The sequence below is a fragment of the Staphylococcus sp. GDY8P67P genome, assembly GCF_017892545.1.
Taxonomy (GTDB): Bacteria; Bacillota; Bacilli; order Staphylococcales; family Staphylococcaceae; genus Staphylococcus; species Staphylococcus ureilyticus.
This window is the reverse complement of sequence record NZ_JAESLH010000004.1, coordinates 346,029-391,048: the sequence shown is the minus strand read 5'-3', so window position 1 is coordinate 391,048 and position 45,020 is coordinate 346,029. Positions and strand designations below refer to the sequence as shown.

The 45,020-nt window shown below is 33.2% G+C and carries 44 protein-coding genes (1 of these 44 only partly in view); 29 read left to right on the top strand and 15 right to left on the bottom strand.

What is annotated here, in order from left to right:
* Together KA833_RS01855 and KA833_RS01850 are read left to right on the top strand one after the other, a co-directional pair.
* Positions 1-333, top strand: a 333-nt coding sequence (locus tag KA833_RS01855) for an LPXTG cell wall anchor domain-containing protein (RefSeq protein WP_210128285.1), incomplete at its 5' end; no start/stop codon positions are given.
* Positions 334-525: 192 nt separating this feature from the next.
* Complete coding sequence (locus KA833_RS01850; RefSeq protein WP_046206576.1) at positions 526-864, top strand: hypothetical protein; 339 nt, start codon at positions 526-528, stop codon at positions 862-864.
* Positions 865-1,007: 143 nt separating this feature from the next.
* Here KA833_RS01850 and KA833_RS01845 read toward each other — a convergent pair whose 3' ends face one another.
* Positions 1,008-1,949, bottom strand: coding sequence for a DsbA family protein (locus KA833_RS01845; protein ID WP_210128286.1), 942 nt, complete (start codon positions 1,947-1,949; stop codon positions 1,008-1,010).
* A 139-nt stretch (positions 1,950-2,088) separates the two neighbouring features.
* Here KA833_RS01845 and KA833_RS01840 point away from each other — a divergent pair, with 139 nt between their 5' ends.
* Both KA833_RS01840 and KA833_RS01835 read left to right on the top strand, forming a co-directional pair.
* The gene (locus KA833_RS01840; protein ID WP_046206578.1) at positions 2,089-2,649 is read left to right on the top strand and encodes a TetR family transcriptional regulator; all 561 of its coding nucleotides are present in this window, start codon (positions 2,089-2,091) and stop codon (positions 2,647-2,649) included.
* A 26-nt stretch (positions 2,650-2,675) separates the two neighbouring features.
* Positions 2,676-3,017 carry a DoxX family protein gene (locus KA833_RS01835; RefSeq protein ID WP_070658088.1) on the top strand — a complete coding sequence of 114 codons (342 nt, stop codon included), beginning with the start codon at positions 2,676-2,678 and terminating at the stop codon, positions 3,015-3,017.
* 74 nt (positions 3,018-3,091) lie between these two features.
* On the opposite strand, the gene KA833_RS01830 is transcribed toward KA833_RS01835, so the two are convergent.
* Together KA833_RS01830 and KA833_RS01825 are read right to left on the bottom strand one after the other, a co-directional pair.
* Positions 3,092-3,544 carry a hypothetical protein gene (locus KA833_RS01830; RefSeq protein WP_046206580.1) on the bottom strand — a complete coding sequence of 151 codons (453 nt, stop codon included), beginning with the start codon at positions 3,542-3,544 and terminating at the stop codon, positions 3,092-3,094.
* A 2-nt stretch (positions 3,545-3,546) separates the two neighbouring features.
* Positions 3,547-4,353 carry a DUF3100 domain-containing protein gene (locus KA833_RS01825; RefSeq protein ID WP_064209135.1) on the bottom strand — a complete coding sequence of 269 codons (807 nt, stop codon included), beginning with the start codon at positions 4,351-4,353 and terminating at the stop codon, positions 3,547-3,549.
* A gap of 176 nt (positions 4,354-4,529) precedes the next feature.
* Between KA833_RS01825 and KA833_RS01820 the strand changes: the two genes are divergently transcribed.
* Positions 4,530-5,699, top strand: a complete 1,170-nt coding sequence (locus KA833_RS01820; RefSeq protein ID WP_210128287.1) for a YbfB/YjiJ family MFS transporter — start codon at positions 4,530-4,532, stop codon at positions 5,697-5,699.
* Positions 5,700-5,988: 289 nt separating this feature from the next.
* Positions 5,989-6,966 carry a tRNA dihydrouridine synthase gene (locus KA833_RS01815; RefSeq protein ID WP_046206583.1) on the top strand — a complete coding sequence of 326 codons (978 nt, stop codon included), beginning with the start codon at positions 5,989-5,991 and terminating at the stop codon, positions 6,964-6,966.
* Between the two features lie 56 nt (positions 6,967-7,022).
* On the opposite strand, the gene KA833_RS01810 is transcribed toward KA833_RS01815, so the two are convergent.
* The gene (locus KA833_RS01810; RefSeq protein WP_481906373.1) at positions 7,023-8,219 is read right to left on the bottom strand and encodes an MFS transporter; all 1,197 of its coding nucleotides are present in this window, start codon (positions 8,217-8,219) and stop codon (positions 7,023-7,025) included.
* 435 nt (positions 8,220-8,654) lie between these two features.
* On the opposite strand from KA833_RS01810, the gene KA833_RS01805 reads away from it, so the two are divergent.
* The 10 genes from KA833_RS01805 (at position 8,655) to KA833_RS01760 (ending at position 19,354) form a co-directional block, all read left to right on the top strand.
* On the top strand, positions 8,655-9,620 hold the full coding sequence (locus tag KA833_RS01805) for a DUF4352 domain-containing protein (RefSeq protein WP_210128289.1): 966 nt from the start codon (positions 8,655-8,657) through the stop codon (positions 9,618-9,620).
* 23 nt (positions 9,621-9,643) lie between these two features.
* The gene (locus KA833_RS01800) at positions 9,644-9,994 is read left to right on the top strand and encodes a DUF4064 domain-containing protein (protein WP_046206585.1); all 351 of its coding nucleotides are present in this window, start codon (positions 9,644-9,646) and stop codon (positions 9,992-9,994) included.
* 370 nt (positions 9,995-10,364) lie between these two features.
* A complete protein-coding gene (locus KA833_RS01795; protein ID WP_046206586.1) occupies positions 10,365-11,453 on the top strand; it encodes a M23 family metallopeptidase in 1,089 nt (362 codons plus the stop codon).
* Between the two features lie 170 nt (positions 11,454-11,623).
* Positions 11,624-12,382: a glycerophosphoryl diester phosphodiesterase gene (locus KA833_RS01790; RefSeq protein ID WP_046206587.1), complete on the top strand. Its 759-nt coding sequence runs from the start codon at positions 11,624-11,626 to the stop codon at positions 12,380-12,382.
* A gap of 274 nt (positions 12,383-12,656) precedes the next feature.
* The gene (gene arr, locus KA833_RS01785; RefSeq protein WP_210128290.1) at positions 12,657-13,085 is read left to right on the top strand and encodes an NAD(+)--rifampin ADP-ribosyltransferase; all 429 of its coding nucleotides are present in this window, start codon (positions 12,657-12,659) and stop codon (positions 13,083-13,085) included.
* A gap of 180 nt (positions 13,086-13,265) precedes the next feature.
* Positions 13,266-14,213, top strand: a complete 948-nt coding sequence (locus KA833_RS01780; RefSeq protein WP_210128291.1) for an SLAC1 family transporter — start codon at positions 13,266-13,268, stop codon at positions 14,211-14,213.
* 18 nt (positions 14,214-14,231) lie between these two features.
* Positions 14,232-15,416, top strand: a complete 1,185-nt coding sequence (locus tag KA833_RS01775; RefSeq protein WP_210128292.1) for a MalY/PatB family protein — start codon at positions 14,232-14,234, stop codon at positions 15,414-15,416.
* Positions 15,417-15,450: 34 nt separating this feature from the next.
* The gene (locus tag KA833_RS01770; protein ID WP_210128293.1) at positions 15,451-15,909 is read left to right on the top strand and encodes a MarR family winged helix-turn-helix transcriptional regulator; all 459 of its coding nucleotides are present in this window, start codon (positions 15,451-15,453) and stop codon (positions 15,907-15,909) included.
* Between the two features lie 196 nt (positions 15,910-16,105).
* The gene (locus KA833_RS01765) at positions 16,106-17,749 is read left to right on the top strand and encodes an alpha-keto acid decarboxylase family protein (protein WP_210128294.1); all 1,644 of its coding nucleotides are present in this window, start codon (positions 16,106-16,108) and stop codon (positions 17,747-17,749) included.
* A 117-nt stretch (positions 17,750-17,866) separates the two neighbouring features.
* Complete coding sequence (locus KA833_RS01760) at positions 17,867-19,354, top strand: aldehyde dehydrogenase family protein (protein WP_046206593.1); 1,488 nt, start codon at positions 17,867-17,869, stop codon at positions 19,352-19,354.
* A 130-nt stretch (positions 19,355-19,484) separates the two neighbouring features.
* Here the strand turns inward: KA833_RS01760 and KA833_RS01755 are convergent, their stop codons facing one another.
* The gene (locus KA833_RS01755; RefSeq protein ID WP_210128295.1) at positions 19,485-20,714 is read right to left on the bottom strand and encodes an NADH-dependent flavin oxidoreductase; all 1,230 of its coding nucleotides are present in this window, start codon (positions 20,712-20,714) and stop codon (positions 19,485-19,487) included.
* 309 nt (positions 20,715-21,023) lie between these two features.
* Between KA833_RS01755 and KA833_RS01750 the strand changes: the two genes are divergently transcribed.
* The 7 genes from KA833_RS01750 to KA833_RS01720 all read left to right on the top strand — a co-directional run bounded on the left by KA833_RS01750 (position 21,024) and on the right by KA833_RS01720 (position 27,842).
* The gene (locus KA833_RS01750; RefSeq protein ID WP_046206595.1) at positions 21,024-22,028 is read left to right on the top strand and encodes an LLM class flavin-dependent oxidoreductase; all 1,005 of its coding nucleotides are present in this window, start codon (positions 21,024-21,026) and stop codon (positions 22,026-22,028) included.
* 26 nt (positions 22,029-22,054) lie between these two features.
* Entirely contained in the window at positions 22,055-22,387 is a 333-nt protein-coding gene (locus KA833_RS01745) for a glycine cleavage system H family protein (RefSeq protein WP_210128296.1), read from the top strand.
* Positions 22,388-22,390: 3 nt separating this feature from the next.
* The gene (locus tag KA833_RS01740; RefSeq protein WP_210128297.1) at positions 22,391-23,179 is read left to right on the top strand and encodes a protein-ADP-ribose hydrolase; all 789 of its coding nucleotides are present in this window, start codon (positions 22,391-22,393) and stop codon (positions 23,177-23,179) included.
* The gene (locus tag KA833_RS01735) at positions 23,172-24,056 is read left to right on the top strand and encodes an SIR2 family NAD-dependent protein deacylase (protein ID WP_046206598.1); all 885 of its coding nucleotides are present in this window, start codon (positions 23,172-23,174) and stop codon (positions 24,054-24,056) included. The genes KA833_RS01740 and KA833_RS01735 overlap by 8 nt, the downstream gene beginning before the upstream one ends.
* A 9-nt stretch (positions 24,057-24,065) precedes the next feature.
* Positions 24,066-25,088 (top strand): lipoate--protein ligase, encoded by a 1,023-nt coding sequence (gene lplA, locus KA833_RS01730; RefSeq protein WP_070658069.1) that lies wholly within the window; start codon positions 24,066-24,068, stop codon positions 25,086-25,088.
* Positions 25,089-25,405: 317 nt separating this feature from the next.
* Entirely contained in the window at positions 25,406-26,395 is a 990-nt protein-coding gene (locus KA833_RS01725) for a Gfo/Idh/MocA family protein (protein WP_210128298.1), read from the top strand.
* A gap of 226 nt (positions 26,396-26,621) precedes the next feature.
* Positions 26,622-27,842, top strand: a complete 1,221-nt coding sequence (locus KA833_RS01720) for a putative glycoside hydrolase (RefSeq protein ID WP_210128299.1) — start codon at positions 26,622-26,624, stop codon at positions 27,840-27,842.
* A 103-nt stretch (positions 27,843-27,945) separates the two neighbouring features.
* On the opposite strand, the gene larC is transcribed toward KA833_RS01720, so the two are convergent.
* From larC to KA833_RS01690, 6 genes are read right to left on the bottom strand one after another with little or no spacing between them, the layout of a single operon-like run.
* On the bottom strand, positions 27,946-29,121 hold the full coding sequence (gene larC / locus KA833_RS01715) for a nickel pincer cofactor biosynthesis protein LarC (protein WP_210128300.1): 1,176 nt from the start codon (positions 29,119-29,121) through the stop codon (positions 27,946-27,948).
* Between the two features lie 17 nt (positions 29,122-29,138).
* Entirely contained in the window at positions 29,139-29,897 is a 759-nt protein-coding gene (gene larB / locus KA833_RS01710; protein WP_046206603.1) for a nickel pincer cofactor biosynthesis protein LarB, read from the bottom strand.
* A 32-nt stretch (positions 29,898-29,929) separates the two neighbouring features.
* A complete protein-coding gene (larE, locus tag KA833_RS01705; RefSeq protein WP_046206963.1) occupies positions 29,930-30,739 on the bottom strand; it encodes an ATP-dependent sacrificial sulfur transferase LarE in 810 nt (269 codons plus the stop codon).
* Positions 30,740-30,781: 42 nt separating this feature from the next.
* Positions 30,782-32,044 (bottom strand): nickel-dependent lactate racemase, encoded by a 1,263-nt coding sequence (gene larA, locus KA833_RS01700; protein WP_210128301.1) that lies wholly within the window; start codon positions 32,042-32,044, stop codon positions 30,782-30,784.
* Complete coding sequence (locus tag KA833_RS01695) at positions 32,041-33,204, bottom strand: 2-keto-3-deoxygluconate permease (protein WP_210128302.1); 1,164 nt, start codon at positions 33,202-33,204, stop codon at positions 32,041-32,043. Before KA833_RS01695 ends, larA begins: the two co-directional genes overlap by 4 nt.
* Positions 33,205-33,225: 21 nt before the next feature.
* Positions 33,226-34,356 (bottom strand): glycerate kinase, encoded by a 1,131-nt coding sequence (locus KA833_RS01690; RefSeq protein WP_210128303.1) that lies wholly within the window; start codon positions 34,354-34,356, stop codon positions 33,226-33,228.
* 139 nt (positions 34,357-34,495) lie between these two features.
* Here KA833_RS01690 and KA833_RS01685 point away from each other — a divergent pair, with 139 nt between their 5' ends.
* From KA833_RS01685 to KA833_RS01670, 4 genes are all read left to right on the top strand, one after another.
* Positions 34,496-35,575, top strand: coding sequence for a CdaR family transcriptional regulator (locus KA833_RS01685; protein WP_070658055.1), 1,080 nt, complete (start codon positions 34,496-34,498; stop codon positions 35,573-35,575).
* Between the two features lie 397 nt (positions 35,576-35,972).
* Positions 35,973-38,609 carry a pyruvate, phosphate dikinase gene (gene ppdK, locus KA833_RS01680; protein WP_210128304.1) on the top strand — a complete coding sequence of 879 codons (2,637 nt, stop codon included), beginning with the start codon at positions 35,973-35,975 and terminating at the stop codon, positions 38,607-38,609.
* On the top strand, positions 38,599-39,414 hold the full coding sequence (locus KA833_RS01675) for a pyruvate, water dikinase regulatory protein (protein WP_064209154.1): 816 nt from the start codon (positions 38,599-38,601) through the stop codon (positions 39,412-39,414). The genes ppdK and KA833_RS01675 overlap by 11 nt, the downstream gene beginning before the upstream one ends.
* A 121-nt stretch (positions 39,415-39,535) precedes the next feature.
* On the top strand, positions 39,536-39,949 hold the full coding sequence (locus tag KA833_RS01670) for a VOC family protein (RefSeq protein WP_046206609.1): 414 nt from the start codon (positions 39,536-39,538) through the stop codon (positions 39,947-39,949).
* A gap of 287 nt (positions 39,950-40,236) precedes the next feature.
* On the opposite strand, the gene KA833_RS01665 is transcribed toward KA833_RS01670, so the two are convergent.
* The 4 genes from KA833_RS01665 to KA833_RS01650 form a co-directional block, all read right to left on the bottom strand.
* Complete coding sequence (locus KA833_RS01665) at positions 40,237-40,746, bottom strand: DUF3278 domain-containing protein (RefSeq protein ID WP_070658051.1); 510 nt, start codon at positions 40,744-40,746, stop codon at positions 40,237-40,239.
* A gap of 13 nt (positions 40,747-40,759) precedes the next feature.
* Positions 40,760-41,263 (bottom strand): hypothetical protein, encoded by a 504-nt coding sequence (locus KA833_RS01660; protein ID WP_070658050.1) that lies wholly within the window; start codon positions 41,261-41,263, stop codon positions 40,760-40,762.
* The gene (locus tag KA833_RS01655; protein ID WP_210128305.1) at positions 41,247-41,456 is read right to left on the bottom strand and encodes a helix-turn-helix transcriptional regulator; all 210 of its coding nucleotides are present in this window, start codon (positions 41,454-41,456) and stop codon (positions 41,247-41,249) included. Before KA833_RS01655 ends, KA833_RS01660 begins: the two co-directional genes overlap by 17 nt.
* 352 nt (positions 41,457-41,808) lie before the next feature.
* The gene (locus KA833_RS01650; protein ID WP_070658048.1) at positions 41,809-42,360 is read right to left on the bottom strand and encodes a helix-turn-helix domain-containing protein; all 552 of its coding nucleotides are present in this window, start codon (positions 42,358-42,360) and stop codon (positions 41,809-41,811) included.
* 85 nt (positions 42,361-42,445) lie between these two features.
* Here KA833_RS01650 and KA833_RS01645 point away from each other — a divergent pair, with 85 nt between their 5' ends.
* On the top strand, positions 42,446-43,630 hold the full coding sequence (locus KA833_RS01645) for a CynX/NimT family MFS transporter (RefSeq protein ID WP_070658046.1): 1,185 nt from the start codon (positions 42,446-42,448) through the stop codon (positions 43,628-43,630).
* 158 nt (positions 43,631-43,788) lie between these two features.
* Positions 43,789-45,020, top strand: partial view of a cardiolipin synthase gene (gene cls / locus KA833_RS01640; protein ID WP_070037132.1) — the 5' portion only. 253 nt of this gene lie beyond the right edge of the window; only the first 1,232 of its 1,485 coding nucleotides appear in the window; it begins with the start codon at positions 43,789-43,791; its stop codon lies off the right edge, out of view.

Sequence of the window (45,020 nt, the reverse complement as noted above, 5' to 3'; positions counted from 1 at the left end):
GAAGAACCAGGTACGGGAGAAAACCCAGGTACGGGAGAAAATCCAAGTACAGAAGGAAACTCAAATATTCAAGAACCGAAATCAGGAGAAAGTTCAGATATAAGCCAACCATCTAAACGCGATCATATTTCAGAGTTAGAACAAAATCAAACTTCAAAAATAGTAAATGATCGTTCCGATAACTCTAGAAAAATTAATGATAATAGATCTGAATTACCTGAAACAGGAAAAGATGAAATTAATAAAGGTACTTTATTTGGTTCATTATTTGCAGGTTTGGGTGCGTTATTACTAGTTTTCAAACGTCGTAGAAAAAATGAAGAAGATAAATAATTAATAAATTATAAAAATAGTATTAAATAAAGAAACCTGAGACATGTGCAGTCTCAGGTTTTTTTACTATCTAATTATTGTTTAAATAAAACTGATTATAAATTGAGTTTGATTTATTATGAATAGTTTATTAATTGTGCGTAATGTGTATATACTAATTATAGATATAAAAAATTAAAATGGGGTTTCTGTATGTATATCATCGTTCAATATAGCAGAGGTAACACACTATTTTACTTGCGTAATAGAAATCAAGAACCAATCAATTCAAAAGTAGTAGCAATTTCTAAAACCAAATATAATGAAGGATTGTTACAACACATCTATAGGATACTTTCTCAAACGAATCATAGTGTTAAAGAAATAGACTTTGTAGTAATAGAAATGAATGACATAGAATCAATAAAAATAAATGCAGTTTGTGAAGTGAGTAGGTATTTAGAAGCGCAGCTAAATAAAAATATCATTGTAACTAATAGTATAGAAACTTTTAATTACAATGAATATTTGAAAAAATATAAAACGACATGAGTAAGAATATAAATGCAATAAAGTGACACTTTATATAAACATATTTGATAAATTGATTGAATTTCACCTGCATTGAGCAAGTACATATAGTGTTTGATGAACGTAAGGCATTTCGCTCACAATGTCAGTTAGATTGTCATATATTACGATAAAATAAATTCATAATAATGTTCACCAAGGATATTTTTGGCTGTGTAAACTGAAGGACTCAAATTTTGTTCAACGAAATTTGGTACTTCGCCTTGCGCAATATCATACATAATTTCAATTTCTTTAGAAAATAAACGATGTTGTTTTTTTAAATATAATTCTAAATCTGGCAATGGTTTTGAAACGGTTTTTCCATTATTGTTAAGTTTTTTAAGTGTATCTATATAAACATTTAAATCTCTAGCACCTACAATTTTGGTACCTTGGTTATCATGATTTACTATGACAACTGTAGGGAAACCTCTGACACCTAATTCTCGTACTAAGTTAAAATCGTTTGAAAGTAGTTGCTGGCCTTGCGTACTATTTGCTAAATCAAAAATAGTTTCAATATTTATTGTTTTATTGTTTTTATATAAAGTTTGTACAATTGATTTAAGTATTTTGTTATCAGAAATATTTTGGTTAAAGACGAAAACAGCTTCCCTCACTAATCTAATAAATTCAATAGCAGAAGTCGGGGAATCTAATTGCTGAATCGCTTTATACAATCGAGATGCTGGGTATGAAGATTGCACAGGATCTAATTCCATAACTGTACCATCGATAGGCATGCGTGAATATTGACCTACTTCTTGCCAATGTGGTGTCACATCAGCTGGTTTATAAATGCCATTAGCAGGATCAATAGGACCATCCCCCCAAGCTTCTAAAAGACCACCCATAATCATTTGAAAATTAAACAAATGACCGTACTGAACTAACAGTTTATTTAAAATTGGTTCGAAAGCCCAACAATGTGAACACATAGGATCAGTTATATAATATAAAGTTAAATTAGGACTTTGGTTGTTCAAGTTTATGTTTTCTACTTCATTTTCTTCACTCGGTTTGCAAACACCCGAATACATATCACATACCATATTTTTTTCCATAATTGTACCTCCGTAGTTTAATTAAATTGATATACTCTTATGATAAGTAGTAATATGAATAATAAGTACCAACAAATTGTAGAAAATGTTGAATATTCAACATCCAGAATTAAATGTTGGGAGAAAATGAGGGAGTCGAATGGTACAATCAAAATCAGACTTGCGCGTCATTAAAACGAGAAAATCTATCATGCAAGCTTTTATCAAATTGTCTGGTGTTAAAGATTTTAAAAGTATAACTGTAAAAGATATTACACAAGAGGCACTTATCAATAGAGCTACGTTTTATTATCATTTCAGTGATATCTATGATTTGTTAGAAAAAGCGCTTGCTGAGGAACTATTAATTAATTTAAATTATGAATATTTTGAATATAAACCAATGAGTGAAAATACAATTGTCGACATTTTTAAAGTAGTGGCAGAGTTTCAATTGTCTTTAAATAGAAGATGTCATAGGAGTTATCCTGAGACAATAGACCATATTGTTCAAGAACATATTGCAAATGTATTGTATAAATTGTTGAATGATATTGACTTTGAAGAAGATAGTACACGACAATTGGCTGCAAACATGATAAGTGCAAGTATCTATAAAGCAGCTGAAACATGGTACCAAAAGGATAGTGAGATGTTACCTGAAAATTATATTAAACGCATTACGCCTTATATGATTTCTGGTTTGCTAGCGTATGACTAAGATAAAAATGAAAAGGGGTCGTTAAAATGAGTATTATTATCATTATATTGCAAATAATTTTGGGGATATTTTTTATCATGACAGGATCTAAAATTTTATCTGGTGCAATGAAACAAGATTTTGCGCGTCTTGGCTACCCACCTATTTTTAATCAAATTACAGGAATTTTTGAATTTGTAGGTGGTCTGGGGATGTTGATAGGTGTGTTGTATAATGTGATTGCTTTATTATCAAGTATATTACTAGGTGCAACGATGTTTGTTGGTGCAATTTCATTGATTTTCTTAGGCAAGGATCCAATTAAAAAAGCGATTCCAGCTATTGTACTCTTTTTATTGAACTTTATAGTATTCATTTATTATATTTAAAATATTTTCTGACTTTAATTATCCCCGTACAAACGATAGATTGAATTGTTTGTACGGGGATGATTATGTGTAGATTATGCTAAACCTTGAATGCTTAAAACAATTTCTGCTACAAGGGCAGAACCTACGTATGTACTGAGCAATATTACGGTTCCTACGACAATTGTTTTCCAACCTAACTTAGCAAAATCGGCCCACGAATTTCCTATAGAAACACCTGCATATGCAACCACTGGTGTAGCTAATGACAACAGATCTACTTTTTCAGTCCATTCAACAATGTGTGATGATCCAGGGATGCCTGGTATTGTAATGATGAGTCCGATTATCCCAATATAAGCAATACTAGGTATATTTAAAGGAACAATATCACGTAAGATTAAACCGCTTAATGCAATGCCCATTAATGTAAGAATGCCCGGTAAAGCTTCTATTGGCATAACACTGTAACCAATCCAATTACTAAAAAGTGAAATAATGCCTACCACACATAATGTGAGTATCCAGTTTGTAACTTTTGAATTCATACTCATTGCTCCTTATCTTTTGTGAATTTTGATTTAATATGCATAATAAAGCTGTAATATTTTCGAGTTAATGGCAAAGCAATTAATATACCCACATAAAGCCCTGTGACAGATGTAAGTAAATTACTCACACCAGAGAATGCTGTAATTGTACTAGCTTGGTCAGGATACATTTCAACTAAGGGACCTAGTGCAGCAGCAGTCATCACACCACTTCCTACACCTGTCGCCATTGCAAATGCTAATGGGCTAAAAGGTAAAATAGAGATTAGTATGCCGGAGAAAATGCTAAAAAATATTGCCCCAAATATCGTTCCAAATATATACATGGACATGACTCCTCGCCATTCAGGAGAGGTAATACCATATTTTTCAGTAATAAGTGCTAAATTTGGTTCTCTACCTATTGAATGTGTCATGCCTATAGATTCTCTACGTAAACCTAAAAGTATAGCTAGCGGTAATGAAATAATAATAGTAGCTAAATTTCCGGCTTCTTGAAGTATTAAAGCGGGTCCAGCTGCAATAATTTTAGGAAGGGCAGGTCCAGCCTCTACCCCGAATTTTGCTATGAGTAATGCTACAGAAATAAAGACCATTGGTTCAGAGTGCTTAGCTTGTCTTTTACCTATAATAGGTGTGAAATATACTCCCAAACCAAGTAATACTGCGTAAACTACTGGTAACAATAGGATTGAAGTTATACCTAATGGAATTTTATGTGCGCCAATCACTTCAGAAATGATCATAATGATTAGGACAATGCCATGTAATCTCCAATCTTTCCAAAGTATATTTTGTTGTTGCATAACAATCCCCCTAATAAAAATCTGAAAATTCAAAATAATAATAATGCCTATTCTATACTTACTATTTCAAAATTAAAAGGGGTTGAAGATAATATTATTGATTGCTAATGAAAAAGTATTTGTAAATATCATGAAAAGTGTATAATGTAATTAATTTATTGAAAGGTGTGTAAAGTATGAAAGAAGCGTATAAGCAACTTGTTTTAGGTATGTTGTGTTTGTTTATTGTTATGGCAATTGGACGTTTTGCATATACGCCCATCATGCCTTTTATGCAGCTTAATACCAGTATGGACAATCCGAGTGCTGGTATGTTGGCTACATATAATTATTTAGGGTATCTTATTGGCGCAATAATTCCAATTTGGATTATTGTATTTAATAAGGTAGTCGATCTTAAAATATATTTAATGATTAATATTATTTCAACACTATTCATGGGTATTTTTGATAGTTATATCTTATGGGCTATTTTTAGATTTGTTTCTGGTGTGTCTAGTGGTACTGTTTTTGTATTAGCATCAAATGTTGCGTTAGAAGCATTAAAAATGGTTCGAAAAGAACGTATATCAGGTCTGCTTTATAGTGGTGTAGGTTTAGGTATTTTTTCAAGTAGTATCTTTATTTTTTTATTTACTTCAGTGAATACATGGAAAACGACTTGGGTTTTGCTCGGTATTTTTTCATTAATCATGGCTATTTTTATTATATTTGGTATGCGTGAAAATGATCGTACTGATCACGAAAGCCATAAAACAAACGAAAGTCAATCTAATGTATCAAGTAAGTTGAAGAAAAAATTTATTTGGGGATTTTCCATTGCATATTTTTGCGAAGGTGCTGGATATATTATTATGGGCACATTTTTGGTTGCCATTGTTAAATCGATACCCTCGTTATCAGACTATGCAGCATTAAGTTGGATGTTTGTTGGGTTAGGCGCGATACCATCGACCATTCTTTGGTCTATGTTGGCTGATATGTTAGGCCATGGTAAGGCGACCTATTTAGCTTTTATTTTACAAATAATAAGTGTTACTTTGCCAATACTATCAGAAAGTATGTTGAGTTTGATTCTAAGTTCATTATTATTTGGTTCAACGTTTTTAGGGCTTACTACATTATTTATGTCCAAAGCACAAGCTTTAATGTATCAAAATAATAGTAAACTGAACTTAGTTGCGATATTGACTGTCATATACAGTTTGGGGCAAATGATTGCACCTGCATTGTCAGGATTATTAATTGGAAGCGCAGGGAACTTCAATGCAGCCTTGATTTTTGCTGCTGCTATTTTATGTGTAGGGTTATTTAGTAGTATGTATAGTTACCGGACTAGGTATTAAATGAATATTTTCTTATAACTTTGATAATTTTGTTAAAAAGTGAAGAAAAATCATGAGATAGATCGCCTTCTGCATGTATAACTTGAACTGCTTTCGAAAATATTTAAGGTGACAATAGATTTATTTCGAATGCGTAACTATTCGATTATTTAGGTAATAAGTTTTTAGATAAGCTGTTTTCGAGTTGCTTTTGGAAGTTTATAATCTTTTTGTATAAGTCCAATTTTTGTGGTAATATCGTCATGGATAAAAATTCGAGATAATAATAGATAAGAAGGTTAAAATATATATGAAAGAAAATTTTTGGCGTGAATTACCGCGTCCATTTTTTGTTTTGGCGCCTATGGAAGATGTAACAGATGTAGTCTTTCGTCATGTAGTCAGCGAAGCGGGAAGACCTGATGTCTTTTTCACTGAGTTTACAAATACGGAAAGTTTTTGCCATCCTGAAGGCGTACATAGCGTACGTGGCCGTTTAACTTTTACAGAAGATGAACAACCCATCGTTGCACATATTTGGGGTGATAAACCTGAACATTTTCGTGAAATGAGTATTGGCATGGCAGAGATGGGATTTAAAGGCATTGATTTGAATATGGGTTGTCCAGTTGCGAATGTTGCAACAAAAGGTAAGGGTTCAGGACTAATATTACGTCCTGAAACTGCAGCTGAAATTATTCAAGCATCTAAAGCAGGAGGGTTACCTGTAAGTGTTAAAACACGTTTGGGTTATTCTGAAATTGATGAATGGAGAAAGTGGTTGAAACATGTTTTTCAACAAGATATTGCGAATTTATCAATTCACCTGCGTACACGTAGAGAGATGAGTAAAGTAGACGCCCATTGGGAATTAATCGGTGAAATTAAAAAACTACGTGATGAAATTGCACCAAATACATTATTGACGATAAATGGTGATATTCCAGATAGAAAAACTGGGCTTGAACTGGCAGAAAAGTATGGTATCGATGGTATCATGATTGGACGTGGGATTTTCCATAATCCTTATGCTTTTGAAAAAGAACCAAGAGAACATACGAGTGCAGAACTTTTAGACTTGTTGAGACTTCATCTTGATTTGTTCGACAAATATTCACAAGAAGAAACACGCTTATTTAAACCGTTGCGCAGATTCTTTAAAATATATGTGCGTGGCATCAGAGGTGCAAGTGAGTTAAGACATCAACTGATGAGTACAAATACGACTGATGAAGCACGTGAACTACTAGATGAATTTGAAGCGAATATGGAAACAACAATACAATAGTAAAAATTTGAATATATAAATAGGCTTGGAAATCTTAATATTTTAGATTTTCAAGCCTATTTTTGCTTAATGGTAAGAGCAATAACGAATGCTATGACCATAAAACTAGTAATCATTAAAACTACGCCAGGCCATTGAATATAGTTATAAAACACACCGGCTAAAGTACCACCTACAGAAGAACCCATATAATAAAATAATAAGTATAGGCTAGAGGCCTGTGCTTTATGGTCTTCTGCACGACTGGTAACGACTGCACTTGCAATTGCATGCCCACTAAAAAAAGCATAAACACTAAAGGCTAAGCCAATAATTTTGAATGTTAGCGGTGGCAATAAAGTGATGTTAACACCGAAAATTAACAATAAAACACTGAATTTCAAGGCATTTAAAGTACCTAATTTCATACGTAATTTTGCGTTTAGTATTGAGGAAATCATACCTATTAAAAATAATAAGTAAATAAAACTAATGATGCTATCATGTAAATTATATGGTTTTTCTGATAACACGAAACCAATATAGTTAAATGCTGCGATGTTACACCCAAGTAGCAGAAAGCCAATCATAAATGGTTTGAGCAATCTGATATTTGTTAGATGCTTATAATAACTCATTAATAATGTTTTTACAGAAAAACGCTGTTTTTCAAAATGTTTAGATGACGGTAATAAAAATGTAAATAAAATGGCTGCAATAAGACTGATTATACCTATAGAAATTAGGCCAGTTTGATATCCATATATACTTGAAATAAAACCGGTGAATATTCTTCCAAAGGCACCGCCAAAAGCATTTCCACTAATATAAATGCCCATCGCCTCAGGTAAATTTTGTGATGAAATTTCTTCACCAATATAAGCCATTGCGATTGATGGTAAACCAGCTAGACATATGCCTTGGATTAATCGCACAATTAAAAAAGTATTGAAATCTGTTAAAAATGGTTGTATTAAGGCGAGTAAGGATACAGAAAGAACAGAAAAAATCATTATAGGTTTACGACCTAACACTTCGGATAGTGCCCCGAAAAATAGCATAGCAATCGCTAAGGTAATGGTTGCTGCTGATAAAGCTAAACTTGAAACAGTTTCACTAATATTAAATGACTTTGTGAAATGTGGAATCAAAGGTTGAACACTATATAAGATAGAAAAGATAGTAAAACCGGAAATGAAAAGTGCAATAATGATTTTTAAATAGTCTTTCGAACCTTTTGTCACATAATGTTTTTTTAAATTATTCAATTTCATGCCCCGCTTATTAGTTGATATTTTTATGGTAGCATGTAATTAATAATATAAAAAATATATTATTTATACTTGCATTTTTTGTTAAAAACATAAAGTACATTTTTATGACATATCACTTAATAAAACACTTACAGCTTTGTAACAATTTGAACAGAGATTTGAATAAATCATATAAAAAGAAAAATTTTAATATGACTGTAGGACTAATTATTTATGAAATTTCGTTTCTAAGATAATTATTTCTACAGTCATTTTTGTAACAAAAATAGGTTTTCCTAAGATAGCACATTAATAAAATTTTAAATTAACATAAATTTCAAAAAAATGATTGATTTTAACTAAATATGTTATAAGATTATGTAGTATGGTTTAAAATAATTTTAAAGTTGAACAAAATTCAAATTAACTGTAAATGTAAAATGAGGAAGTGGTAAAATGAAAAAACTATTGTTTTTGGCTGTTTTAATCATATGTATCTTAGCTGGTTGTAATACGGATGGTAAGGAAACAAAATCTGACAGAAAAGAAGATAATAAGTCAAAAGCTACGAATACTATGAAGAATTTTAAAATTGGACAAGTAGTGGACGCTGATGGTGTAGATGTGAAATTAGCAAAAGTAGAATATGTAAATAATTATGATGAATATAGTGAACCTGAAAATGGCAGAGTTATAAAAGTATATTTGAAATTTAAAAATAATAATGAAGATCAAGTATTAGTTGATTCGACTGATTTTAGCATGAAAGTGAACGGTGAAAATTATCAAGAATGGTACGGGGAGAGTGAAGGAGACTCAGGGTTTTCACATCAATTGAACAAAGGAAATACTGGATCAGGTATGATTACTTATGACGTTCCTGAAAATGATACATATACTTTAGAAATGGATGCTACGCCAAATTTTGAAAATATTAAAGCAAAATGGAACATAAAGAAAGAAGATATTAAAGAAGCGAGTAATCAACAAACTAGTAATTCTGTATCAGCAAGTAATGATAATGAAAGTACAAGTGAAACAGCGGATGCTGAAAAAACTGATACCGAAAAAGAAGATGATGAAAGCGATGAAATAACATATCCAGCAGAAATGTATAACACATTAGTTGATGAATATAATGAACTCACGGATGGTGAAAAAATGGACCATGTTGATCATGAGGTATTAGAGATAGAATATGATCAATTAGAAGCACGTGTTGATGAATTATACAATAAAAAGATGGAAGAAGAAGATCAAGCATTTGAAGAAGAAATGAAAAAGCAAGATGAAGCATACGAAAAGGAAATGGATGAGATAGATAAAGAATATGAAGAAGAAATGGATGAAATAGATAAAGAGTATGAAGAAGATATGAAACAAAGCGAAGAAGATGAAACTGCTGAAGATGAAGCAGCGTAGTAAAAAGAAAAGGAGTAATTTATATGAATGAGTATATTGGAAAAAAACAAACAAATAGAGTAGCAGAAATGATTTTAGGAATATTAGGAAGTATATTTGGTATTATAGGTGGCTTATTCGCTATAATGGTCGACGGTATTGGCAAAGAATTTGGAGCAACAGATAGTGGCAGTATAACTGGATTAGGCGTAGCGGTTATAATAACTTGTATAATAACACTGGTTCTTAGTTGTATTATAAACAAAAAAAGAGTCTTAATAGGAATATTATTAATCATAGGTGGTATTTTAAATATAATTTTTATAAGCTTTTTTGGTATTTTATCAGGTATATTAATATTAGTAGCCGGTATATTAGCATTAATAAGAAAGTAATACAGTAGACAAAAAATAGTATTAAACCATCCGAGACATAGATAATGATGTCTCGGTTTTTTTGTATCAAGCTAATGTTAATTAGATAATTATTAGCCTTGTATATAAATGTACTTAAAAATGTATTTATTCGATTGTTAACTTTGTAATAGAATAAGGAAAGCTTTTTAGAAAATGAAATACCATAACACGCTATTTTTTTTTTGAAATTTTGAAGGTACAATCGTAATACATATTAGGAATTTTCAAAAAATTTACGTTACATCACAAATAAATTACTAACAAATTAAAAAACAGTTTCTGCTATTCTTTTTATACAGTTTCTCTGATACTATTATGTATGTAAAAATTTTGGGAGGACTTATTAATTATGAAAAAAATGGTTACAGCAACAATTGCTACATTATCTTTAGGTGCAATTGGTATCGCACAAGGTGAAGCACACGCTTCAGAAAATAATCAATCTAATACACAGTACACAAGCAATCAGTCTTATAGTGATATTTTTAATTATGGATATATTGATCAAGATGATAATGGGAACTATCATCACACATTAGATGGAAATTGGGATCAATCTATGTTTGATCAACAACAATATTATTTCTATTTAATAGACGATGAGGGGAATTATCATTACTATTATTTCCCAATGAATAATCAAAGTGCTAATAACACTTCAAACAACGCTTCAAACGTAGATAATGTAAATGTCTCAGATGATAATAACTACACTGATGACCAAAGTCATGAAGAAGTACAATCAGAAGGTTATGACATCAACCAAACATCAGAAAACGATGATGTTGATAATAGTGCAACAACGAACCATGGCACTGAATCTGGACAAACAGCACAAAGTAATTCTAATAATGTAAATCATACACAAAATAACGCATCAACAAATAACAATTATGAAACAAGTTACACACAAAATAATGGTACGAATAATGTGCAACAAAACACTACATCAAGTAATGATTCAACACCACAACAACAAGCTGCACCACAACAAAAAGCTACACAATCAGAAGTAGCATCAAACAGTAGTAATAATAGTACACATTCATCAAATTGGTTAACTAAAAATCGTCAATTACAACCTTATGGTAGTTACCATGGCGGTGGTGCACACTATGGCGTTGACTACGCAATGGATGAAAACACACCAGTTTATTCATTAGCAGATGGTACAGTAATTCAAAGTGGTTGGAGTAACTATGGTGGTGGTAACCAAGTTACAATCCAAGAGAAAAACAGTGATAACTATCAATGGTATATGCATATGAATTCTTTAAATGTTAAATCTGGCCAAGAAGTTAAAGAAGGACAACAAATTGGTTTATCAGGAAGTACAGGAAATTCTACTGCACCTCATTTACATTTCCAACGTATGTCAGGTGGCGTGGGGAACGGATATTCTGTTGATCCAACTTCATATGTAAATTCAAAATCATAATATATGACACCTATTGGTCGCCTTTGAACTCCTATTAAGGATACAGAAGGCGACTTTTTTGTTTGATTTTCGACTATAAAATGTTTTTTCTGATAATAGCTTAGATAATTTGAATTATGGTTCATGACATATCATAATTACACTAAAATCACATTGAAGGGGAAGATGATATGTTTACAGTTTATGCTCATAGAGGATTATCAAGTAAAGCACCTGAAAATACAATGGCAGCATTTGAAGCAGCTGCGCATGTGCCTGGATTAAAATGGATTGAGCTTGATGTTGCAATAACAAAAGATGAACAACTCGTCATTATTCATGATGATTTTTTAGATAGAACAACAGATATGATTGGCGAAATTACACAATTGAATTATGATGAAATCAAACAAGCATCTGCTGGCAATTGGTTTAATGCTAAATATGCAGAGGAAAAACTGCCGACTTTTGATGAGGTGGTTGCATTAGCTAATAAATATAAAATGAATTTAAATATTGAATTAAAAGGTGTAACAGGTAAAGATGGTAGTGTGTTATCAGAAAGTATGATTAAACAAGTTGCTGAAAAATTAAACACATTAAATTCAAATTTAGATATTTTATTATCTAGTTTTAATATTGTTTTATTGAAATTAGCACAGCAGCTAATGCCACAATATAAGCGAGCAGTTCTTTTTAAAGCAGCAGCATTTACAGGTGATTGGAGAACACTTTTAGACTATTGTGAATCAACGATTGTCAATATTGAAGATGCAAAACTGTCTCAAGCACGCGTGCGTTCAATTAAAAATGCTGGTTACGAATTAAATGTATGGACGGTGAATAGTAAAGTGAGGGCAAATCAATTGTCCAATTGGGGCGTAGACGGCGTGTTTACAGATAAAGCTGATGAGTTAGTCCATTTAAATAGTGGGTTTAATGCTGATTAAATTAATATAATTATCATATATAAAACGGTGCTGCAAAACTTTTTGAAGTTGATTAGCTCCGTTTTTAATTTAGATGTAACAGAAGTTTCGTTTAAGCAAGCGCTATGTCGTACATTATTTTTATAATCAACAATTGTTAAAAAAATAATATAAATATAAAACCTCCTTTGCTTTAATTATACGATGCGAGTGTCAGATATTATAGTCTATATTTTCCAATAGATATTGCATATAATAATTGAACAGCTTACTGATTATGAGGGGGACTTAAGCGATGAACAGTGAAACAGCACAATTTGGACAAAACTTATATTTACATGGTACAAAAGTTAAATTAGAGATAGGTGATTTACTGCATCCATTATATAAATCGAATTATCAAGATCGAATTATGAACAATATATATTTCACAGGTACATTAGAAGCCGCAAAATGGGGAGCTGAACTTGCAGTTGCTTTATCTAAGGATAGGGCAGAAGAGCATATTTATGTTGTTGAACCATTGGGAGAATTTGAAGACAATCCGAACGTCACAGATAAAAAATTACCTGGCAATCCAACGCTTTCTTATCGCTCTACTGAACCACTAAAAATTGTCGCGGAATTAAGCGTATGGGAAAGACATTCGGATGACGATATTAACCAAATGCTCAAGGGTTTAAAGCAGTTGAGGGACAAAGGATTAGATATTATTGAAGATTAATATATCGATATGAATGTCACATTCAAATATGTGCATATATTGAATTAATACAAAAATAAAGGCACAGAAGATTAGGCAAGATGATAAAAAGGTAACGAAATAATAATCTTATTTTACACATAAATAGTTTAAGCATAGTATAGTAATGATATAACTAAATATTGTAAAAGGATTAAAATTATGTTTTATAAATTGATTAAAGTATTACCAACGGTTATTTGTGGATTAGCATTAGGTATCGCTTCGCTTAGTAATTTACTGTTTAATATGTCTTGGTATGGTTTAGCAGTGTTATTTTTTATATTGAGTTGCATCATTTTAGTGTTATTTATTAAAAAGTGTATATTGTATCCTCATACAGTATATAATGAATTGAGTGATCGTCATATCTGCGCTACCTTCCCAACGTTTCCAATGGCTTTAATGACAATCATTTACATCATAAAGCATCACTTGAATGTCAATCTTGGTTTACTATTATGGTTATGGTGGTTAACGATTATCATCCAATTTATCATTATTGCAGGTTTTATTTACTATCATCTAATATTACATAACAAAGGTACTGTTTTGCCGAATACGAGTTGGTTTGTAACATTTGTAGGGATAGGTGTAATAGCTGAAACTGCAAAAGAATTTAATCCAGTCCTAGGTGAATTCACGGTATATATAGCAACCTTTTGTTTTATAATACTAATAGCGATTATTTTAATCAAAAAAACTTGGCGCTTATATAATGAAAATCAATTTCCAATGTCAATCATTATAGCGGCTCCTGCAGCACTTTGTCTTAATGGGTTTTTAATTAGTGCAAAATCGAATGACATCATTATAATGGTAAGTGGTTTTATAATATCCCAACTACTTTTTATGGTCTCATTAATGTTTATTCCTAAGTTAGTGGCTATAAATTTTAAATTTTCATTTGCCGCTTTAACATTTCCGTGGGTAACAACAGCGACTGCTTATTTTAATTTTATGATTCATGTGCGTTTTCCGAGCGTATTACAAAATTTATTACAATTCATGTTGATATGTGAAATTATATTTGCGTTATTAGCTGTTGTGTATGTCATTTTGGGTTATATTGTTTTTTTGAGAAAAAGAATCAACAATAATGTGTTTTAAGGTAAAGGAGTGGTTGTAATGATTTATCATTTTAATGAAGTTGTTAATAGAAAGCAGACGCGATCAGTTAAATGGGATACGATGGAGGATGTGTATCATATTGATGATGCTTCAGATGTACTGCCAATGTGGATTGCGGATATGGATTTTAAAGCGCCACAACCAGTGATTGAAGCGTTACAGAAATGTGTCGATCACGGTGTGTTTGGCTATTCTTATTTAGATGAAGACTGCAAAAAAGCGATTCAATCTTGGTTTCATAAACGTCATGATTGGCATATTGAGAAAGATTGGATTCTTGCGCATTCAGGTGTAGTTCCTGCGATAGCATCAATTATTGAAACATTTACGACTCCAAAAGATAGTGTTTTAATCACGCCTCCGGTTTATCCACCTTTTTCCAATTTGCCTTCAGGTATGAATCGACAATTAATAACGTGTGCTTTGATAGAAGATGAGAGAAATTACTCAATCGACTTTGAAGACTTTGAAGAAAAGTTAAAGCAAGGCGTAAAAATGTTTATCTTATGTAACCCACATAATCCAGGCGGCATTGTTTGGTCTAAAGACACTTTGGAAAAAGTGATTGAATTATGTGTGAAATATGATGTGTTAATACTATCAGATGAAATTCATGCTGATTTGGTATTTACTGATTATCAACATATCCCGCTTGATAAATTAGCATCTGAAAAAGAAGCACAAAAAATCATTACGTGCACTGCACCTACAAAAACATTTAATCTAGCAGGTATTCATGCTGCTTTGATTATTTCACCCAATAAAGATATTAGACAAGCATTAGAGTCAAATTTTGCGGCACATGGTTTAGGCGTTAACCGTATTAGTCCATTTGGTGCAGCTGCACTAGAATCTGCCTATACTCACGGGGAAGATTGGCTTGATAAACTCATAGATATTGTGTCTTCAAATATGGATTATGCTATTTCAGAAATTACTAAAGCCATCCCACAAATAAAAATTAAAAAGCCTCAAGCAACCTATTTGTTATGGATTGACTATAGAGAAACGGGTTTAACTGAAGAAGAAATGATGAGAAAGTTACTAGAACAAGGCAAAGTTGCGCTTGAACCTGGTACAAAGTATGGTGAAGAAGGCAGAGGCTTTTTAAGAATGAATGTAGCTTGTGCGCCTCAAACTGCCAAAGATGGTGTTCAACGTTTTATTAAAGCTTTGAGTTAAAGGTTCCCCAAAAATTTTAAAAGGACAGTGACTTATGGAAATAAAAAATAATGACTATGAAAATTTGCTATTTTACTTCGCATATAAAACATTTATTACGACAGCGGATGAAATCATTAAAGATTATGGTTTGAATCGTCAACACCATAGATTTTTATTTTTTATTGAAAAAGTCCCTGGCATCTCGATTAAAGATTTATTGAAAAAGTTAGAAATTTCTAAGCAAGGTAGCCATGCAACTTTAAAAAAACTAAGAGATGAAGCATTCATTGTAGAAAAACAGGCACCAGAAGATAAGCGTATTAAAACGTTATATCCAACAGAAAAAGGCCGCAACTTAGTGCGTAAATTAAATAAAACACAAAATGATATGTTTAAAGAAATTCAAGAAAAAGTTGGCAATGATTGGTATGCGATTATGGAAGAATTTGCTTCATATAGAGAAGGATTCCAATCAGTAAAATATTTGAAAGATGAGAAGAATAATTTTTAAAGTATGTGTATGTCAATAGAATAGCAAAATTGTACCTACTTAATACAATCGTTTATATCAGAGGCTTGTTTTCTAGATGTTAGAAAAAGCCTCTTTGTTTGATTATGTAAATAAGTCAATAAACTTGACCTAATTTATTTAACAAGTTATATTTAATGTGTAATGAAAACGAAACACATTAAAGGAGAAATGATGTATGCAAAAAAGAGTAGGACAATATTTAATGGATGCAATTCGCTCAGTTGGTGTTGATAAAGTATTTGGTGTACCTGGTGACTTTAATCTTACATTCTTAGACGATATTATCAATCGAGAAGATATGGAATGGATTGGTAACACAAATGAACTTAACGCAAGTTACGCAGCAGATGGTTATGCAAGAATTAAAGGCATTAGTGCAATGGTAACAACATTTGGTGTGGGAGAGCTAAGTGCGGTTAACGGTATTGCAGGTGCATATGCAGAACGTGTACCAGTCATAGCAATCACAGGCGCACCAACACGTGAAGTTGAACGTGCTGGTAAATATGTACATCATTCATTAGGTGAAGGCACATTTGATGATTATCGTAAAATGTACAAACATATCACAACAGCACAAGGATATATCACTCCAGAAAATGCACAAACTGAAATTCCTCGATTAATCAATGCAGCAATTAATGAAAAACGTCCCGTTCATATACATTTACCTATAGATGTAGCTGCTGTGGATATTGAAGTAGAAACACCATACCAATATACTGCACCAGCCAAACAAGATGTTGACAGTTATATAGAAATAATAGAAAACAAATTAAAAAATGCAAAGCAACCTTTAATTATAGCTGGACATGAAATCAATAGTTTTGCGTTGCATGATAAACTAGAACAATTTGTTAACCAAACACATATACCAGTTGCTCAATTGTCCTTAGGTAAAGGGGCTTTCAATGAAGAGAATCAATATTATATGGGTGTTTATGATGGAAAGATTGCAGATGAACAAATTAAAGCTTATGTAGATCAAAGTGATGTCATTTTAAATATCGGAGCAAAACTTACAGATTCTGCTACTGCTGGATTTTCTTATGGATTTAATTTAGAAAATGTAATCATGATGAATCATCATTATTTTAAAGTTGACGAATTACGTGATGAAGAAGTAAAACTCGTAGATTTACTAGATAGTTTGTTGAATATTGATTATACAGCTGACGTGAATTATCCACGTTATCAAGTAACTAACGAAACGGTTGAATTAAGTGATGAACCATTAAAACAGTCAACATATTTCAAATTAATGCAGCAATTTATTCAGCCTCAAGACGTTATACTTGCTGAACAAGGCACGTCATTCTTTGGTGCTTATGATTTACTTTTCTCTAAAGATAATACATTTATAGGACAACCATTATGGGGATCAATCGGTTATACTTTACCTGCGACTCTAGGAACACAAATTGCGGACAAACAACGTAGAAACGTGCTGTTGATTGGTGATGGTTCGCTTCAACTAACTGTTCAAGCATTATCAACAATCATACGTGAGGCATTAAAACCAGTTATTTTTGTCATCAATAACGATGGATATACAGTGGAACGTAAAATTCACGGTGAAACTGCACTGTACAACGATATTAAAATGTGGAACTACAAGCAGTTACCGTTCGTGTTTGGTATGAAGGAAACAGACGTTCAAATACATGATGTTACAACAAGTAATACGTTGGCAACGGCATTAGACGAAATTAATCAAAACCCTAACATCATGCATTTTGTAGAAGTTCACATGGATGTACATGATGCACCAGAAAAATTAGATGCTATAGGTAAGGCTTTTGCCCAACAAAATGGGTGATGATTGGAATTTTTTAAAAAACAGCGATATTCGTTTACAATGAAATTGAGAAGTTAGGTTAACTATTGACTTAAATAAAGTTATTATCAATAACGTCAAAGCAAAGGAGAGATTGTCATGACAGTAAATATAAAAGATTATGTTGATGAGAATTACGGATTGTTAATTGATGGTGAATTTGTAAAAAGTAATAGTGGAGAAACATTAGAAGTTGTTAACCCAGCCACAGGGGAGATACTCTCAAATATTTCCAAAGCTGACGAAACGGATATCGACAAAGCTGTATCATCAGCTCAAAGCGCCTTCGAATCATGGAGTTTAACTTCTAAAACGGAGCGTGCGGATTTATTAAGAAAAATTAGTGAAAAATTGATGGCAAATAAAGATAAGCTTGCAACAGTGGAAACGTTGAATAATGGTAAACCGATTCGTGAAACCTCAACAATTGATATACCGTACGCTGCAAGACATTTTAACTATTTTGCAAGTGTTATTGAAACACATGAAGGTTCAGTGAATGATATTGATAAAGATACTATGAGTATCGTACGGCATGAACCTATTGGCGTTGTAGGTGCTGTAGTAGCTTGGAATTTCCCAATGCTCTTAGCAGCATGGAAAATTGCACCAGCCATTGCGGCAGGGAATACAATTGTTATTCAACCATCATCTTCAACGCCGTTAAGCTTATTAGAAGCAGGTAAGATTTTTCAAGAAGTATTGCCACAAGGTGTGGTTAATATCGTAACTGGTAAAGGTTCAGAATCAGGTAATGCTATTTTTAATCATGAAGGTGTAGATAAATTATCATTTACAGGTTCAACAGATGTCGGCTATCAAGTTGCTGATGCAGGTGCAAAACGTATTGTCCCTGCTACTTTAGAACTTGGTGGTAAAAGTGCAAATATTATTCTAGATGATGCAAATTTAGACTTAGCTGTTGAAGGTATCCAACTCGGTATATTATTTAATCAAGGTGAAGTATGTAGTGCAGGCTCACGTTTATTAGTCCAAGAAGGTATATACGACGCGTTAATTTCTAGATTAAAAGAGGCATTTTCAAATATTAAGGTTGGAGATCCATTAGATGCGCACACGCAAATGGGTAGCCAAACGAGCGATGAGCAGATGAATAAAATATTGTCTTATATCGATTATGCTGAACAATCCAATGCTGAGGTACTAACTGGAGGTAAACGTATTGTCGCAAATGGATTAGATAAAGGTTACTTTATAGAACCAACACTTATTGCGGTTAGCGATAATAATAATAAGTTGGCCCAAGAAGAAATCTTTGGTCCTGTTTTAACAGTAATCAAAGTAAAAGATGATCAAGAAGCGATTAAAATTGCTAATGATTCTGACTATGGCTTAGCAGGTGGCGTATTCTCACAAGATATTACACGCGCACTGAATATTGCTAAAGCAGTCAGAACAGGAAGAATTTGGATAAATACGTATAACCAAGTGCCAGAAGGTGCACCATTTGGTGGTTATAAAAAATCAGGTATTGGTCGTGAAACGTATAAAGAAGCATTGAGTAATTATCAACAAGTTAAAAATATATTTATCGATACAAGTAATGAATTAAAAGGCTTATATTAAGTGTTTTTCTATAAATTTTGTGAAAATGATGATAAAAAGCAGCCGTAAAAATTAGAACTCTAATTTTCGCGGCTGCTTTTTAAAACGGTACATATGCTTTAAGAATCATGGTTCTTATATCGTGGAAGTCTTAAGTCTCATTTTCATGATCTACTTCCTTATAATTTACTGCATCATAATTTGTTTCAAGTTTACGCAATTCATCTCGAGTTTCTTTCTTTAATCCTTCACCGTAATCCATCATTTTTACAATATCTTTAAAAGCAGCATAAGGAATTGCCAATTCATCTATATCTTCCAAGGTTATATGCAAATCAATGTCTTCTGGTCTTTGTTCTTTTAATTTGGTAACAAAGTCTGGTTCAGTTACAAATGGTGATGACATGCCCACCATATCTGCATTTTGTAAGGCGTCTAAAGCGCTATCCGGAGAATTAATCCCACCACTAGCAATGAGCGGAATGCGTCCGTTAAGATATTGATAAACGACTGCATTGACATATTCTCCGTTATATTTTCCTTCAGAACGTACTTTGTTTTGATAGATTTGACGTCCCCAACTTGCAATCGCTAAATATTGAATATTGCCAGTTTCTAGCACCCAGTCTAAGTGACGGTTAAACTCATCAACAGTGTAACCTACATCACTACCTCGTGTTTCTTCGGGCGTGGCACGGTAACCTAAAATAAATTGTGGGGGTGCTTCTTGATCAATAACATTCTGAACAGCTTTTAATATTTCTAATTCAAAGCGTGATCTATTCTCTAAATTTTGACTTCCGTATGCATCAGTCCTTAAATTTGAGAAAGTCGAGAAAAATGTTTGAATTAATAGGCGTTGTGCAGCTGAAATTTCAACACCGTCAAATCCAGCTTTAATTGCGCGTGAGGTTGCATCTGCGTATTGTTGTACTACGGATTTGATTTTGTCTGGAGTCATAGATAAAACTTCATGCTTAATTGGTGAATTTAAGGTCATTGCACTTGGTCCGTACACCTGACCAAAGTTTAAAATTGCTTGATTTGAAAAACGGCCAGCATGCGTAAGTTGTAGTATTGCTTTGTTTCCGTCTTGTTTCATGGCTTTGGCTAAAGTAGTTAAGCCAGGAATACAACTATCATCAGTAATGCTAAAACCATATTCAAATAATTGTCCATAAGGTTCAATATAAGCGGCGCCAGTAACTTGAAGTGGTGCTGAATGTGCACGACGTCGTGCATAGTTAATATCTGCCTCTGTGATATGTCCGTCCTGTGTAGAAGAATTAGTTGTCATTGGAGATAAAACAAAACGGTTGTTTAAGACAATACCATTTGGCAAAGTGAGTGGCTTTAATAAAGTATTGTAATTCATATTCATAATTATAACCTCTATCTTCGTTGTTATTATTAATTTTAAAGTAACACTTAAATATAAAAGGGTCAAAACTAGGAAAAGTAAAAAAATTTTTAAGCAAAATCTAACAAAAATTCTCTATATCCGTTATCCTATAAGGTGTAGACAATTTAAAGTGGACGTATCGTATGTTGAATGATGCAAAGTGTATTGTAGTACTGCGTTGCATTTATCTTAACTGAAAGTTATAAGATACTCAAATATACTCGCTTTAAGTGCAATCGTTAACAAAGCATATTGTATGATGTATGATTGGTGGAGGTGGTAGTTCACGTGGTTCAATTTAATGTGTTAGATTACGCTGTGATTGATGAAGGCAAATCTGCCGAAGAAGCTTTACAAGATACTGTTCATTTAGCACAATTAGCTGACAAACTCGGCTATAAACGATTTTGGCTAACAGAACATCATAATGTACCAGCATTTGCATGTAGTAGTCCTGAATTATTAATGATGCAAATACTGAATAAAACACAGAACATTGCTCTGGGGTCTGGTGGGGTGATGTTACCTCATTACAGCCCGTATAAAGTTGCCGAAAACTTTCGTATGTTAGCAGCACTTCATCCTGAACGTGTCGATTTAGGTATAGGCAATAATGCAGGTACTGCTCAAGTGAAAGCAGCGATGAATGAAACAAAATCACATTTTTTAGACTACGGGCAGTCTATTGAAGATGTGAGACATTATTTAACAGAGCAACAGACGCAGCAACGGCATCATCGCGTTGTAGCACAACCAAGTACGACATTTATTCCAAGTATGTGGTTGCTCAGTACCAGTGTAGCATCAGCTAAAAAGGCAGGTGCTCAAGGTATGGGGTACACATTAGGTACTTTTCTATTACCTAATGCGAAAGCAATAGATAAAGCAAAAGATAGTGTGAAAATGTATAGAGACGCATTTCAACCATCGTCATTAAATATGGTGCCATCTGTGATGATTACTGTCTTTATTGCATTGGCTGATTCAGCAGAAGAAGCGGAAACTTTAGCCCAAAGTTTAGATATATGGTTATTAGGCAAGGAACAATTTGCTGAGTTTGAGCGTATGCCCTCTCCTGAAACAGCACGATCTTATCATTGTACAGAGAAAGATGAGCGACAAATCGCTCAAAGTCGTGCACGTATCATTGTAGGCACAAAAGAAAGTGCGAAGCCACAAATCGATCGTATGATTCAAGATTTTAATGCAGATGAAGTCATGGTGGTACCTTTGATACCGAGTATTGAAGCACGTTGTCGAGCTGTTGAATTGCTTGCAGAAATATATTTATAAAATATTAATGAAGGGAAGTATTCATGATGAGAAAATTAGCGAATTATTTATGGGTAGAAAAAGTAGGAGCACAATATGTTTATAGTATGACACCAGAGTTACAAGACGATATAGGTACCGTTGGTTACGTGGAATTTATAGGGGACGATGAAGTAAAAGTAGATGATGAAATCGTAAGTATTGAAGCTTCTAAAACAGTCTTAGATGTTCAATCTCCATTAGCTGGTACAATTGTAGAACGAAATACAAAAGCAGAAGATGAACCAACAATTTTGAATTCAGAAAAACCTGAAGAGAACTGGTTAGTTAAATTAGAAAATGTTGATGAAGCAGCATTTAACGCTCTACCAGAGGCATAATATATGCAACAACAAGAACGCTTAGCTTATTTAATTGAATATTTATGGCGTGAAGCACACGGTGAAGCAACTTTAAATTTGCCAGAAGATGAACCAACGCGTTGGGAAATGTATAGAGGGCTAACAAATGTAAGAGCACCCCAACCCATTGCTGACACTTATTTAGACGTGCAAGATGCATATTTACAAGCGATGAATCGTCAACATGTTACGCATATTGATACATTGTCGCCAATGATTGGTGACGATGTATTTTTATGGCAAGGAGATATCACTCAACTCAAAGTAGATGGGATTGTGAATGCAGCAAACAGTCAATTACTAGGTTGTTTTGAAGCCAATCATAATTGTATTGATAACATCATTCATACTAAAGCCGGGGTACAGCTACGTTTGGCATGTCATGAAATCATGGAAGCACAAGGGAAAAAAGAAGGTATAGGAAAAGCTAAAATAACATCAGGATATAATTTGCCAGCCCAATATGTAATTCATACAGTAGGGCCGCAAGTTCGCAAATTGCCAGTATCTGTGATGAATAAAGATTTGTTGGCGCGCGCATATCGAAGTTGTTTAGAAATTGCAAAACAACATTCACTAAAAAGTATAGCGTTTTGCTGTATTTCTACAGGTGTGTTTGGCTTCCCACAAGCAGAAGCTGCAAAAATAGCCATTAACACCGTATTAAATTATAAAAAAGAGTATCATTTGGATGATATAAAGATAGTTTTTAATGTGTTCACTGATACCGATGCACAATTATATAAGGAGGAGCTAAAACGTTATGACTGAACCAACATGGCGTGTCATGTCAGCAAATCAAAGTTGCCAATCTGACGTATTAGCACAAGCTATAGATGAAGCGGATGCAATAGTTGTTGGCATAGGGGCAGGTATGTCTGCATCAGATGGGTTTACGTATATAGGAAAAAGATTTACTCAAAATTTTCCGGATTTCATAGAAAAATACGGATTTTTTGATATGTTACAAGCAAGTCTGCATACATTTGAAAGTTGGCAAGAATACTGGGCATTTCAAAGTAGATTTGTTGCATTGAATTATTTAGATCAACCAGTAGGTGCATCTTATGTTGCGCTAAAAGAAATACTAAAAAACAAAGCGCATCATATTATTACTACTAATGCAGATAATGCGTTTGCAGTAGCAGGATATGATTTGAACAAAGTGTTTCATATTCAAGGTGAATATATCCTATGGCAGTGTAGTCAACATTGTCATCCCCAAACCTACCGAGACGATGAGGCAATCCGTCAAATGATTCAAGCGCAATCAAATATGGAAGTACCGCGTGAACTCGTGCCACACTGCCCTAAGTGTGATGCACCTATGGAAATTAATAAGCGAAAAGCACAAGTCGGTATGGTAGAAGATGCAGATTTTGAGGCACAATTATCTCGTTACAATCAGTTTCTTGAAAATCATAAGACAGGCAAAGTCTTATATTTAGAAATTGGTATTGGCTATACTACACCGCAATTTGTGAAGCATCCTTTTCAACGTATGACAAGGCAAAATCCTGATGCATTATTTATGACATTAAATAAAAAAGCATATAGAATTCCTCAAAACATACGCGAAAGAACGATACATTTAACGGACGATATTTCGACATTAATTTTAGAAGCAAATAATAAATTAACAAAGTAGGAGAAAACTATGTATTTAATTGAACCGATTCGTAACGGTGAATATATAACAGATGGTGCAGTTAATACTGCAATGCAAGTCTATGTTAGTCAAAATATATTTTTAGATGATGATATTTTATTACCTTATTATTGTGATCCAAAAGTGGAAATAGGTCGTTTTCAAAACACAGCAGTAGAGATTAACCAAGATTATGTAGATGAACATGGTATACAAGTGATGCGTCGTGAAACAGGAGGTGGCGCAGTTTATGTGGATCGTGGTGCTGTGAATATGTGCTGTCTTTTACAGAATGATCATTCGATATATGGTGATTTTCAAAAGTTTTATGAGCCAGCAATTAAGGCGTTACATAATTTAGGTGCTACCGAAGTCATTCAAAGTGGACGTAATGATTTAGAGATTAATGGAAAGAAAATTTCTGGCGCTGCTATGACTTTAATCAATGGACGTATCTATGGAGGTTACTCACTTTTATTAGATGTTGATTACGAAGCAATGATTAAAGTTTTAAAGCCGAATCGTAAAAAAATTGAATCTAAAGGAATTAAATCTGTTAGATCGAGAGTTGGAGCTATTCGCGAACATTTAGCAAATGAATATCAAAATATTACAATACATGAGTTTAAAGACTTAATGATTAAACAATTATTGGGCTTAGACGATATCAATGACGTTAAACGTTATGAATTAAGTGAAGCGGACTGGCGTGCGATAGATGAAATGGTGACAAATAAATATAAGAATTGGGAATGGAACTATGGACGTTCCCCGCGCTATGAATATAATAGAGATGCGAAATTAGCGGCAGGTACCATTGATATTACACTAGCTGTTGAACATGGTCGCATCAAGGCATGTCGTATTTATGGTGATTTTTTTGGTCAAGGTGATATTAGAGAAGTTGAAAAGCAACTTATCGGTGTTCGAGTTGTTAAAGCAGATTTGTTTGATGCTTTAAGTAAAATGGATATTCCTTACTATTTCGGTAAAACGTCAGCAGAAGAACTTGTTGATTTAATTTTAAGTTAATACTAAAAGGAAACATTAGCTGAAAGCAATGTAGCAGTACATGACTTATATACGAGCAGTTATTTCTTGGGAAATAGCACAAAAAAGGATTAAAGAGTTGTTAGCTAAACATATAAAATTGTCGTGAAATATTCAAATGTAATGATAGAAAAGATGATGAAATGAACAAATAAACTGTGACGTATTATGTTTTATAAGGTTGGACAGGTAAATGCCACAGCCATTAATATCGTTATAGATGATTTAATGTTATGATTCAAAAATTGTAGATATTTCATTATAGACAATAAATTTTTATGATAAAAAAGGGGAAATTTATGAATATAGGTATAGTTGGAGCCGGAAAAATTGTAAAAGAAGCATTGCCAGTGATGTCAGAGATACCAGGAATTCATATACAAAGCATAGTGACTACTGGACGTAATCCTGAGAATGTAGCTCAATTGCAAAAGCAATTTGATATTAAACAAGTCTTTGAAGATTTTCAAGCGTTTATAGAAGATGAAAAGATAGACACTGTTTATTTGGCTGTTCCCAATCATCTTCATTTTGATTACGCACGTAAAGCTATAGCAAAAAATAAGCATGTGATTTGTGAAAAACCTTTTACATTAACCACAGAGGAGCTTACCATACTTAAAGATTTAGCAGAGCAACAAAAGGTGATTATTATTGAAGCGATTACCAATTTGTATTTAAGTAATTATGATGTACTTAAGCAAAGTATACCAGAAATTGGAAATTGCAAAATTGCTCAGTTCAACTATTCACAGTATTCCTCAAGATTTGATGATTTTAAAAATGACATTATTCAACCCGCATTTGATCCGAGTAATGGTGGCGGTGCATTAATGGATATTAATGTTTACAATGTTCATTTAGCAGTAGGCTTATTTGGTAAACCTAATAAAGTGACATACTTTGCAAATATTGAAAAAAATATCGATACTTCTGGTATCTTACAATTAGAATATGAAGAGATGAAAGTAGTTTGTATTGGGGCTAAAGATTCTAGTTCTGATAATCAATCTTATATTCAAGGAGATAAAGCAACAATCAATCTTAAAGGTCCTACAAATGAGTTGAATGCATTCGAATTAAAATATCACACTGGTGGTACACAGTATTATCAGGTGAACGCACACAAGCATCGAATGTACGAAGAATTTGTGAAAATTGAAAAAGTAATTCGGGAACAAAACATTATATTTGCAACAAGACAATTAGAGCATAGTATTCATGTACTAGATGTGTTAGAGCAAGCATTAGCGAGTGCCAATTTAAGTATTGGGCCTTCAATTAAGTAAAAGTTGAGCACAACTGAATTGATAAAATTAAAAATAATCGCTTAAAAGACAGAAATAAGTCGTCAATCCTGTAATTGATAACTATTTCTGTCTTTTTTTTATAAATAAAAGTTCGGAATTTACGTTGTTTAAAATATTAAAATGATATAATATGTGTAGTGTAATACTTATTTGTGATTTAAATGTTTTTGTCTTTGAATTGATTAAGGGAGAGGGAGATAATTCAATGAAGGTATGGAAATTTATAGTGATATTATTTGTGACCGTATTAATGATGTCAGCTTGTAACAGTGGTTCTAACAATGAGAAAGAAACAAATGAAGGTAAAGAAAGTTCAAACAAATCAAAAAAGCATACATATAGTGATGTTGATTATCCAAAAGATGGTGTGAAAGGTATCTATGTAACACCGGATTCAGCAAAAGGGGAAAATTTTGAAGAACTTATACAATTTATAAATGAAACTGAATTAAATGCCATGGTAATTGACGTTAAAGATGATGAAGGAAATATAACGATGGACTTTAAAAGTGACAATAAATTGATTAGCAGCAATACAGTGAATCGTGTTGACGTAAAAAAAATCATAAAAGCAATGGAAAAAAACAATATTTATCCAATTGCACGTATTGTTACATTTAAAGATTCTAGATTGTCTGAAGAAAAACCTGATTGGTCATTTAAAACGTCTGATGGTAATGTTTGGGAAAGTGAAGGCGGGGATAGTTTTTTAAATCCTTTTAATGATAAAGTATGGAAATATAATATTGCAGTTGCAAAAGAAGCGGCTAAAGCAGGATTTAAAGAAGTTCAATTTGACTATGTTCGATTTCCTGAAGGATTTGAAAACAAAGATAAATCACTACAATATTCAAATGGAAAGTATAAAAATAGTGATTTAAACCATGTTGAGCAACGTGTAGATACGATTACTAATTTTTTGAAAACTGCACGTAAAGATTTAAAATCATATGATGTTCAAACATCTGCGGATGTTTTTGGTTACGCAGCTACGGTTAAAGAAACACCAGGTATTGGGCAAAGCTTCCCTAAAATCGCCAAAAATGTAGATGTCATTTCATCGATGATTTATCCTTCTCATTGGAGCCCAGGAGATTTTGGATTAGAAGCGCCAGATACAGAACCATATAAAACAGTGGATCGTTATCTTGATAAAGAAAAAGAAGCACTGCAAGGTATCGACCCTAAAAAGGTTAAATCTCGTCCATGGCTTCAAGATTTTACAGCCTCTTATTTAGGAGAAGGGCAGTATAAATCCTATGACAAAGCGGAAGTAACTGCACAAGTACAAGCGTTAAAAGATCATAATATTCATGAATTTTTATTATGGGATGCTTCTGCTGACTATACGAAAGGCGCCGATTACAATCCATCAAAATACACCAATCCGGATGCTCAAAAGCCAGAAAACGCTAAAAGTAATTAAACATATTAACTACTAAGATGAAGTAAGCCTATAACTGAAATTTATAGAATTTCAGTTATAGGCTTATTCTATTAGGACTTATGTGGCATAAGGTTTAAGAAATTCAGTCAAATTGTATATGTTTTTGAATCTCTTGATTAATATGATTGTATACATGTAAGAATGGTTTATTTGCTTGAATTGCAGCGTTTCTCACATCTTCAAATTCTGGTTTTGCCTTAATTATTTTTCCATTTAACATGGCTGTTTTTACTAAAATCGCTCCATAATTTGTATGAATTGTTTCGAATTGTCTATGGAGTACTTTACGATTAACCGTGTAACTTCTAATTCCTAATGTAGATGTATTTTTTAAAACATAGTCTTCGAAAAATTGTGCATTTTCTAATTTACAAATGACTTTGATTTGAGTGGCTGGTCTGCTTTTTTTCATGGTGATAGGTGTGAAGTATGCATCTAATGCACCATCTTCTAAAACTTGTTCAAGAAAGTAACTTAACATCTCAGCAGACATGTCATCTATCTGACTTTCTATTACTTGGACTTGTGTTGGTGTATTGTCTTTAGTTTTAAATTGAATTGCTCTTAAAATGTTTGGAAAATCAAAGTCTTTGGTGCCACTTCCATAACCAATTTCTTCTATTGTGACAGAAGGTAAAGGACCAATTTTAGATGCTAATGCTTTAATAAAAGCTGCTCCGGTTGGCGTCGTTAATTCGCTATTAATATCAAAAGAAGCAAGCGGTATACCTTTTAAAATTTCTGCCGTTGCTGGTGCAGGCACAGGATATAATCCATGAGTGATATTTATTTTACCTCCACCTGTTGGAATTGGGGAAGCGTGTAACTCATCAATTTTCAAATTTTCTAAAGCAAGGCAACCGCCGATAATATCGATAATGGAATCCATAGCGCCTACTTCATGAAAATGTACTTCTTCAACGGACATCCCATGAATTTTAGCTTCTGCGTGAGCAATCGTATCAAAGACTTTTTGGCTTCGTACTTTAACTCTTGCGGGTAAATCACTATCCTGTATCATTTTTGTAATATCAGAAGCTGTTCTATGGTGTGTTGTTTCGCTAAAATCAATATCTAGTTGTTTGGCTTGAATACCTTGCTTGGTTTGATTAGAAAAGTGCAATTTAAAATCATTAAGTGGCAACTTTTGTAAATGAGATTCAATGTAAGCTATATTTGCACCTAAGTCTACTAGAGAAGATAGCAACATGTCACCTGCAATACCCGCATGGCAATCTAAATATATTGTATTCGTCATATCATTCACTCCATCCCTTAATGTTGTTCCAACATATTGACAATCATAGCAGCGTTATAACCACCGCCAAAGCCATTATCAATATTAAGTACACTAGAACCAGGTGCACATGAATTGATCATTGATAATAATGTAGTGATACCATCTAGATTTGCACCATAACCAATACTTGTTGGTACGGCATAGACAGGATGGTCAACCAAGCCAGCAACTACACTTGCTAACGCGCCTTCCATGCCAGCTATTACTACAGATACATTGCAATTGCGAATATCATCAATATGAGCGAAAAGACGGTGGATACCAGAAACTCCAACATCGTAAAATCTTTTTACTGAGATTCCCATTACTTCTGCTGTTATAGCAGCTTCTTCCGCTACAGGAAGGTCAGACGTACCTGCACAAATAATAGCAGCTTGACGTTGTGTCTTGGTAATATGCTCTAAAGATGTACAAACGATTTGTGCTGTTGCATGATGTACCAATTGAGGATATGTTTCACAAATAAAATGGGCTTTTTCATTATTAACACGAGTAATTAAAATTGTTTCTTCGTGTAATATTAATGAGTGAATGATTTTCACTAGTTGTTGCTCAGTTTTACCTTCGCCAAATATTACTTCTGGGAATCCTTGTCGCTTTCTACGATGTAGGTCAATTTTTGCAAAACCTAATTCATCATATTGACTTAATTCTGATTTAGCCTCAGATATTGATAATTGATCTGATTTTACTGCTTGCAATAATGATTCGATGGAATCATATTTATCTGTCATAGTTAAACCACCTTTATACTATAGCGTTAAAATTAAGATTGTATGACCTCATTCATACTACCAGTACGATAGCCTTCTAAATCAATTGTGACATAGTCAAAGCCAAGCTCTTTAAGTCGTAGTGAAATTTGGTCTTTATGTTGAATTATCGTAACAATATCTGTTTCATCAACTTCGATACGTGCTATGTTGTCGTGATAACGTACTCTCACGTTATTAATATCTAAATCTAAAATGAATTTTTCAGCTTCATTAACTTTATTAACTTTGTTGAAACTAAGTGGTTCACCATAAGGGATACGAGAAGCTAAGCTACAAAGTGCAGGCTTATCCCAAACCGGTAAGCCATTTGATTTGCTTAGTTCTCGTACTTCATCTTTATAAAGTTCAACTTCTTGTAAAACGCTTCTCACCCCATATTCAGATCTCGCTTTAAGACCTGGTCGGAAATCTGAAATATCGTCCATAATCATGCCGTCTAACACATAATTGAATCCAAATGTTTTTCTTAACGCTTCTAGTTTTGCGTATAATAAACATTTGCTGTAATACCAACTGTCGGGTGTGTTTTTTATGATGTGAGGGTCTTTTAATTCTGCTATTTCCGTCTCTACGATATCTGCATTTAACGTATTTCCAAGTTCTATAGCCTGATTAAATTCTTCGTTTCTAAATAATTCTGATTTAACTATCACTGCTTTTACATTATTGGTACCTAATACATCAATTGCTTTTTTCAGAACTAAGCTACTATCGACACCGCCTGAAAAAGCAATAACTACTGTCTCCATTTCTTTTAAAAGCATTTCAAGTTTAAATTCTTTATTCTGTAATTTAGTCATCATTTAAATTTCCTCCTTAAATATTTTTGGACGTATTGAAAATCATGATTCTACATACGGTATGGTAAGTGGGCCGAGTGGCATAACGCCAATAGTCATGTCTTTCCCATATTGTCGTTCTAAAGTTTTTAATGTTGCTTCAATATTTGAAACAGGATGTAACATAGCATCTTTTGCTTGTTGATCAGTTAATTTGGAATATAAATACACATTGGCAAAAGTTTGAATCACAGCTTGTTTTTGAACTTGCCACTGATCTAGCATGGAGAAGTTTGGATCATTAATCATTTTGACAAGTGCTTCTGGGGTGTCTGCCATTTTCAGTATTTCTGCATAATTACCATGATTTGGAAAACCATCGCTGCATTCAGATAACATGATAATACTGCCGCCTTCTTTAACCACTTTATGAGCAGCACTCATTCCTTTAACTGTTTGATATAAATTTTGGTCAAGTGGATAACCAGAATTAGATGCGATAACGACGTCAAAGCGATGGTCACATTTGAACATAGCGTGTTTTTTAGCATAAGCACATCCCAAATCATGTGCTTTATACAGTTCTCCAGCAAAGACTTCTGTAATTTCTTTTTCTTTGTTCAATGTTACATTGAGCATAAAGTCAGGTTTGCACATGGCATTAATTTCTCGAGTCATATCTTGTACTGGATTGTCTGTCATATTCCCCCAAGTAGAACGAATATCACCGATCATTTTGGCATTGTGAAATGTCATAATCGTTTCTATACCTGCAATACCAGGCATGATTCCTTTTGGTCCTCCTGAAAATCCAGCAAAGAAATGTGGTTCTATAAAGCCAGTTACAATTTTGAAATCAGAATCTACATAATCTTTGTTTAAATAAACATCACAGCCGTATTTACTATGGCCAACTTTTTTTAAAGTTTGCTTATCATTACAATGATTATGTACAATTCTAATATTGTTTACGATATCTTCACCTAACATTTGTATCAATTCATCTTTAGTTTGATCTCGATGTGTACCAGTACCATTAATGATAACAATATTTTCTAAAGGTACATGTGCAAGGCATTCTATAATAAGAGGTACAAGTATATGATTGGGTGTAGGGCGCGTGATATCACTAATAACGATTGAAACAGTCTGATTGGATTTTACTAAATCTTCCAGCGGATCCGAATTTATAGGATTCTTTAATGCATCACGTATGGCTTGTTTATCATTTTCGAGTGCAGGTATAGGTGTTGGCTCTATTAAGACGCAGTTTTCAGGTAATTCTATATTAAGGTTTGACTTTCCATATAATATTTCTGTATTCAAGGTCGATCTTCCTCCTTATATGAAGCGCTTTCATAAAAATGTGATTTTATTTCCGCATTAGAATGTATTTGGGTCGATTGAGTAACATATTCCTTTGTTCCATATATTCCTTTACTTTTTTGATACCTATCAATCAATATGACTGCTATTGGACATAATATTGCTGTAGTAATAGCCGAAATTGAAATTTGTGCTGTGGCGATAGGTGCTACTTTCTCAATCATAGCATACTCACTTTGACTCAGATTACCATTTGCGAGCGCCGTAGAAGCAGCAGCAACTACTGCAGCAGGTGTAGATACTGCGTTACCTGCTGTAGATGATTCAGAAATTGGTGCAATTACACTCTTTTCTTTAAATATTTTAAAGGCAATGATACCAGTAAATGCGGTACAAATAAAGGTTAATACTGCTAACGTTAAGCCTCCTGATAATACGGAAAAATTAAAGAATTCAGCTAAATTCATACCAGCACCTAAAGAAAAGGCGAAAAAGGGGATGAGTATGGTTTCACCTGGACGTAAAAACTCTGATATTTTAGGGTCAAGATTGCCTAATATCATGCCTATACTTAAAGGTAAAAGCACAGAAATAAATGAAATGATTGGAAAGCTTGTACCAATAAATCCCAATGAAATCAAAGTTAACAATGGTCCGTCATTAATAGCAAGTATGGACAGGCCACCAACATCTGAACGATTCCCATAAGTACTTGTTAAAGCAGCATACATGCCACTATTACTATTTGTCATTGCTGCGATGACAGCTATTGTAGACAAACCGAATAGTCCACTCCAAGGGTCAAATAATGAGCCTAATAGGAGTCCTACTGCTAACCCAGAAAAATATTTCGTTGTTGTTAATAGCATACCTTTTTTTAAGGCCTTACCGCCAATTTTTAAATTCATTTGACTTCCTACACAAAATATAAAAAGTGCAATTAAGACAAGAGCACTATCTTTGAATAGTTCTTGTGAAAAACCCCCAATTTGAAGCATTTCGTAATATCCTTGTTCAGTTTTAGGTGCGCCCAGTGACTTAAGTAGGTTCATTATAGGAGTTAAATGTAATTGGTCAACGGTGTTTATTGTAGCGCCTAAAAGCAACGGGACTACCATCAATCCTCCAGGAATTTTTTCTATTGTATCTTTAATTCTCATAACTAACATCCCCTTAATATGTTATTGGTTATGGAAAAATGTTTTTACAATATTCTTGGTTGTTTGTTTTATCAATTTTTCCGACTTTGAAAATATTTCTTCTAATGACATAGGTCCATTACTTAAACTAAATGCGCTGAGTATACCACTGTCTTTTAAGTCTTTTTCATCTACTTCTACTGATCCTCCTATAAAAATAACTGGTACATTATACTTTTTAGCACATTTTGCAATGCCAATTGGTGCTTTACCATAAAAAGATTGCTGATCGATTTTTCCTTCTCCAGTAAGGATTAAGTCTGCTTGCTTTAAGTATTTCTCAAATTGTATATATTCCATAACTACCTGGATACCCTCTTTAAAGTAACTTGGGAAAAATGCTTTGAAAGCACCTCCTAAACCACCTGCTGCGCCAGCACCAGGTAAATCGTGTAGCCTTATGCCTGTAGTGTGTTCAACTAGATTAGCCCAATGAGTGAGGTTATCATCGAGTTGATGCATATTTTGTGCAGATGCACCTTTTTGTTTCCCAAAAATAAATGATGCGCCATTAGGTCCTACTAATGGATTTTGAACATCAGTCGCTATAATAAAATTACAATAAGCGATTCGATGATCAAAATTCGATAAGTCAATTTGAGCTAAATTTTGTAGTTCTCCACCTCCAAAATGTATTGAATGATTTTGGTTATTCTTTAAATCTGCTCCTAAAGCTTGCAACATACCTGCGCCAGCGTCATTTGTAGCTGAACCACCAATCGCCAGGATGAAATTTTGATATCCGTGATTCAAAGCATGTAAAATTAATTCGCCTGTACCATACGTTGTCGTATATAAAGGGTTTAATTCGTCTTGATCTAAATGCTTTAATCCTGAAGCTTCTGCCATTTCAATGACACAAGTATGATTATCTAAAATACCGTATTGAGCTGTTACTTTGTCACCAAGTGGTCCGGTTACACTGACTGTAGTAAACGAACCATTTGTTGCATTTATTAATGCTTCCATTGTTCCTTCGCCACCATCACCGATGGGTAAATCATGAATGGTAGATTCAGGGAAAACTTCTAATATAGAATCTTTCATATACTTGGTTACTTCGCTTGCCTTCATACTTCCTTTAAATGAATCAGGTGCTAATATGATTTCCATTGTGAATTTCTCCTTTATAAGAAAGCGTTTTCTAAAATGTATTGTTCTAAGTTTAACGATTTTACTATTTTGGAAAAAGGGTTAAACTATACAAAAATAATATTTTAAATTTGTATATAAATAACAAGTGGTGAGATAAATGGATATATTGACTGAAGAAATGGCAACGTTAATCGTTAATGAAACAGCTAAAAGAACCAAAACTAACATTAATATTATGAATTTTAATGGAGTAATTATTGCGTCTTTCGATAAAAGACGTATCGGTACGCTACACGAAGGTGCTATAGAAGTGTTGAAACAAGAAAAAACCGTGGTAATTAACCAGAAAGACAGTTTACATCTTAAAGGTACGCAGGCAGGTATTAACTTACCTATTATTTTTCAAGATAATATAGTAGGTGTTATCGGTATTACAGGTAATCCTAGTCAAATTACACATGTAGCAGAATTAGTTAAAATGTCTACAGAATTGTTACTTTATCAGAATTATTTTACATATGAATTGGAAGGGCAAATACGGAGTCAAGAATTATTTATAGAGGAGTTGTTAAAAAGTGAATCATCAAAATCCTTTATTCAATATTTAATGAAACAACTCAATATCGATTTATTAACCTATAGAAAATGTATTATTATCGATATTGAAAAGCAGATTTTTTCTAGAAATAGCATTGTACGTTCATTAACGAGTAGGATAGACGCCCGTTCATTTACAATTGCATTTACGAATTATAACCGTATTGTTATTCTTGCTACTGCTCAGTCAGTGCAAGCTTTAGATAATAAAATCAATCATATATATCAAATATTTCAAAACTTAGAGCTTAATGTTCAAATGGCTTCAAGTCTTATGTTTAAAAGATTAAAAGATTTTAAAAATGCATATGAAGAGTGTGAGTTAGTGTTTATGTTGGCTGAAAATGAAAAGGTTGTAACCTCATTTGAAGATATAGAAGAAAAAACACTTTTATATCAAATTGATAAGAACATAAGAGAACGATTTAAAAAAAGAATATTAAGTGATGTGGGTCAACAGAGTATCGATACACTAAAAAGTTTCTTTGAAAATGATTTAAATATAACGCAAACTGCTAAAAAATTGTATATCCATAGAAATACTTTATTGTATAGGTTAGAAAAATGTGAAAAAGAAACAGGATTAAACCCAAAAAAATACTCTGATGCTGTTAAATTACAGATTGCAATATGGTGTTAGCGAAGAAAGCAATAAAATCACTTCATTAGAAAGTTTAGTAAGAATAATAAAAAGGTTAGACACATAAAAAAACACTTTGAAGCAATCAAAGATCAATCATACATGTAATAGATGAGCTGCTAGCATGCAACGACATACAAATTTTAAAAATAATAGCAGTCTAAACGGATAATCATTTTAATATTTTAATTATGTCATACGATAAAAAATAAAAAGTCTTAAGCAATACGATGAACTCGTGTTGCTTAAGGCTTTTTATATGCTTTTTTTTAGCTCAGTAGGTTACGAAAGTGAATGATAAAGAGCAACCGTTAAAATTTTGGTTGTTTTTTATAAAGTAATATGACATACTCTATAATAATTAGTATGACATATTAAAAATTTGAGGTGAATCAGTATGACAAAATATATTTATGCATTTGATGAAGGCAATAAAGCCATGAAAGATTTATTAGGAGGTAAGGGAGCTAATTTAGCTGAAATGAAACGGTTAGGGTTACCTGTGCCGGACGGTTTTACGCTTACTACAAAGGCGTGTATTGAGTATTTAAAGCAAGGCGCTCACCTTTCAGATGAATTAGTTGGACAATTACATGAACAATTAGAAGCATTTTCACAACGCACTCAAAAATCATTTTCTTCTAAAGAATCCTTATTATTAGTTTCTGTAAGAAGTGGCGCAAAAATTTCCATGCCAGGCATGATGGATACCATTTTAAACTTGGGGTTGAATGATTTTAATGTTAAAACATTAGCAGAAAAAACAGATGATGCACGTTTTGCATATGACTGTTACCGTAGATTATTACAAATGTTTGGCGAAGTCGTATACGGCATACCGATGACTTCATTCGATACATATTTTAATCAATATAAAGCACAACACAATTACCAAAATGATGCAGATATTCCAGCTGAAGGATTAGAAGAAATATGTGATCATTTTAAAAGTGTTTATTTGGAAGAAGTTTATAGACCATTCCCACAGGAACCAATTGTACAATTAACAGAAGCAATTGAAGCAGTTTTTAAATCATGGGACAATGATCGCGCACGTGTATATCGTCAATTAAATGAAATACCACACGATATTGGCACTGCAGTTAATATTCAGGAGATGGTTTTTGGTAATAGTGGTGCACAAAGTGGGACAGGTGTTGCATTTACGCGTAATCCAGTAACTGGTGAAGCAAAATTGTTTGGTGAATATTTGTTGAATGCTCAAGGAGAAGATGTTGTCGCTGGTATTAGAACGCCAAAAGATATCAGCACATTAAAAGCACAAATGCCTCATGTTCATCAACAGTTTTTAGAAGTTTCTCAACAATTAGAAAAACACTATAAAGATATGCAAGATATTGAATTTACTATTGAAAATGAGCAACTATATGTCTTACAAACGCGCAGTGGTAAACGAACTGCTAATGCAGCCATTCATATTGCAGTAGATTTAGTCGAAGAAGGTATTATTTCTAAAAATGAAGCAGTTATGAATGTAGAAGTAAAATCAATTGAGCAATTATTACATCCTAATTTTGATGATAAAGCACTTGAGAGAGCTACAGCTGTTTCGAAAATGGGACTTCCTGCTAGTCCGGGTGCAGCGAGTGGTGAAATCGTGTTTTCTGCTGAAACTGCAAAATTCAAAGCTGAACAGGGATATAAAGTAATATTGATGAGACCTGAAACCTCACCTGAAGATATTGAAGGTATGGTTGCAAGTGAAGCGATAGTTACCACACATGGTGGTATGACTTCCCATGCTGCAGTTGTAGCTAGAGGAATGGGTAAATGTTGTGTGACAGGATGTTCAGACGTTGAAATTAATGTTAAGGATAAAAAAGTAACATATCCTAACGGAACATTAAACGAAGGGGACATTATCTCAGTTGATGGCGCTAAAGGTGATATTTATTTAGGAGAAGTTGAAACGATTAAAGCTGAGAGAAGTAAGGCTTTTGAACAATTTATGCAATGGTCAGAAGAAATTGCAAGATTAGATGTTCGCATGAATGCAGAAACATCACAAGATATTCAAGCTGGCTACCAATTTGGTGCGAAAGGTATTGGTTTAGTTCGTACTGAGCATATGTTTTTTGGCCCTGAACGTTTGATTGAAATGAGACGTTTCATTTTATCTGATACACAAGATAAAAGAGTGAATGCTTTAAATATAATTAAACAATATCAAAAAGAAGATTTTGAAACGATATTAAAGTTATCTGGAGAACGTCCGACGATTATCCGTTTATTAGATCCACCTTTACATGAATTTTTACCTAACTCAACAGAGGAAAAAAATAGTGTGGCAAGCCAACTCAACGTGTCTGTTGCAGAGTTAGACCATTATATGGAAAGTTTAAATGAAGTTAATCCAATGTTAGGGCATCGTGGGTGTCGCTTGGCGATTACTTACCCTGAACTTTATATTATGCAAGCAGAAGCTATTATGGAAAGTGCATTGAAACTTAAAAAACAGGGCATTGATTGTCAACCTGAGATTATGATTCCGCTCGTATCAACTGTTTCAGAATTCACAACTTTAAAGACACAAGTTGTTGAATGCATTGAAGCTTTACAAGCTGAAATGGGAGTAAGTGTTCACTATATGATTGGAACGATGATTGAAACACCAAGAGCATGTCTAATCGCTGGAGATTTAGCACGAGAATGTGATTTCTTTAGTTTTGGCACAAATGATTTAACACAATTAACGTTTGGTTTCTCACGTGATGATGCTGGTAAATTTATTAGCGCTTATTCAGAGCAAGGCATATTAACAATAGACCCATTCCAAACACTTGATATAGATGGCGTTGGACAATTAATTAAGCAAGCGACAGAGCAAGCAAAAGCCACAAATCCAACGATAAAAATTGGCGTATGTGGAGAATTAGGCGGTGACCACAAATCAATTCAATACTTTAATCAACTAGATTTGGATTATGTATCATGTTCTCCATTTAGAGTGCCAGGAGCCTTATTATCAACGGCTCAAAGTGAAGTCGAAGGCGGTAGATTACGTGTTAAATGATAATGATAGACCACAGTTAACGCTATTCGTTGTATCTGATTCTATAGGTGAGACAGCACAGCGAATGATTCATGCGACCTTAACACAATTTCCAGATGTCACGCGTATAGAAATTAAAAAATTTCCTTTTATCAAAAATCAAGATGAATTACTCAATGTGCTTTCTTTGGCTAAGGCGCGTGGTGCAGTCGTTATAACGACTTTAGTTAATCCAGAATTTAACATAAAAGGTCAGGCATATGCTCAAGCGCAACAAATTCCATATGTTGATTATATGTCTGATTTAATTAGTATTATTCAAGAACATACGAATTGTTCACCCATCTTAGAAAGTGGTGCTTTGCGCAAGTTAGATGACAACTATTTTAAAAGAATTGAGGCAATGGAATATTCTGTAAAATATGATGACGGTAAACATTTTACGGATATAGGAGAAGCTGATGCTTTGATTTTAGGTGTTTCTCGAACGTCAAAGACGCCTTTAAGTATGTATTTAGCAAACAAAGGTTATAAAATCGCTAATATCCCTTTAGTTCCAGAAGTGGATATTCCAGATGAGGTCTTTAGAAATAAAAATTTAAAGGTATTTGGTTTGACTGCGAGTCCTACCTATATCTTGAATATTCGTACTGAACGCGTGAAAGTATTAGGTTTACATGGACCTACAGATTATAATAGTGTCGATAGAATTAAAGAAGAACTAATGTATGCCGAAGAAATATTTGCTAAATTAAATGCTACAGTTATTAATACGGAATTCAAATCGATTGAAGAATCAGCATTTTATATTGAAAAGTTTTTATAAAGATGAAAAATTGTAATTACGTATGTGTGTTTAAAATTAGGAATCAAACTTGAATTGTCTAAATTTATGTTAAAAGGGTATGTTTGATAATAGAAAACGATATTTAAAAAGAGGGGATACTATGTTGAAATCGACAGTACCGTATTTGTTTTTTAACGGTCAATGTAAAGACGCTTTGGCATTTTATAGTCAGGTGTTGAACGGAGAGATTAAAGATACAATGACGTACGGTGAAGCGAATGAAAGTGTTGCAGATGATCCTAATCGTATCATTCATGCCCAATTAGAAGTTGATGGTAACTTATTCATGCTGTCAGATATACCTAAAGATGATGATACAATGCTACAAGATAGAAATGTATATATTGTTTTAGAATTTGATAGTGAAGCGGCAGTCGAAGAAGCTTATGAACAATTGAAAGATGAAGGTAATGTTCAAATGGAGCTAGATACTATGTTTTGGGGAGCGAAATATGCCAAGTTGATTGATAAATATGATATCGGTTGGGATTTAAGTTACACATATCCACAATAACTTAAACTGCAATTGGAATAGAAATATTCACACACATGTATCTTAATCTGTTCAAACATAAAAAGATGTTTATTAAGGTATAACAGTATATAATTAAAATAAATGCATTTTCATTTTTGAAGATAGCACCTCAAGTTGCATTGCTATTTACTGCGATAACTTTAGGGCTGTACTTTCGAATGGATTTGCATTTTTTATTTTAAATGGCACGTCGTACTTTATCTATTAAAATAACTAAAAATTGAAAGCAGCGTTTTTCACGCTGCTTTCAACATAAAATTAGGCCTTCATTTTTTATAAGTACGAATGATTTTGGATTTGGCTATCATATATATGATCAATCCTGTAATCATGGCAATGGTTGCAGTCGTTGGGATTTGAGAACTTAAAGCTGTGATTTTAGGAAGTTCTTGGTGTGTCACAAAGGGAATAAGGTAATTATTGATGTTGAAAATTATAAACATAACAAATGCAAATAGGATACTGCCGTTACGTGCTTTTTTGATATATTTTTGGTATTCATCTTTAGAATCGACATCAAATAGGTCTACTTTTTTATTGTGAAGTGCGCGTGTGAGTAAGATTGAAGCCACCATCAATCCAATCAATGCAATGATACTAACAAATGGTATTTGTTGAAAATACATAGAGATAAAACAATCTAGTGCGGAAATCATCAATGTTCCCCAAAATATCCAGACATATAGTTTGGCATAGAGATTTAATAATACTTGCCGTTCATATTCATCAGTAAATCTATAGTTTGGAATTAAGCGAAGTGTTTTTTCATTATTCAAGATGATTGGCCTCCTATTCTATTAATTTTATGCGCGAATCTTTGTTAACTGTAAAGATGACAATCAATATAAAGGGTATATAGGTACTTATATTTAATAAATAACTAAAATTCATTGGATTTCCTGCAAGTAGTGGTGCGGTGATTGTTGCAGTCCCTAACATATAAATTAGGGCTATAACCAAGAAAATAATCCTTTTATTTCGTGTTTCTTTTAGTAGTTTATAATATGTATGTCGCTGATGTACTTCAATTTCAATAGCATCTGCACCGAGACGATTCATGCTCATTCTACAGAATAGAATAATAATTAACAGGGCACCACCAACGGTAAATGGTGATAAAAATTCTCGCTCTATATCAAGGAAAATAGATAAATAAACAAGTGCAAGTAACGTATATAAAGCAATAATTGAAATTTTTGCTAATGTTTTATCAATTTCATGTCGTTGATATTCATCAGGTGTATCAATTAAACCGGCGAAGTTTTGATATAACCATTTATCTCTTTTCTTCATCGTTATGAGCCTCCCAAAATAAATCGTTTAATGTAACATTTAATGATTGTGCAATATTGATACATAAATTTAATGATGGATTGTATTTATCATTTTCAATCATATTAATCGTTTGTCGTGAAACGCCTACGGAACGTGCAAGCGCAAGTTGAGATATTTGTTGTTGACTGCGAAAGTATTTAACTTTATTCAATTTAAATCATCACTTCTTTCTGATGTGTCAAATATATATGACATAACTTTTTTCGTCAAGATAATATAAAAAATAATAAATCTTTATATATTAAATAAAGCGCGATATATAAAATGTTTCTAAAAACAAGCGGGGTAGAAATCATTTGATAAAATTTGATTTCTACCCCGTTTGGGATTGTATATGACAGTTCAGCGTTGAATGTGTCATACCTTGGCAACAACATCACACCGTATTCATTTGGCGTTATTTTTAAGAAGGTTAATGACCATTTTGATGATGGCTTTTATTTATCTTTTGTTTGTCGCAGTGAGATTATTAAATAATGTTGAGTGCAAATTTACTAAGATTGCTATTGTACATGATAATGTATTGTGGCGGTAAGTATAACAACTTCATTATTTGGGTTATAGTAACCATGAGCTACATCACTATTAAAACGAAAAGCTTGGTTACTGCTAATTGTATAAGATGTTTGTTCGACTTCAATATTTAAAGTGCCTGAATTAACAATGATAAACTCTTCAGATTGTAAATGATGAGGATCAGAAATCATTTTACCACCTGGTTGAATTACCATTTTAAACATTTCAAAATGCTTTCTATCATCGTAAGGAAAATACGGAAAGATCTTAACTTTATCTTCAACAATAGGAATAATGTCAGATTCATCTACGAAGTTTATATGTTCTTGTCTTGTTGATGTCAGTTGTGACAGAGGTAAATGAAGTCCATTGGCAATCTTCCATAATGTTGTAATTGTTGGATTAGATGCGCCTTTTTCAATTTGACTTAGCATGTTTTTACTAACGCCAGTTAGGTTAGCCATTTTATCTAAACTAAGCTGATGTTTACTACGATAAGTTGCTAAATTTTTGGCAATAATATTTTGAATATGATACACGTGAATCGCTCCTATTTACATTATAACGTACATATTGTACCATATGTAATGTTGTTTAGAAAATTTATGATGTAAGGTGAGCAAAATGGAAAATTATAGAAAAGTAAAACCGTTTAATTGGCTTTTATTTATCGGTGTCTTATTAGTGGGTGCAAATCTAAGGGCGCCAATTACTTCAATCGGAGTTGCGTTGCCTGATATAAAAAATGATTTGGCGATGTCTAACAGTGCAGTTAGTGTAATTACAGTCGTCCCGTTGATTGCATTCGCAATTATTTCGCTATTTGCAGCAAAAACCAGTTATCACTTTGGATTAGAGCGTACAATTTTTGTGGCTTTATGGCTAATACTGATTGGTGTAATCGTACGTTCTATCACAGGTGTTTCGTGGTTATATATAGGTACCATTCTTATCGGTGTCGGTATAGGTTTTGGTAATGTACTTGCCCCAGCAGTGATCAAAGCGAAATTCCCATTACATATAGGTGTGATGACAGGCTATTATACTGTCGTTATGAACGTGTTTGGAGGATTATCATCATATGGAACGGCGCCAGTCGTCAAAGCATTTAATTATAATATTGCTATTAGTGCGATTGGTGTCATTACATTGATTACCATTATAATATGGGCGTTTCAATTAAAGCATAAGGAAGAAACAACGGCCTCATTACCAAAAGAGAGTGTCAATGTTTGGAAGTCGCCATTATCATGGCAAATAACGATATTGATGGGCGGACAGTCACTTATTTTTTATTCTCTAATCAATTGGCTGCCAGCATATTTATCTCAAAGTGGTATGTCTATCAGTGAAGCCGGGATGTATTTATCAATTATGCAAATCTCCATCATCCCATTAACATTTATTACACCTATATTTGCTACCAAAATGAAATCACAGTTTTTATTAACTTTTATCACTGGTTTATGTTTTGTGGTGGGTGTTTCAATAATGCTATTTTCACCACAACTTGCTTTAATTGCTACGATTTTAATTGGTGTTGCAAGTGGCTTAGCGTTTGGACTTGTTAATACATTCTTTAGTTTAAGAACAGAACATAGTCAAACGTCAGCAAAGTTATCTGGTATGGCTCAATCTGTGGGTTATCTTTTTGCAGCTATAGGTCCTTTATTATTTGGTATATTACACGATGTTACAGGTCAATGGATCGGTTCATTAAGTATTTTATTAATCACTGCACTATTAATCACATTATTCGGCTCACAAGCAGGGCGTAATCGAACAATAGAAAAAACAATAGAACAATAGACAGTATCATTCAAATATTGTACGATATTTTACAACATGCTTTGTTTTTCTATGAGTTTTAAAATTAATTGGATTTGATAAGTTGAGCTACATTAATAGTCACATAGATGACTTATGTAGTCTTCATTAAAATCTAAAAGAAACGATGAGGTGTCATTATGCAACTTATTTTTGATCCAAGTGTAAGCCCGATTTATCGAGGTATACTTGCGTTTTTCTTTGTTATTAATATAGCACTTGCCTTTATTATTGTATTCTTAGATAGAGATCGCAGAGATGCTACAGCAACTTGGGCATGGTTATTTCTACTATTTGTAGTACCTATTTTAGGCTTTATTATTTATATATTCTTTGGTCGAGCAGTGCGAAAAAAACGTGAACAAGGCTTTCACCATAATCAGATAGATGACATGAAAGAACGAATGAAAACACAGTTATCAGATGCTACCAACAAGATTAATCATTCAGATAACCGATTAGTTAAAAAACATGCAGATATTGTAAATACATTGCTAACGAAAGAACCAACATTTTTAAGTTACGATAATAATGTCGACATTTATACTGATGGTCATGCGCTATTTGACCAAATGAAAGAAGATTTACGCAATGCGAAATCGTATATTCATTTAGAGTATTATGTTTTGAAATTAGATAAGTTGGGCTCTGAAATTGTCGATATTTTGCAACAAAAGGCTGAAGAAGGATTGGAAGTTAAAATACTTTATGATGCAGTAGGATCTAAAACGGTACATAAATCAAAATTCAAAAACTTCCAAGAAGCTGGTGGACAAGTAGAGGCTTTCTTCCAAGCTAAAATTCCATTAATAAATTTCAGACTAAACAATAGAAATCACCGTAAAATTTTAGTGATTGATGGTATGACTGGTTATGTGGGTGGATTTAATATTGGTGATGAATATTTAGGTTTAGATGAAAAATTTGGCTATTGGCGTGACACACATTTAAGAGTTAAAGGTGATGGCGTTGACGCGTTACAGCTCAGTTTTATCCACGATTGGAATTCTCAATCACACCGTGAACAATTGGAATATAATGATAAGTATTTCCCAGACAATGCAAATCAAGGTGGAGATGTGCCGATGCAAATTGCACTTGGTGCCCCAAGTGATAACTGGCATCAGATAGAGTTTGGCTATATGAAAATGATCATGAACGCCAAAGAATCAATTTATATGCACAGTCCGTATTTTATACCAGATAAAGGTTATATCAATGCATTGCGTATAGCTGCAAAAGCTGGGGTAGACGTGCGGTTAATTATTCCTAATAAACCAGACCATATTTTTGTGTACTGGGCCACAATTACAAGTGTCGCGCAGTTGATTAGAGATGGTGTCAAAGTTTATACGTATGAAAATGGATTTAT

What these genes read in the sequence shown, in the direction of transcription:
- KA833_RS01830 (WP_046206580.1), bottom strand. Translation starts at nt 3,544, where the DNA reads ATGAATTCAAAAGTTACAAACTGGATACTCACATTATGTGTGGTAGGC.
- KA833_RS01770 (WP_210128293.1), top strand. Translation starts at nt 15,451, where the DNA reads ATGGAAATAAAAAATAATGACTATGAAAATTTGCTATTTTACTTCGCA.
- KA833_RS01670 (WP_046206609.1), top strand. Translation starts at nt 39,536, where the DNA reads ATGTTGAAATCGACAGTACCGTATTTGTTTTTTAACGGTCAATGTAAA.
- KA833_RS01815 (WP_046206583.1), top strand. Translation starts at nt 5,989, where the DNA reads ATGAAAGAAAATTTTTGGCGTGAATTACCGCGTCCATTTTTTGTTTTG.
- KA833_RS01690 (WP_210128303.1), bottom strand. Translation starts at nt 34,356, where the DNA reads ATGGAAATCATATTAGCACCTGATTCATTTAAAGGAAGTATGAAGGCA.
- KA833_RS01735 (WP_046206598.1), top strand. Translation starts at nt 23,172, where the DNA reads ATGACTGAACCAACATGGCGTGTCATGTCAGCAAATCAAAGTTGCCAA.
- KA833_RS01800 (WP_046206585.1), top strand. Translation starts at nt 9,644, where the DNA reads ATGAATGAGTATATTGGAAAAAAACAAACAAATAGAGTAGCAGAAATG.
- lplA (WP_070658069.1), top strand. Translation starts at nt 24,066, where the DNA reads ATGTATTTAATTGAACCGATTCGTAACGGTGAATATATAACAGATGGT.
- KA833_RS01760 (WP_046206593.1), top strand. Translation starts at nt 17,867, where the DNA reads ATGACAGTAAATATAAAAGATTATGTTGATGAGAATTACGGATTGTTA.
- KA833_RS01825 (WP_064209135.1), bottom strand. Translation starts at nt 4,353, where the DNA reads ATGCAACAACAAAATATACTTTGGAAAGATTGGAGATTACATGGCATT.
- KA833_RS01695 (WP_210128302.1), bottom strand. Translation starts at nt 33,204, where the DNA reads ATGAGAATTAAAGATACAATAGAAAAAATTCCTGGAGGATTGATGGTA.
- KA833_RS01835 (WP_070658088.1), top strand. Translation starts at nt 2,676, where the DNA reads ATGAGTATTATTATCATTATATTGCAAATAATTTTGGGGATATTTTTT.
- KA833_RS01740 (WP_210128297.1), top strand. Translation starts at nt 22,391, where the DNA reads ATGCAACAACAAGAACGCTTAGCTTATTTAATTGAATATTTATGGCGT.
- KA833_RS01850 (WP_046206576.1), top strand. Translation starts at nt 526, where the DNA reads ATGTATATCATCGTTCAATATAGCAGAGGTAACACACTATTTTACTTG.
- KA833_RS01845 (WP_210128286.1), bottom strand. Translation starts at nt 1,949, where the DNA reads ATGGAAAAAAATATGGTATGTGATATGTATTCGGGTGTTTGCAAACCG.
- ppdK (WP_210128304.1), top strand. Translation starts at nt 35,973, where the DNA reads ATGACAAAATATATTTATGCATTTGATGAAGGCAATAAAGCCATGAAA.
- larC (WP_210128300.1), bottom strand. Translation starts at nt 29,121, where the DNA reads ATGACGAATACAATATATTTAGATTGCCATGCGGGTATTGCAGGTGAC.
- KA833_RS01775 (WP_210128292.1), top strand. Translation starts at nt 14,232, where the DNA reads ATGATTTATCATTTTAATGAAGTTGTTAATAGAAAGCAGACGCGATCA.
- KA833_RS01810 (WP_481906373.1), bottom strand. Translation starts at nt 8,219, where the DNA reads ATGAAATTGAATAATTTAAAAAAACATTATGTGACAAAAGGTTCGAAA.
- KA833_RS01840 (WP_046206578.1), top strand. Translation starts at nt 2,089, where the DNA reads ATGGTACAATCAAAATCAGACTTGCGCGTCATTAAAACGAGAAAATCT.
- KA833_RS01725 (WP_210128298.1), top strand. Translation starts at nt 25,406, where the DNA reads ATGAATATAGGTATAGTTGGAGCCGGAAAAATTGTAAAAGAAGCATTG.
- KA833_RS01795 (WP_046206586.1), top strand. Translation starts at nt 10,365, where the DNA reads ATGAAAAAAATGGTTACAGCAACAATTGCTACATTATCTTTAGGTGCA.
- KA833_RS01755 (WP_210128295.1), bottom strand. Translation starts at nt 20,714, where the DNA reads ATGAATATGAATTACAATACTTTATTAAAGCCACTCACTTTGCCAAAT.
- KA833_RS01685 (WP_070658055.1), top strand. Translation starts at nt 34,496, where the DNA reads ATGGATATATTGACTGAAGAAATGGCAACGTTAATCGTTAATGAAACA.
- larB (WP_046206603.1), bottom strand. Translation starts at nt 29,897, where the DNA reads ATGACAGATAAATATGATTCCATCGAATCATTATTGCAAGCAGTAAAA.
- KA833_RS01745 (WP_210128296.1), top strand. Translation starts at nt 22,055, where the DNA reads ATGAGAAAATTAGCGAATTATTTATGGGTAGAAAAAGTAGGAGCACAA.
- KA833_RS01720 (WP_210128299.1), top strand. Translation starts at nt 26,622, where the DNA reads ATGAAGGTATGGAAATTTATAGTGATATTATTTGTGACCGTATTAATG.
- KA833_RS01645 (WP_070658046.1), top strand. Translation starts at nt 42,446, where the DNA reads ATGGAAAATTATAGAAAAGTAAAACCGTTTAATTGGCTTTTATTTATC.
- KA833_RS01790 (WP_046206587.1), top strand. Translation starts at nt 11,624, where the DNA reads ATGTTTACAGTTTATGCTCATAGAGGATTATCAAGTAAAGCACCTGAA.
- KA833_RS01660 (WP_070658050.1), bottom strand. Translation starts at nt 41,263, where the DNA reads ATGAAGAAAAGAGATAAATGGTTATATCAAAACTTCGCCGGTTTAATT.
- KA833_RS01765 (WP_210128294.1), top strand. Translation starts at nt 16,106, where the DNA reads ATGCAAAAAAGAGTAGGACAATATTTAATGGATGCAATTCGCTCAGTT.
- KA833_RS01780 (WP_210128291.1), top strand. Translation starts at nt 13,266, where the DNA reads ATGTTTTATAAATTGATTAAAGTATTACCAACGGTTATTTGTGGATTA.
- larE (WP_046206963.1), bottom strand. Translation starts at nt 30,739, where the DNA reads ATGACTAAATTACAGAATAAAGAATTTAAACTTGAAATGCTTTTAAAA.
- arr (WP_210128290.1), top strand. Translation starts at nt 12,657, where the DNA reads ATGAACAGTGAAACAGCACAATTTGGACAAAACTTATATTTACATGGT.
- KA833_RS01820 (WP_210128287.1), top strand. Translation starts at nt 4,530, where the DNA reads ATGAAAGAAGCGTATAAGCAACTTGTTTTAGGTATGTTGTGTTTGTTT.
- KA833_RS01805 (WP_210128289.1), top strand. Translation starts at nt 8,655, where the DNA reads ATGAAAAAACTATTGTTTTTGGCTGTTTTAATCATATGTATCTTAGCT.